Annotated in this window: 43 protein-coding genes, 2 pseudogenes and 1 riboswitch (1 of these 46 cut by a window edge); of the genes and pseudogenes, 44 read left to right on the plus strand and 1 reads right to left on the minus strand. The window is 39.7% G+C overall.

Annotated features, from left to right (window positions below):
- The 18 genes from BUC45_RS11965 to BUC45_RS02475 form a co-directional block, all read left to right on the plus strand.
- Positions 1-1,286, plus strand: the 3' portion of a protein-coding gene (locus tag BUC45_RS11965; RefSeq protein WP_366749564.1) for a molybdopterin cofactor-binding domain-containing protein. It extends 541 nt beyond the left edge of the window; only the last 1,286 of its 1,827 coding nucleotides appear in the window; its start codon lies beyond the left edge, outside the window; its stop codon occupies positions 1,284-1,286.
- On the plus strand, positions 1,283-2,269 hold the full coding sequence (locus BUC45_RS11970; protein ID WP_013777537.1) for a molybdopterin cofactor-binding domain-containing protein: 987 nt from the start codon (positions 1,283-1,285) through the stop codon (positions 2,267-2,269). The genes BUC45_RS11965 and BUC45_RS11970 overlap by 4 nt, the downstream gene beginning before the upstream one ends.
- Positions 2,270-2,346: 77 nt before the next feature.
- Positions 2,347-3,507 (plus strand): amidohydrolase family protein, encoded by a 1,161-nt coding sequence (locus tag BUC45_RS02400; RefSeq protein WP_013777538.1) that lies wholly within the window; start codon positions 2,347-2,349, stop codon positions 3,505-3,507.
- A 24-nt stretch (positions 3,508-3,531) separates the two neighbouring features.
- Positions 3,532-5,046, plus strand: a complete 1,515-nt coding sequence (locus BUC45_RS02405; protein ID WP_296970044.1) for a 4Fe-4S binding protein — start codon at positions 3,532-3,534, stop codon at positions 5,044-5,046.
- Positions 5,047-5,049: 3 nt separating this feature from the next.
- Positions 5,050-5,880 (plus strand): UPF0280 family protein, encoded by an 831-nt coding sequence (locus BUC45_RS02410; protein ID WP_296970046.1) that lies wholly within the window; start codon positions 5,050-5,052, stop codon positions 5,878-5,880.
- 221 nt (positions 5,881-6,101) lie between these two features.
- Entirely contained in the window at positions 6,102-6,869 is a 768-nt protein-coding gene (yqeC, locus tag BUC45_RS02415) for a selenium cofactor biosynthesis protein YqeC (protein WP_015294905.1), read from the plus strand.
- Positions 6,869-7,447, plus strand: a complete 579-nt coding sequence (locus BUC45_RS02420) for a nucleotidyltransferase family protein (protein WP_296970047.1) — start codon at positions 6,869-6,871, stop codon at positions 7,445-7,447. The genes yqeC and BUC45_RS02420 overlap by 1 nt, the downstream gene beginning before the upstream one ends.
- Before the next feature lie 14 nt (positions 7,448-7,461).
- On the plus strand, positions 7,462-8,298 hold the full coding sequence (locus BUC45_RS02425; RefSeq protein WP_296970087.1) for an XdhC/CoxI family protein: 837 nt from the start codon (positions 7,462-7,464) through the stop codon (positions 8,296-8,298).
- A 2-nt stretch (positions 8,299-8,300) separates the two neighbouring features.
- Positions 8,301-9,104, plus strand: coding sequence for a selenium-dependent molybdenum cofactor biosynthesis protein YqeB (gene yqeB / locus BUC45_RS02430; RefSeq protein ID WP_296970049.1), 804 nt, complete (start codon positions 8,301-8,303; stop codon positions 9,102-9,104).
- Between the two features lie 15 nt (positions 9,105-9,119).
- Complete coding sequence (locus BUC45_RS02435) at positions 9,120-9,455, plus strand: LysR family transcriptional regulator (protein WP_296970051.1); 336 nt, start codon at positions 9,120-9,122, stop codon at positions 9,453-9,455.
- Positions 9,456-9,512: 57 nt separating this feature from the next.
- The gene (locus BUC45_RS02440; protein WP_013777546.1) at positions 9,513-10,139 is read left to right on the plus strand and encodes a nucleoside-triphosphatase; all 627 of its coding nucleotides are present in this window, start codon (positions 9,513-9,515) and stop codon (positions 10,137-10,139) included.
- 22 nt (positions 10,140-10,161) lie between these two features.
- Positions 10,162-11,214, plus strand: coding sequence for an iron ABC transporter permease (locus BUC45_RS02445; RefSeq protein ID WP_013777547.1), 1,053 nt, complete (start codon positions 10,162-10,164; stop codon positions 11,212-11,214).
- Between the two features lie 2 nt (positions 11,215-11,216).
- Positions 11,217-11,999, plus strand: coding sequence for an ABC transporter ATP-binding protein (locus tag BUC45_RS02450; protein WP_013777548.1), 783 nt, complete (start codon positions 11,217-11,219; stop codon positions 11,997-11,999).
- Between the two features lie 50 nt (positions 12,000-12,049).
- Positions 12,050-13,171, plus strand: coding sequence for an ABC transporter substrate-binding protein (locus tag BUC45_RS02455; RefSeq protein WP_013777549.1), 1,122 nt, complete (start codon positions 12,050-12,052; stop codon positions 13,169-13,171).
- 188 nt (positions 13,172-13,359) lie between these two features.
- Entirely contained in the window at positions 13,360-14,385 is a 1,026-nt protein-coding gene (gene selD / locus BUC45_RS02460) for a selenide, water dikinase SelD (RefSeq protein WP_013777550.1), read from the plus strand.
- Between the two features lie 108 nt (positions 14,386-14,493).
- Entirely contained in the window at positions 14,494-15,114 is a 621-nt protein-coding gene (yedF, locus tag BUC45_RS02465; protein ID WP_013777551.1) for a sulfurtransferase-like selenium metabolism protein YedF, read from the plus strand.
- The gene (locus BUC45_RS02470; RefSeq protein WP_013777552.1) at positions 15,111-16,253 is read left to right on the plus strand and encodes an aminotransferase class V-fold PLP-dependent enzyme; all 1,143 of its coding nucleotides are present in this window, start codon (positions 15,111-15,113) and stop codon (positions 16,251-16,253) included. The genes yedF and BUC45_RS02470 overlap by 4 nt, the downstream gene beginning before the upstream one ends.
- Complete coding sequence (locus BUC45_RS02475; RefSeq protein WP_013777553.1) at positions 16,250-16,486, plus strand: DUF3343 domain-containing protein; 237 nt, start codon at positions 16,250-16,252, stop codon at positions 16,484-16,486. The genes BUC45_RS02470 and BUC45_RS02475 overlap by 4 nt, the downstream gene beginning before the upstream one ends.
- A gap of 415 nt (positions 16,487-16,901) precedes the next feature.
- Here the strand turns inward: BUC45_RS02475 and BUC45_RS02480 are convergent.
- Positions 16,902-17,073 (minus strand): annotated as a pseudogene (locus BUC45_RS02480) (carboxymuconolactone decarboxylase family protein); the annotation flags it as partial.
- Positions 17,074-17,415: 342 nt separating this feature from the next.
- On the opposite strand from BUC45_RS02480, the gene BUC45_RS02485 reads away from it, so the two are divergent.
- From BUC45_RS02485 to BUC45_RS02610, 26 genes and pseudogenes are all read left to right on the plus strand, one after another.
- On the plus strand, positions 17,416-17,928 hold the full coding sequence (locus BUC45_RS02485; protein WP_013777554.1) for an L-2-amino-thiazoline-4-carboxylic acid hydrolase: 513 nt from the start codon (positions 17,416-17,418) through the stop codon (positions 17,926-17,928).
- A 291-nt stretch (positions 17,929-18,219) separates the two neighbouring features.
- Positions 18,220-19,182 carry a sugar-binding transcriptional regulator gene (locus BUC45_RS02490; protein ID WP_013777555.1) on the plus strand — a complete coding sequence of 321 codons (963 nt, stop codon included), beginning with the start codon at positions 18,220-18,222 and terminating at the stop codon, positions 19,180-19,182.
- A 26-nt stretch (positions 19,183-19,208) separates the two neighbouring features.
- Positions 19,209-19,874, plus strand: a complete 666-nt coding sequence (locus tag BUC45_RS02495) for an L-fuculose-phosphate aldolase (RefSeq protein ID WP_296970055.1) — start codon at positions 19,209-19,211, stop codon at positions 19,872-19,874.
- A 46-nt stretch (positions 19,875-19,920) separates the two neighbouring features.
- Positions 19,921-20,952, plus strand: coding sequence for a 2-hydroxyacid dehydrogenase (locus BUC45_RS02500; protein WP_013777557.1), 1,032 nt, complete (start codon positions 19,921-19,923; stop codon positions 20,950-20,952).
- 32 nt (positions 20,953-20,984) lie between these two features.
- Positions 20,985-21,968, plus strand: coding sequence for a sugar phosphate isomerase/epimerase family protein (locus BUC45_RS02505; protein ID WP_296970057.1), 984 nt, complete (start codon positions 20,985-20,987; stop codon positions 21,966-21,968).
- A 3-nt stretch (positions 21,969-21,971) separates the two neighbouring features.
- On the plus strand, positions 21,972-23,030 hold the full coding sequence (locus BUC45_RS02510; protein WP_013777559.1) for an alcohol dehydrogenase catalytic domain-containing protein: 1,059 nt from the start codon (positions 21,972-21,974) through the stop codon (positions 23,028-23,030).
- A gap of 24 nt (positions 23,031-23,054) precedes the next feature.
- Entirely contained in the window at positions 23,055-24,245 is a 1,191-nt protein-coding gene (locus BUC45_RS02515; RefSeq protein ID WP_013777560.1) for a PLP-dependent aspartate aminotransferase family protein, read from the plus strand.
- 4 nt (positions 24,246-24,249) lie between these two features.
- On the plus strand, positions 24,250-25,725 hold the full coding sequence (locus BUC45_RS02520) for an FGGY-family carbohydrate kinase (protein ID WP_013777561.1): 1,476 nt from the start codon (positions 24,250-24,252) through the stop codon (positions 25,723-25,725).
- A 52-nt stretch (positions 25,726-25,777) separates the two neighbouring features.
- Positions 25,778-26,731, plus strand: a complete 954-nt coding sequence (locus BUC45_RS02525) for an ABC transporter permease (RefSeq protein WP_013777562.1) — start codon at positions 25,778-25,780, stop codon at positions 26,729-26,731.
- A 15-nt stretch (positions 26,732-26,746) separates the two neighbouring features.
- Positions 26,747-27,613 carry an oligopeptide ABC transporter permease gene (gene opp4C / locus BUC45_RS02530; RefSeq protein ID WP_013777563.1) on the plus strand — a complete coding sequence of 289 codons (867 nt, stop codon included), beginning with the start codon at positions 26,747-26,749 and terminating at the stop codon, positions 27,611-27,613.
- A gap of 172 nt (positions 27,614-27,785) precedes the next feature.
- Positions 27,786-29,420, plus strand: coding sequence for a peptide ABC transporter substrate-binding protein (locus tag BUC45_RS02535; protein WP_013777564.1), 1,635 nt, complete (start codon positions 27,786-27,788; stop codon positions 29,418-29,420).
- A 277-nt stretch (positions 29,421-29,697) separates the two neighbouring features.
- The gene (locus tag BUC45_RS02540) at positions 29,698-30,663 is read left to right on the plus strand and encodes an ABC transporter ATP-binding protein (protein WP_013777565.1); all 966 of its coding nucleotides are present in this window, start codon (positions 29,698-29,700) and stop codon (positions 30,661-30,663) included.
- Positions 30,635-31,645, plus strand: coding sequence for a dipeptide ABC transporter ATP-binding protein (locus BUC45_RS02545; RefSeq protein WP_366749566.1), 1,011 nt, complete (start codon positions 30,635-30,637; stop codon positions 31,643-31,645). The genes BUC45_RS02540 and BUC45_RS02545 overlap by 29 nt, the downstream gene beginning before the upstream one ends.
- Before the next feature lie 18 nt (positions 31,646-31,663).
- Positions 31,664-33,070, plus strand: coding sequence for a Sapep family Mn(2+)-dependent dipeptidase (locus BUC45_RS02550; protein ID WP_296970061.1), 1,407 nt, complete (start codon positions 31,664-31,666; stop codon positions 33,068-33,070).
- A gap of 78 nt (positions 33,071-33,148) precedes the next feature.
- Positions 33,149-34,429 (plus strand): L-serine ammonia-lyase, iron-sulfur-dependent, subunit alpha, encoded by a 1,281-nt coding sequence (locus BUC45_RS02555; protein ID WP_296970063.1) that lies wholly within the window; start codon positions 33,149-33,151, stop codon positions 34,427-34,429.
- A 353-nt stretch (positions 34,430-34,782) separates the two neighbouring features.
- Positions 34,783-34,962, plus strand: a riboswitch (cobalamin riboswitch).
- Positions 34,963-35,170: 208 nt separating this feature from the next.
- A pseudogene (locus BUC45_RS02560) lies at positions 35,171-35,617 on the plus strand (energy-coupling factor ABC transporter permease); the annotation flags it as partial.
- 20 nt (positions 35,618-35,637) lie between these two features.
- Positions 35,638-36,147 carry a hypothetical protein gene (locus BUC45_RS02565; protein WP_296970066.1) on the plus strand — a complete coding sequence of 170 codons (510 nt, stop codon included), beginning with the start codon at positions 35,638-35,640 and terminating at the stop codon, positions 36,145-36,147.
- Positions 36,148-36,167: 20 nt separating this feature from the next.
- Positions 36,168-37,541, plus strand: coding sequence for a cobyrinate a,c-diamide synthase (locus tag BUC45_RS02570; RefSeq protein ID WP_296970068.1), 1,374 nt, complete (start codon positions 36,168-36,170; stop codon positions 37,539-37,541).
- 4 nt (positions 37,542-37,545) lie between these two features.
- Positions 37,546-37,920 carry a CbiX/SirB N-terminal domain-containing protein gene (locus BUC45_RS02575; protein ID WP_296970070.1) on the plus strand — a complete coding sequence of 125 codons (375 nt, stop codon included), beginning with the start codon at positions 37,546-37,548 and terminating at the stop codon, positions 37,918-37,920.
- On the plus strand, positions 37,908-38,561 hold the full coding sequence (locus BUC45_RS02580) for a precorrin-8X methylmutase (protein ID WP_366749555.1): 654 nt from the start codon (positions 37,908-37,910) through the stop codon (positions 38,559-38,561). The genes BUC45_RS02575 and BUC45_RS02580 overlap by 13 nt, the downstream gene beginning before the upstream one ends.
- Positions 38,554-39,657, plus strand: coding sequence for a cobalt-precorrin-5B (C(1))-methyltransferase CbiD (cbiD, locus tag BUC45_RS02585; protein WP_296970074.1), 1,104 nt, complete (start codon positions 38,554-38,556; stop codon positions 39,655-39,657). The genes BUC45_RS02580 and cbiD overlap by 8 nt, the downstream gene beginning before the upstream one ends.
- Positions 39,658-39,662: 5 nt before the next feature.
- Entirely contained in the window at positions 39,663-40,295 is a 633-nt protein-coding gene (gene cbiE, locus BUC45_RS02590) for a precorrin-6y C5,15-methyltransferase (decarboxylating) subunit CbiE (RefSeq protein WP_296970089.1), read from the plus strand.
- On the plus strand, positions 40,253-40,867 hold the full coding sequence (cbiT, locus tag BUC45_RS02595) for a precorrin-6Y C5,15-methyltransferase (decarboxylating) subunit CbiT (protein WP_296970076.1): 615 nt from the start codon (positions 40,253-40,255) through the stop codon (positions 40,865-40,867). The genes cbiE and cbiT overlap by 43 nt, the downstream gene beginning before the upstream one ends.
- Positions 40,860-41,543 carry a precorrin-2 C(20)-methyltransferase gene (cobI, locus tag BUC45_RS02600; protein ID WP_296970078.1) on the plus strand — a complete coding sequence of 228 codons (684 nt, stop codon included), beginning with the start codon at positions 40,860-40,862 and terminating at the stop codon, positions 41,541-41,543. The genes cbiT and cobI overlap by 8 nt, the downstream gene beginning before the upstream one ends.
- Entirely contained in the window at positions 41,540-42,280 is a 741-nt protein-coding gene (gene cobM, locus BUC45_RS02605) for a precorrin-4 C(11)-methyltransferase (protein WP_296970080.1), read from the plus strand. Before cobI ends, cobM begins: the two co-directional genes overlap by 4 nt.
- The coding region (locus tag BUC45_RS02610) for a cobalt-precorrin 5A hydrolase (protein WP_296970082.1) at positions 42,249-43,145 on the plus strand (897 nt) is incomplete at its 3' end. The genes cobM and BUC45_RS02610, both read left to right, overlap by 32 nt.

Here is a 43,145-nt window from a genome sequence, read left to right on the forward strand (position 1 = left end):
AAGAAGCTATTTCTGATGATATAAGAGTGATAGGGAAAAGTATTATTCGAAAAGACGCCTTAAAAAAGACAACCGGAGAAGCTCTTTTTGCTGGCGATATGCGCTTTGAAAATATGCTTTACGGAAAAGTCCTTAGAAGTCAGGTTCCTCATGCAATTCTGAAGAATATAGATACAACAGATGCTAAAAGTTTGCCCGGTGTAAAAGCGGTTCTGACTTACAAAGATATTCCCGGAGCTAATCGTGTAGGAATCATACTAAAAGATGAGCCTGTTTTAGTGGATCATAAAATTGCCCGTATCGGAGATCCCATAGCTTTAGTAGCGGCAGAAACTCAAGAGATAGCCGAGGAGGCTCTAGAACGGATTAAAGTTGAGTTGGAAGAATTACCGCCCGTAGTCGATGTTAAAGAAGCTATAAAAGAAGATTCTGTAAAAGTTCACGGAGATACAAACATAATAGCAATAAAAAACCTTATTAAGGGCGATGTTGAAGAAGGGTTTAGAAAAAGTGACATCATTGTAGAAAACCATTATAAAACTAATTTTGTTTCACATATGTTTATTGAACCAGAGTGTGGTATAGGTAGTTATGAAAATGGAGTTATAACTGTGTGGTGCTCTTCACAAAATGTTCACTTTGATCGAGCTGAAGTAGCTCGTGTTCTAAATATGCCAAGAAGCAAGGTTCGAGTAATCCAGGCAGAAACCGGAGGGGGATTTGGTGGAAAACTAGACATATCCACTCAGTGTTATGCGGCTTTATTAGCTTATTATACAAAGAGACCAGTAAAAATCATTTACTCTCGAGTAGAGTCTACTATGGCTTCATCTAAACGACACCCAGCTATAATCAGATGCAAAACAGGTGCTACCAAGGAAGGAAAGCTGATGGCCTTGGATGCTGATATGATTCTGGATACAGGAGCTTATGCATCTTATGGGCCTGGAGTAATCACTAGGACTGTGGTTCATATTACAGGCCCTTATGATATTCCAAATGTAAAAGTTAAAGGTCATTTAGTTTATACAAATAATCCTATGGCTGGCGCTATGAGAGGTTTCGGTGTCCCTCAAGCAGCGATAGTTCACGAAAGTCAAATGGATATACTGGCAAAAGAGCTAGGGATAAGTCCCTATGAAATAAGAAAAAGAAATGTTCTAAAACCTGGATCTTACACTGCTACAAACCAACTGCTTACCTCAAGTGTTGGAATAGAAAAGACCTTAGATGCAGCAGTCGAAAAGGCAAAAGAAATGTTAAAAGGATGGGAGGGGATTCTGTGATAAAAACTGGAATAGGTATCGGATGTATGTGGTACGGTATAGGGAACACCGGCCTACCCAATCCTGCTGCAGCTTTTGTCGAGGTGCATAGTGACTGTTCAGCGACTTTACTCACCGGATGCGCAGATATTGGTCAGGGTTCCAATACTGTTCTTGCCCAGATCGTAGCTGAGACTTTAGGTATAGATTTTGAAGATGTATTCGTAACTTCTGCTGATACTGGGGTAACACCCGAAGCCGGTGCTACATCGGCCAGTCGACAAACCTACATTTCCGGCAATGCGTGCAAGCGGGCTGCAGAAATGGCTCGGCAAACCCTTGTAGATCTAGCTGCAGATCTGCTACAGGATGATAAAGATAAAATCCTTTTAAAAGATAAAATGGCTTTTGTAAAAGATACAGATAAATCCATCAGCATGGCAAAACTCTTAGAGGAATGCGACCGGCGTGGGATACTAGTAATAGGCAGCGGTTCCTTTAACCCGGATACAACTTATTTGGATGCTCAAACAATGGCTGGCATACCATATGCTACATATGCATTTGCTACTCACATAGCGGAAGTGGAAGTTAATACAGAGACTGGAGAAATTAAAGTTAAAAAAATTATAGCTGCTCATGACGTAGGAAAAGCTGTAAACCCGTCGCTGATTGAAGGACAAATTGAAGGGGGGTGTTTAATGGGTGCAGGTTATGCCCTTTTAGAGGAGGTTTTGTTGTCGAATGGTCGAATAACCAACCCGAATTTATCTAATTATCTATTATTCACAGCAAAGGATGTACCTGAAGTATACCCAATCATTGTGGAAGAGAAAGAAGAAACGGGTCCTTATGGAGCAAAGGGTGTCGGTGAACCGTCACTAATTCCTACAGCCCCTGCTATACTAAATGCCATTTATAATGCTACAGGTGAACGGTTTACGGATATTCCGGTGACACAGGAAAGATTTATCGAACAGACCTATTATAAATTTGACAAATAAATTGATTGAAGACAATTTTACTTTATATAAATCACCTAATTACTTATCAAAAATATAAATAAAAAGGAGTCTTAAATATGACTATTATAGCTATTAAAAACATAGGAACTTTGGTAAGTGGTGATATTAAAAAACCAATTTCTTCGTCTAACACAATTATCATTGAAGACGGGAAAATTGCAAAGCTAGGGAATGAGGAATTATTAAAGCAATACCAATGTGACAAGGTAATTGATGCAAAAGGCATAACCGTTACTCCAGGCCTTATAGACTCACATGTGCATCCGGTTATAGGAGATTTTACACCACGCCAAAACACATTAGGGTTTATTGATAGTTCCCTTCATGGAGGAGTAACCACAATGATATCCGCAGGGGAATGTCATACTCCTGGCAGACCGAAAGATGTAGCAGGAACTAAGGCATTAGCTATATTGGCACACAAAAGTTTCCAAAATATGAGACCTGGCGGTGTCAAACTTCACGGTGGTGCCCTCATATTGGAAAAAGGCCTTACAGAAAAGGATTTTGAGGAACTAGCCCGGGAGGGAGTATGGTTAGTAGGGGAGATAGGCCTAGGTAGTATTAACAAACCTGAAGACGCAGCCCCTATGGTAGAGTGGGCGAAAAAACATGGATTTAAGACAATGATGCATACCGGAGGTACATCGATTCCCGGTAGCACTACCGTTACAGCTGCTGATGTAATGCAAGTCAATCCTCATGTGGTATCTCATCTGAATGGAGGTCCTACTGCTATACCGATAGAAGAAGTAAAAAAGTTGATCGATGAAACATCAATAACCCTGGAAATGGTTCAATGCGGTAATTTCAAAGTATTTAAACAAGCTATTGAATGGTTGAAAGAGAAAAATCAATTAGACCGGGTCATCCTTGGTAATGATTCGCCGTCAGGAACTGGGATTATACCCTTGGGAATCTTAAGATCCGTATGTTTTATAGCTTCTATGACAGGTGTATCAGCTGAAGAAGCCCTATGTATGGCTACTGGCAATACTGCTCGTGTTTATGGCCTTAATGTAGGGATAATAGAAGAAGGTCGGGAAGCAGATCTTGTATTGATGGATGCTCCTATGGGTTCTGTAGGCAAAAATTGCATTCAAGCACTGGAAGCCGGAGATCTCCCCGGGATTTCCATGGTAATAATTGATGGAAAGCTAGTGGCAACAAAGAGTAGAAATACTCCTCCTCCCGCAATAAAAGCGGTTGTTTGCTAAAATATATACGGAGGTAAAGTGATTATGATTGTGATTGATTTGGAAAAATGCAGGGGCTGTAGTTTATGCGTTAAAAATTGCCCCCTTGAAGCAATCAAAGTTATTAACAAAAAGGCAAAAATAAATGATAATTGCGTTAATTGCGGAATTTGTTTCAGAGTCTGCACATTTGAAGCTATTAAAAGGACTGAAGAAAGGGCACCGGAGAATATTACATGTACCCACTGCCCTGTAAACTGTTCAATTCCACCGGAAAAAACCGGTGCGTGCAAGCGATATACTCATGTAAACGGAGAACTAATGAGAAATAGAAAGCTGGTAGTGGAAGCCATAACAGCCGAAACGGAGACAGCCAAGCTGCCTTATAAGCCGCTCATTACTGCTGTAGGCAGTGGTACCAACTACCCTTGTTCCTATCCCGCACCATATATTGTCAGTGAGTCTATTGATGGAGTTGATGTGATTACCGTAGTCACTGAAGCACCTCTTAGTTACAGTGGTGTCAAGGTTAAAATCGATACAAATCTTCACATTGGGGAAGAGGGGGCAAAAGTTCGACGGGATGGGAAGATTGTAGGAATGGTTACAACGGAGGAATATGGTTCTAAGATGCTGACTATTGGTGGTGCAAATCTCTTAAGCGGTAGCAATGATGGCTTTATAGTAGCCAGGACCATAGTAGACTTAGTTAATGGCCGCAGGGTTACATTAAAAGTGGATAAGGGAAGTACTATGGAAATTCAACATGGTTTTCCTCCAGTAATTGACGGTCAGGAAGAAAAACTGATGCGGGTAGGTTGTGGCAGTGCTACTGTAGGTATGTTTGCCAGGCAATTATCTAAGGTAGTAGACGAGGCGATAATTCTTGACTATCACATAATAGGGCTTTTATCGGAGCATATGGCTGGTAAGGCGGTAGGCATGGCTTATAGCGGTGTGGTTCCATACGGCCGCAAGAGTACCAACGGTAGATATTTTGGAAAACCGGGACACGGCTGGGGAGGAACGGAAATTACCGATCCAAGGGATGCCATAAAGTCCATAGATATGGGTATCGCCCGTTCTGGTATGAAAATATTGGTGACCGAAACTACAGGTCAGCAAGCTGCCCTTTTTGAGATACAAGAGGATGGTACTGTAAAATCTATAGAAATGCTCCCATCGGTGAGGGATGCAGTAAAGATCATTGCAGATACATGTGAGCGGTCAATGGTTTCGGTTATATATACCGGTGGTACTGGAGGAAGTGCCAGAGCCGGGGTGACTAATTTGCCCAAAGCACTTACCGATGCTATACATAGGGAAGAAATAAAATTAACTATCGCAGGAGCTCCAACTTTTGTGCTTCCCGGTGGTGGCATAAACTTTATGGTGGATGTTTCAAAAATGGTTCCCGAACCGTTAACTTGGGTGCCGACGCCAGCTACCGTTGCACCGGTGGAATACACTATGACTCGTGAAAAATACGAAGAAATCGGTGGCCATGTAAACCATGTTATGTCAAAACAAGAACTTCTCAAGAAACTGAAAGAGTCATAAAAAATGATGAACCAATTGGAGGACGGTCGAGTATTTCTTGAATATGGACCCATACGCATGTTAATGGATGTTTCAATTAAAGTACAAAGACAACCAGAACTGGCGTTTATGGTAGGCTTAGATGTTATTGAAGAGTTCAAAAGAGCTTGTGAATACATGTCTCTTATTAAAGGTCAAGATCGTGTAAGGGAGTCTGTACAAAACTATCCCATATCAGTACAAAAGATGCTAGCTGCAGTCAAGAGAGTAGGGGATGAAACCCTTACTCCTCTGGCGGCAGTAGCAGGTGCTTTTTCCGATATTGCCCTTGAAAAGGCACTTGCACTTGGAGCCGAAAGAGTCATTATAAACAACGGCGGAGATATTGCATTTAAAGATATAAGGGGAAATCCTATAAAGATAGGTATTCCTGTGTCAAAAAATTCTCCTACCCCCTTTTTAACCCTGATGATTTCCGATAAGAATGTGACTGGAATTTGTACCAGTGGGATAGGAGGTAGGAGTTTTACTAAAGGCATAGCTACTGCAGCGGTAGCCATAGCTGAAAATGCTGCCTTGGCAGATGCTTGCGCTACATATCTTGGTAATGAGACTAATGTGGAAGACCCTGAAATAATTCGATGTTATGCAGAGGAGATAGATTCAGAGACTGACATACCCGGCCATCAAATCACACTGAAAGTAGGATGCCTAAGCAAGAAAAAGATATATAGTGCTTTGTTAAATGGTATGAAGGCTGCGGAGGATATATATGAACGACACATAATATGGGGTTCTATATTATGCATAGATAAAGAGATAGTAACTGTGCCATCGGAAATTAATATCTCTTGAAATACTGCATACTATTCATAATATAATGATTATTTACCGTATAACCTATTTTTATAATTGTACGGTCAACATCTAGTGCGTTTGATTATAATTAGAATAATGTAGAAATAATTGACTTTTGATAGTAGAATAAACAATAAGCGTAGAGTATGCTTTCTAATGATATAATTTACAAACGTGTCTTGTTCTTTTTATATAATCAAAAAATGTGGGGTAGCAATATGCTGCTTAATGCTTTAAACATAATTGAGAATAATGAAGTAATATCTCTAGTGGGGGCAGGAGGTAAAACCTCTTTCATGTATGCCTTAGCCCGTGAACTATCCTCATTGCAGAGGAGAGTCCTTATAACAACTACAACTCATCTCAAAAAACCTACGGGAAAAGCTTATGAACTAATGATTCTAGAAAATTGCCCCAAAAGAGCCGCCAATAAAATAAACCAAATATTTGATGCATCGAACGTGGCTTTTTGGGCAGATAACGAAGTGTCTGATGGAAAAATACGTGGGTTATCCATGGAAAGTATTGATATTATCGCCGATATGGGCATTGCCGATAATATACTAATAGAAGCTGACGGATCCAAAGGCTTGCCTATAAAAGCGCCTGCATATAATGAACCTGTTATCCCAAAGAAAACAACCATATTGATAGGTGTAATTGGGATTGATGCTCTAGGTCGCACTATAGATGACAAGACTGTACACCGGCCTGAATTTTTAAGCATGATATCAGGGAAACCTTTAGGTGGGATTATCGATGAGGCGGTGATACAAAACCTAATATTTTCTCCATATGGTCTGTTTAAAGGTGCTACAGAGCAAATGAAGAAAGTTGTTGTGATAAATAAAGTTGATAATAATCAAATATTAGACCTTGCAATAAAGTTGGCGGAATCCATAAAAAACGTAAGCAATATAGAGATTTTTCGCATTTTACTCACATCTTTTAATTGTGAAACTTCTAGAATCAAGGTGATTTTATAATGGGAGAATCATCAAAAGATAGTATAAAAATATGCGGTATTATTTTAGCGGCAGGGGAAGGGAAAAGGGCCGGTGGAGGCAAGTTGAGTAGGGATATTCAGGGAAAGCCCATGCTACAGTGCGTTGTTGAGATGGCAGTACAATCTAGTCTAGATGATGTCCTATTGGTCACTGGATATGAAAGAAATTTAGGTGAAAAAATAGCAAAGCGTGCTGGTATTAGATCCTACTATAATGCCGACTATCCATTGGGTATGAGCACATCGCTCAAGCTGGGGATATCTAAGGTGCCCCAAGGGATTTCTGCTGTTGTAATAATATTAGGAGATATGCCGTATATTCAAAGGGAAACCTTAGATTCTATTATTGATTTACATAAAACAACTAGGAGTAAGATAATCATCCCTGTCTACAATGGAAAGAAAGGCCATCCGGTTTTAATGGCTTGCACTTACAATGATGAAATATACAATATCTCAGGTGATAGGGGAGCACGGGAAATTATAAAAAAGCATGTTGATGAAGTTGTATACTTAGAGACTGGCGATCCGGGTATATTGCAGGACATCGATTATTAATTTATTATGAGGTGATGGTATTGGAAGGTTCTAAAGTAATAGAGAAGCTTGCTTGCATGATAGCTCAAAATGAACCTGCGGCACTAGTAACGGTAGTGGAATCTTCTGGTTCTACTCCCCGAGGGCCAGGAAGTATGATGTTAGTTGATAAAAAGGGTGTGCTTTTGGAAGGGACTATTGGCGGAGGAATTCTCGAAGAAAGGGCTAAAAGCGATGCGGCCGAATGTCTCAGGGTAAAGGAATCGAAACTTTTTTTCTATGAACTGGGTGCGGAAAATGAAAAATCATTGCCTATGATTTGTGGTGGAAATATTAGGTATTTTGTTAAAGTATTTCCCAAAAAAAAACGGCTTATAATTATAGGAGCCGGACATGTAGGGGAAAAACTATGTAAAATGGCTAATATTTTAGGATATACGATTATCGTTGTTGATGATCGGGAAAACCGTGCTACGAAGGAGAACTTTCCGGAAGCAAGTCAGCTTCTTGTGGGTGATATTCTGGAGAACTTGAGGAAAGTTTCTATCGATGAGAATACCTGCATAGTAATAGTAACACATGCTCATAAATATGATCAAGCTGTCCTGGAGGCTGTAATTGATTCAAATGCATTATATATAGGTATGATAGGGAGTGTTTCTAAAGTTAGGACATGTTTTGAGAATTTACGGGAAAAGGGTATATCCAATGAACTCATTGGTAAAGTTTACTCTCCTATAGGTTTAGATATAGGAGGTGAATCCCCTGAAGAAATAGCCCTTTCCATTATGACTCAAATTCAGGCTATTACTTATAACAAGAGCGTGCCGCACATGAAGTATATTATGAAACAAAAAAATCAGGAGGGCTGAGCTTGCAAGATTTGGTGGTTTTAATAAAGGGTGCCGGCGAAATGGCGTCTGCTGTAGCGCACAGACTATACCGATCGGGATTTCAAATTATTATGACCGAAGTGGAAAAACCCTTGATGGTACGAAGGCATGTATCTTTCGGGAATTGTGTATATGAAGGAAGTTGGCAGGTAGAAGGGGTTAAGTCAAAATTGGTGAACGATTTAAGAGAAATCCGGAGTACTTTAACCGAGGGCAAAATACCCGTGTTAATTGATGATAAGTGTCAACTTTGCCAAGCTTTAAGTCCTAAAGTGATAGTTGACGGGATTTTGGCTAAACGAAACACCGGAACAACCATAAACGATGCACAGGTAGTCATTGGCTTAGGGCCGGGCTTCGAGGCAGGTAAAGATGTTCATGTAGTGATTGAGACAATGAGGGGACACGATCTGGGACGAGTGATTCTAAAGGGAGCCGCACAGAAAAATACAGGTACTCCGGGCCCAATTCAGGGTATTACAGATGATCGAGTATTGCGGGCACCTAGAGCGGGAGTGGTTAAAAATATTCTAGATATAGGGAGCCTTGTAAAAAAAGGTGACATTATAGGTAACGTAGGTGACCAACCGTTTACTGCAAAAATTGATGGGATTTTGCGGGGATTAATTCATGATGGTTTAACCGTTAAAGCAGGGCAAAAGATCGGGGATATAGATCCTCGGGGCCAGGTAGATTACTGTAATACCATAAGTGATAAAGGTAGGACTATTTCGGGAGGAGTATTGGAAACCATATTGTTGCTTTTAAAGGATGTAAATCTGTAAAAGGTGGAGAAGAAAGTGAAGTTGGTTTATAAAATATGGGTTGAGGGCAAGACTAAAGCTTTTGGTGAAGGTCCCTATGAACTCTTGAGGAAAGTTGAACAACTGGGATCTTTGAATAAAGCGGCTCAAGATATGAATATGTCTTACAGTAAAGCTTGGTCGATTATCAAAAGAGCCGAGAAGGAGCTAGGCTTTAAACTGGTAGAAAGCAACACCGGGGGTGCTGGTGGTGGCGGTTCATGCCTTACATCTCAAGCCAAGACCCTGTTAAACAAATATGACGAATTTTGCAGTGAAGCTGGGGAAATACTTACAAAACTATATAATAAATATTTTAGTGAGTTGCTTTAGAGCATTTTTTAATGAAAGCGTTATTCGAACATAAATACAACGCTAAGGAGACTTGCTATGGGATACAAGAATTTGCTACTGCAAGGCGATATCGGCATAGGTAAATCTATAATTATAATGGATTCAATAATACCTTATATCGACTTTGTCGGAGGTTATTATACTCAAAGGATATTGAAAAATAAACAAAAGGTAGGTTTCTTGATAAATCCCATAGAGAGTGTAAAAACCTATGGTTTGAATCGGGATATCAAAGACATAAAGCCGGAAGGAAGACAGCGGCTATTTATATATAAAAACCCCAATGGGACTTGGTCTTTTGATAACGAAGTCTTTACATACTTTAGCATAAAATATTTATCAAAGGGTCTGCAGCAGCGTAAAAAACTGCTTATAGCTGATGAACTTGGAGGTATGGAGTTTCAAAGGGATGATTTCCTTCAGGAGGTAGTAAAAATTTTCCTAAGCGATGTGCCTGTTTTAGGTGTATTAAAATCCCATAGCAATTTTCAAAAACTAAAAAAGACCACTCTTTTAAAAACAACCTATAAAAACGTGGAGCAATTCAAAAGCTTGGTAAGCCAAAAGACTCAAATAATTCTGTTAACTCCAGGGGCGAATAACAATGAAGTTGTGTCACAGGTGCAGGCATTTGTGAAAAAATCTATCACAGCAGTAAATTAATTAAACGGAAGGAAAGACATCTATGGATATAAAAATCAATGAAGTCAATAATAAAAACCTCATCTCAATAAGGCATACACATATCAAAAATAAATTTACATTTCTCACCATAATATTTGCTGTAGTCTTTATAATATCTTTTACAGTAGGTCGGTATCCTTTGACAATAAAACAGCTTTTGGATTTTCTTATACTTAGATTTTTCCATGTTTCCAAAGAAGTACCTGATGTAGTCGAGACCGTTATAATGAATCTGAGGCTTCCTCGAATTTTAGCAGCAGTTTTGGTAGGGTCATCTCTGGCAGCTTCAGGCGCAGCTTATCAAGGTATTTTTAAAAATCCTCTGGCTTCGCCGGATGTTTTAGGGGCTTCAGCCGGTTCGGCCTTTGGGGCAAGTCTTGCCATTTATTTTTCATTTAGCCATTACGGAATACAGCTTTCAGCTTTTATCTTTGGAATAATTTCGGTGTTGTTGGCCTTTATCATAAGCCAAAGGATTCGCACCGATTCGGCGGTGGCATTGGTTCTAACCGGCATGCTTGTAAGCACACTCTTTTCATCGGCAATATCCCTTATAAAATATGTGGCTGATCCTTTTGATAAGCTTCCCACCATAACCTTTTGGCTAATGGGAAGCCTATCAGGTATGAGCATGCGTAGTGTAAAATTTGCGTGTATTCCCATATTCATAAGTTTAACGGTGCTTTGCCTATTGCGTTGGCAAATAAGTGTGCTGTCACTGGGAGATGAAGAGGCTAAAGCCCTTGGAGTCAATACACAACGTCTGCGGCTGATTGTTATCATTTGCTCCACTGTTCTTACGGCAACATCCGTATGTATAAGCGGTGTTATCGGTTGGATAGGGCTGGTGATACCAAATTTAGCGCGATTACTTGTTGGCTCTAATTATATGCATCTTCTTCCTGCAACCATAGTCATGGGCGGTACTTTTTTGCTGGGAGTGGATTGTGTTTCTCGGGGCCTTTTTCCTGTGGAAGTGCCATTGGGAATACTTACGGCCTTTATAGGTGCTCCCTTCTTTTTAATACTATTATACAAGGGTTGGAGGGAATAAAAGTGAAGTTGGACCTAAACGAAGTTGCAGTTGGGTATAAGGGTATAGCGGTTTTAAAGGATGTATCCTTTACCTTAAACACCGGAGAAGTTTTATGTATATTGGGTCCTAACGGCTCGGGCAAGACCACGCTTTTTAAGACAATCATGAAACTTAAACCGCCTTTGTCCGGTGTTATTTCCATTGACGGCTGTGATATCTCAAAATGGCCTTATGACAAAATCGCCACTTATATCGGATATATTCCTCAAAACTATAGTACAGTTTTTCCATATACAGCCTTAGAAATGGTACTTATGGGAAGAACTCCCGGACTTAGCATATGGTCAGTACCTAAAGCGGAGGATATACAAATTGCATTGGACTCTATGAAAGCATTAAGCATACTTCATTTAAAGGATAAAATCTTTACAAAAATAAGCGGTGGAGAAAGACAACTGGTTTTAATAGCGCGGGCAATAGCTCAACAGACAAAACTTCTGATTATGGATGAGCCAACTAATAACTTAGACTTTGGAAATCAAGTTTTAATACTAAACCAAATAAAAAAGCTTTCCCAAAAAGGCATAGCGGTCATTATGGCTACTCATGTTCCGGAACACGCCTTTTTGTATGCTGATAAAGTACTTATGGTCAAAGACGGGTATGTTTTAGCATATGGCAAAAGCAAAGAAATCCTATCCGAAGAGAATCTCAAAAAACTATATGGTGTAAATTTAAAACTAATGCCGGTTGCAAGTGAATGTTATCCTAGTTTTAAAGTGTGTATTCCAGGAGTTGTTTAGGTTAGTGGTAAGCAAATTGAGATTATAATAAAAAAAGGAGAGATGAATAAATGATTTTAAGAAAAAGAACAACTGTTAAAATACTCAGTATTACTTTATTAGCGGTGATTTTATTATCATTAGCTACAGGGTGTACCAATAATCCTCAAGGGACAGCCGAGATACCTCAACAACCAGAGCCAGAAGTAAATGAAAATGTGATTACAGATATGGCCGGCAGAGAAGTAATCCTACCCGAGAAAACAGAAAAGATATTTTCCTTAAGCCCCGTAGGGACCATCATGCTATACACCTTGTGTCCGGAAAAACTTTTGGGTTGGAACTACGAATTAAGCGAAATGGAGAAATATTATATACTTCCACAGTATAAAGATTTGCCAAATCTGGGCGGAGCCGGTAAAAACCCCCCAAATGCTGAAGAAATATTAAAGCTAAAACCTGACATAATTGTTTATGTTACCGATATAAATGAAACAAACATATCTACGGCGGAGCAGTTTCAAAATGAGCTGAATATTCCTGTGGTAGTCCTTGATGGAGATATAGAAAAAACTGCAGATACATATGCCTTGTTGGGGAAAATTATCGGAGATGAAGCCACAGCGGAAAATTTATGTGCTTATATAAAAGAAACGATACAAGAGATTCAGGACAAAGCAAAATCAATATCTGAAGATAAAAAGGTAAGGGTTTATTATGCTGAAGGGAATGATGGCCTGGAGACTGATCCCAGGGGTTCGGGGCATGTGCAAGTCTTAGATATGGTAGGTGGGATAAATGTTGCGGAGGTTTCAAAAATAGAAGGCTCCGGCCGACTTAAGGTCTCTTTGGAACAGCTTTTGAACTGGAATCCGGATTTGATAATTGCATGGGCTGATGATCGAGGAGGGTATTACTCAAACATTTTTAAAGATGAAAATTGGAGCGGACTTAATGCGGTGAAAAATGGTGAAGTTTATGAAATACCCAATTTTCCTTTTAGCTGGTTTGACCGCCCGCCATCTGTAAATCGAATTTTAGGTCTAAAATGGCTAGGCAATCTTTTGTATCCTGAGGTATTTGATTATGATATAAAGAAAGAAGTGAAGTATTTTTACGAACAATTTTACCATTATCAACTGACGGAGGAAGAGCTGGCAAAACTGGTTGATACTTCTACAAGAAGGCAATAAATCAAAAAATACCAAATTTATCGTTTTATTTATGACAGATGAATAATTTAAACTTATAAGATAGAGAGAAACATAAAGGGATAGTAGTGGATTATAGAAAGTTTCAAGAATATATGTGAAATAGATCTTATTGAGTGTTGACGTTCCATATATAAATAAGTCTAAGCTGGGAAAAGGTGGTGTGCAGTGTGCATGATGAAATTGTGTTTTGCAAAGGTGGAGGTTGCACAGCTAAACTGGGGCCGGGAATTTTAGCTTCAGTGCTTGAGAAGTTGCCTAAGGCTACTACAGATTCTAATTTGCTGGTGGGTTTTGACAGCTCTGACGATGCAGCAGTATACCAATTGACACCTGATTTAGCAGTTGTTCAGACTCTGGATTTTTTTCCACCAATGGTAGATGACCCTTATACTTTTGGACAAATTGCAGCAACTAATGCACTTTCTGATATCTATGCAATGGGCGGAGAAGTTAAGACGGCTCTAAATATTGTCTGTTTCCCTGAAAATATGGATCTGAATGTTTTAGGGGAAATTATGCTTGGGGGCAATGAAAAAGTTCAAGAGGCTGGAGGAGTCTTGGTGGGGGGACATTCCATTGCAGACATTGACGTGAAATATGGCCTTTCTGTAATGGGTATTATTCACCCAGATAAGATTTATAGGAACAATTCTTGTCAAGAGGGTGATCAGCTACTCTTGACAAAGCCTCTGGGTGTAGGCATTGTATGTACTGCCCAACGAGTAGGTAAAAGTTCTAATGAAGCTATGGATATTGCAATTCGCTCCATGATAACACTTAATAAATATGCAGCAGAAATAATCAAAAGGTATCAAGTACATGCGTGTACAGATGTGACAGGTTTTGGCTTTTTAGGTCATCTTCAGGAGATGTTAGGATATGATTTTGGAGCAGAGATTGATAGTTTACAAGTACCACATATTCCGGAATCATTACACTATGCAAATGAGTTTTTCCTCACAGCAGCAGCTCAGAGGAATCGCAATCACGTAGGAAATAGGGTAGATTTTAGGCATATTCCGTTTGCAATGGAAGAGGTACTTTTTGATCCACAGACATCTGGTGGACTACTAGTAAGTCTGCCGCCTGAAGATGCAAAACTTGCTTTAAAAGAGATTCAATCGTTGGGATTGCCTTGTGGATTGGTCGGAGAAGTTACACGAAAAGATGATAAGCGAATCATTGTAAGATAAGCAATATGGAAGTGTAATGGGTTTGCCGGGCATGCCTAGCATAGGAAATAAAACCATTTTTACATTACTGTTTGTGCTGCTAGTAGTTGCGGCGGAATGGAGGTTAATATGAAACAAATTATTGATGCTAGAGGGAAAGCTTGTCCAATACCTGTTGTAGAGACAAAGAAAGTATTGGAAACACTTCATGAGGGTGATACCATGGAGGTGATTGTAGATAATTTTATTGCTGTACAGAATCTAAGCAAGATGGCTGAGCAAAAGAAGTTACCTATTGCTTCAAAAAAAATCAATGAAAATAACTACCTTGTGACGATAACAGTGATTGGCGCTTCAAAAAATGAAACGGTAGAAACTGCAGAAAAAACTGTTTGTTTACTAGATAATAGATTAGCTGAGACAGTTATAGTAATTTCGTCAGATAAAATGGGAGAAGGAGATGAAAAATTAGGCCATATACTCATGAAAGGGTTTATCTACGCATTGACCGAACAGGATAAGCTGCCTGAGACAATTCTATTATATAATCGTGGAGCATACTTGTCTGTAGAGGGATCAGATTCTCTGGCAGACTTGAAACTTTTAGAATCCCAAGGCGTAGAGATCTTAACTTGCGGAACATGTCTAAATCATTATAGTTTGACTGAAAAATTAGGAGTAGGTTCTGCCACAAATATGTATGCTATAGTGGAAAAACAGTTGCAGGCAAGGAAGGTTGTGAAAGTATGATTTACTTAGATCATGCAGCAACTTCTTTTCACAAGCCGCCAGAGGTTGCAGAAGCAGTTTATCGTGCTCTGCAAGGAACCGGTAACAGCGGACGCGGTGCACATGGCGCTTCATTGGATGCAAGCCGAGTGATTTATCGCGCCAGAGAGGCTATATCTGGTATGTTTAATTTAGGGGATCCTTCTCGGGTGGTGTTTACTAGTAATGCTACCGAGAGTCTAAATATTGCTATTCAAGGTCTTCTCAGACCGGGAGACCACTGCATAACCACGGCTATTGAGCATAACAGCGTGTTAAGGCCACTTTATCTGATGGAGGAGCGTGGCGTTAAACTGACAATTATTCCTGCAGATAAAAAGGGGAATATTGATGTATCTCAGATAGAATCAGCAGTTCAGGCAGAAACGAAAGCAGTAGTTTTAACTCACGCTTCAAATGTAACAGGGAATGTCCTGGACATTGAAGCGATAGGTAAGATATGTAGCAAGCATGGTATTTTATTTATATTAGATGCTTCTCAAAGTGCAGGCTTAATTCCTATAGATATGCAAAACATTAACATATCAGCACTTTGTTGTTCAGGACATAAAAACCTTCTTGGACCTCAAGGCACTGGAGTGCTGTGCCTTGCCAAGGAAGTTTTTCCTACACCTCTTAAACTTGGCGGAACAGGGATTGACAGTTTTTCACATACAATGCCAAAATTCCTGCCAGAAACCCTTGAAGCAGGTACATTAAACATTCATGGATTAGCGGGACTTTTAGCGGCCTGTGATTACTTGAACAAATATGGGCAGTTAAGGATTTTTAAAGAATCCATTGGATATGCAAAGCTGTTTATAGAGGGTGTCAAAGATATACCCGGAGTCACCTTGTATGGTGATTTTGAGTCTGAGTTAAGGACTCCGGTTGTTGCACTTAATATAAGAGACATTGATTCAAAAGAAATAGCAGATGAACTTTTCCAGCGTTTTAGAATTGCAACCAGGGCAGGTGTACATTGTGCCCCGGGCGTCCACAGAACCTTTGGAACTGAAGACCAAGGCATGGTGCGTTTTAGTTTTTCACATTTCAACACCAGAAATGAGGTAAATGAAGCAATAGATGCCTTGAAGATTCTGGAGGAGGAAAGCCGATGAGACCAAAGAAATTGCAATGTGTTGTGACATTTCAAACAACCACGGAAGCCATGACATTTGAGAAAGTTGCCAAAGCGGCAGGTCTTAGCGGTCGTATTATTCCATTACCAAGAGCTATTGCAGCTGGATGTGGTCTGGCGTGGAAAGAAGATCCAAAATACAGAGTCTTACTTGAAAGGCTTATTAATGAACATAATCTTGTATATAATAAAATCTATGAGCTAGTGATTTAAGTTAAAGTGTGTTAGGGTCAAATTTTGACTTTTGAACCAAAAATCAGATAAAAATGGCCTGAACCCCAACAAATTGGACATACCTTATAAACCAATTCGTACTCTTCGTGAATACACTCGTTATCATTCAAAACTTGTTTCTTGTAAAAGTAGTGGAAAAAATAGATTCCAAATATATCCGTGGCATAGGTTAAGCTTAAATAAAGTAAAATTTTTTGAGACCTATGTAGGCCTTTAGTAAGTGTACCCTTTTTTACTATATTCCAGATTGTTTTTTACGCTAATATCCTCTGTCAATATGAAAAATCGGATTGGCATTAGGTGCTACAGATGAGCAATACCGAGAGTAAGAAAAGACACTGATTGTTTGTTCAGTGTCTTTTCTTACATTAAAAACCATTATCAAAATTTACAATTACTTTTTAAAATCCGGTTCAAATTCATCAATTGAAACCTTGAGCAATGATACGCTATAGGCCATTGAAGGGCCGCCGCCAAAAGCCACGGCTACCATTGCAGTTTCCGCGAGTAGCACTTGCTTCAAGTGCTTTATAAACATGGCAAGTGATGCAATATTTACAGCGGTTTTATTAGTAATAAAGGCTACACATTCATCTAAGTCAAACAATCTATTATCAGCCCATTCTGGTTTAAGAACCTTCAAAGCACAATCATATTATTGTTTTAAGTGGAAAGAAATGCTCCCATATAAGCCTTAGATATGATTATCTATTTTTATGTAAGATTATGATAATGGGAGGAAACCTTAACTTTAGAGTATATATTTAATCGGGATAGGCTTAGAGCTCTATATAAATCTTATATATTAAAATTGACAGTAGTTATTTTGAATGATATTATTAAAATAAGTTTTACAAATGTAATGCTACGTTACATTTGTAAAATTAACCAATTGAAGGAGGTTCTTCATGTCTAAGATAAATAACATAGCAAAGAATGTAAACGATGACAAAATACAAGCTTTACGCGATGCTTTCGGTCATCGTGCAATGTGGTTGTATTACCTTTTGGACGAAGTAAAAAAAACCGGGTGTGAAAACTGGAAAGATATTGGGTATAAGGCAACATTTCGCTGTGGATGCTTTCATGGTGAACATTTTAAGACATTAATCAATGGAACCACTCTGAAAGATTTTGAAACTGAGTTTGCAGAGCCAAACGGAAACGGAAGAAAAATCTTCGAAATGGAAGAGATTCTCAAAACAGATAACGAGTATTATTTGGATTTTCACTACTGTCCGCTTGTTGAAGCATGGCAGAAATTGGGTTGTACTGACGAAGAAATTGAAGTGTTATGCGATATAGCCATGAATGGTGATCGCGGGATTGCAAGCGTTTTCAACGATTTCGAATTTACCTTGGGGAAAACCATTGCACAGGGGCATAATTGTTGTGAAATAAGGTTTAACAAGAAAAAATAGTTCTTATTAAACCTGTCAATAAACGGTTAGGGCATCAGACTGTTGCAAGTTTATATCCTAATGACTGAGGAAGGCTTGGCCGATAATTGTCGGTACAAACTTGACGAAGTACTAACATCCTTAATTCATCCTGACGCCTGTTTATATCTTTAATTTGTATAGCTTTAACCGATATGCTCAATACAGAATTTTTCTTCTTGTCGGCATTTTGCTAGGATTTATGTGAGTTTTTCTAACAAAATCAAAATATTGTTAATCTTGATTTAAGGGGGTATGAATGGGGTGGATGAAATGGAGGATATCAATAAAAGGAATTTAATAAAGATTGCACACTGGTATTATAACGAAGGAATGACACAGGAAGAAATTGCAATCAAATTGAATTGTACACGTCAAAAGATTAATAAGATCATTAATTCACTGGTAGATATGGGTGTAGTAACAATTAGCATCAACGGCATGGACGATGATAAATATGTGAGATTGGAAAACGCATTGGAAAAGGAGTTTTCAGTCAGCCAGATTGTAATTGCAGATATCGACCATTGTCCAAATCAAATGCTTAGACAGCTCGGGAAAAAGGCTGCTTATTGGTTAGATGAGTTCATAAAGAATAAACAGGTTGTTGGTATTTCGTGGGGTGAAGCCTTAAGTGCAACAGTTTCCAATATGCGTGTGCAAAACAAAAGTTCTTGCAATGTAGTGCAGTTGGTTGGCGGAATGGATATTGACCATAATCTTCGAATGATTAAACCGGATGAGCTTACCCGCCTACTTGCGCATAAACTGTCATGCAACCATACGCTGCTTTATGCACCGGCCGTAATGGAAAGTAATACGGCTAGAGAGGTTATTATAAATGATATTACTGTTCGTAAAGTGTTTGAAATGATATCCAAATGTGATGTGGCCATTGTAGGTATAGGCCAACTCAGTGCTGAATCCACTGCTGCTAAATTGGGATATCTGTCTGAAGATGACCTTAAAACATATGAGGATGAAGGATATGTAGGGGAAATCGCATTTAATCCTTTTAAACAGGATGGACAGTGGCAAAAATCTGCTCATCATAGTAAGGTGATAGGCATAGATGCAGTTATGCTGGAAAAAATTCCATATGTTGTTGCAGTAGCCGGTGGAATAGATAAAATCAATGCAGTTCTGGGAGCACTTAAAACAGGTTGTATCGATGTGCTGATAACTGACAGTATTTTAGCTAAGGGGCTTGCAGATCGAATTGGACTATCTTATTAAGTGTATTTTGCGAGAGGGGCAATGACATGATTTTACAGAAAAAAAGAGAAGAATTAATTGAATACGGAATAAAGATGCTTGATAACAATCTTACCGTAGGTACAGGTGGAAACTTAAGTATCTGTGATAGAGCATCAGGAATGATGGCAATTACTCCAAGCGGTATTGAATATCATGAAATTAAGCCGGAAAACATTGCCATAATTGAAATTGAAACTGGGAAAATAGTTGATGGTGACAAGGTCCCATCAAGCGAGCGTGATATGCACCGAATTTTTTATAAGTATAGAACGGACTTGGATGCCATTATCCATACACATACAACGTTTGCGGCTACGATATCCTGCTTGAATCAGCCACTACCAGCAGTTCATTATCTGGTTGCATTTGCCGGTGAAGATGTTCGCTGTGCCGAATATGCTACCTACGGAACAGTTCAACTTGCAAAAAATGCTTTTGAGGCAATGAAAGGCCGTAAAGCAGTATTGCTAGCTAATCACGGTTTGTTAGCTGGAGGTGCAAGTTTGGCAGAAGCCTATGCAGTAACAGAACAAATAGAATTCTGCTGTGAGCTGTATTATCGTGCAAAATCAATTGGTGAGCCGGTTATTCTTCCATCGGAAGAAATGGTTAGGATGATTGAGCGATTTAAAGGCTATGGGAAAACAATAGAGGATCACCAGGAAATATAGATAATAAAAATAAACAGAGTCGAATTCAACTTAGGAGAGGTAATGTATGAAGGCTTTAGTTACAGCAGAGGTTAATTCTGACATCATAAAAGAGCTGGAAAATTTAATTGATATTACTTATGAGGGTTGGGAAAAGGAATACCGAGTTTTAACCGAAGAAGAAATGATTTCTTATTCAAGGGATAAAGATATTATTATTACTAGCTATGATCCAATTACAAAAGAAGTCATAGGTCAGTGCCCCAATCTAAAACTGATTGTGTGCACCCGTTCAAATCCGGTGAACATAGATATTAAATATGCCAGAGAAAAAAATATTAAGATCAGCTACGCACCTGGACGAAACTCCGATTGCACAGCGGAATTTACCGTAGCATTAATGTTAGCTGTAACTCGCAAGATTCCTATGGCCTATAAAGCACTGAAAGACGGTAAGCATGTCGGGTTAAAGGAAAAACAGCAGACAATTAAAGCGGGATTAAGAAGAGATGTGACATGGGATTTAAATGATAAATCTCCCTATGTTATGTTTAAAGGTACGCAATTGAAGGGAAAAACAGTAGGAATTATAGGTTATGGAAGTATTGGAAGAAGGGTGGCAAATATTTGCAGAGCATTTGGGATGAATGTTCTGATAAATGATCCGTTTTTCAAAAATACCGATGAAATCACTGGTGTCACATTTGTATCTTTCGATGAGTTGTTAAAACAAGCAGATATAGTTTCAGTCCACTGTAAGGATTGTGAGGAAACGCAAAATCTGATCAATGCTCGGGCGTTTGAATTAATGAAAAAAACAGCATTTTTAATTAACACTTCAAGAGGGGCATTGGTAGATGAGCAGGCTCTGATTGACGCGCTGGCCAGTAAAAGAATAGCCGGAGCAGCATTAGATGTATTTAGTAGTGAACCAATTGCAGCAGATCATCCTTTCATCACGGAACTTGATAATGTGGTAATTACGCCTCATCTGGCGGGTGCTACATATGATGCAATAGATAACCATACACATCAATTGGTGGAAGATGTGAAACTGTTTTTAGAAGGAAAGCCTTTAAAGTATGAATATAAATCGTAATAAAGTAAACATAGTTTAAAAGGAGAAATTAAATGTTTGCAAATATTAGTGCAGGCGCATGGGTCTATGGAACATGCAGTGACCGATATGTAAGTGATGGATATAAAGATAAGATGGACTTTGTTTCCCGAGTTGAACGTTTGTCAAATATTGAGGAAGTTAAAGGTATTGAGATTACCTATCCATTTGACATAAACGAAGAAAACTATGATCATTATAAAACCTTGTTGGAAGAGAAAAGCTTAACTATTTCCTGTATTGGTGTTGAGCTTGTATGTGATAGAAAGTGGAAGACCGGTTCCTTCTGTTCTCCACATAAGGAAGTTCGTGAGGAGACTATCAAGCTTGTAAAAAAAGCCATGGATTTCGCCAATCAAATTGGCGTAGAAATTGTGAATTTATGGCTTGGGCAAGACGGGTTTGATTATTTAATGCAGACAAATTACGTGGATGCGTGGAAATTCCTGATAGAAGGCCTGAGGGAATGTGCCAATTATAATACAAAGGTTAAACTGGGTTTAGAGTATAAAGCCAGTGAACCCCGTCTTAACTGCTTTTTAAATTCCGGCGGTAAAGCTTTAGCTGTTGCCCAGGCAACAGGCTGCAGCAATGTAGGTGTAACTTTGGATATTGGGCATGCTCTAAATGCCAAAGAAAACCCGGCGGAAATTGCAAGCATTTTAATGGCCGAAAACAAGCTGTTTCATCTGCACTTTAATGATAACTACTTTATAGCTGATGATGATATGCCTGTAGGCAGTGTGCACTTCTTACATTTTGTGGAATTAATCTATTGGCTGAAAAAACTAGGATATTCAGGTTGGTATTCTCTTGACCTTTATCCATATAGGGATGATCCTGACGAAGCCTGTAAAACATCCATTCATTTTATTAGAATGATCGAAAAGATGGTGGAAAAGAAACTAAAGGATTTAGATTTTCATGAAATGGCAGAAACTGCAGCAAGCAAAAATATGTGTAATTTATTTACTAAAATGTTTGATATGGGGGAGTAACGGATGAAAGCTGCTGTTTGGCATGGCTACAAAGATGTAAGAATAGAAGACGTTCCTGAACCGAAACTGAGCCCAGATTGCGTGAAAATTAAGGTTTACTGGGCAGGCATATGCGGTACAGATCGCCATGAGTATGTAGGCCCAAATTTTATTCCTACAGAAAAGCCCCATCGATTAACTCAGCGAACAGCTCCATTAATAATTGGGCATGAGTTTACAGGAATCATCGTAGAGGTAGGGGGAAATGTTACTGGGTGGAAAGTGGGAGACCGGGTTACTGCAAATGGAAGTTTAACCTGTAAAAGCTGTGAAATGTGCAAAACAGGACGGTACAACATTTGCTCAAAACTGGGATTTCTAGGTGTAGGCGATGATGGAGCATTTGCCGAATATGTCACTGTAGAGGCTGATAGGCTGTTCCGTATTCCGGATAATGTTACACTTAGACAAGGCCTACTGGCTGAGCCCATCGCTTGTGGCATACATTCTACAAATCTTATAAATGACGTTCAAGGTAAGGATGTCGTTGTCATTGGTCCCGGTATTATTGGATTAGGATGCTTTTTCGCGGCAACTCTCAAGGGCGCATCAAAAGTTTTGGTTGCGGGAATAGGTGATAATCGGGAGGCGTTAATTCGCCGTTATAATGGCGATTATGTTGATACCCAAAAGACAGATTTGGCTGAGTATGTTAAAAACTGGTCTAATGGTAAAATGGCAGATATTGTTTACGAGTGTGTTGGAGTTCAACAAACATTAAACAATGCAATAAGCATCTCAAAACCTGGAGCAAAAATAATGGTAATGGGTGTTTTTGGCCAGAAACCGCTGATTTCCATGAATGATTTACAGGAGGGCGAGCGGGTGCTGATGACATCACAAGCCCATTTAAATGAGATAGAAACTGCATTGGAGTACTTTTCTAAAGGAAAAATTGATGCAGATGAACTAATTACAAGAGAAGTAACACTTGATACTCTTGTAGAGGACGGGTTTGAAGAGCTTTTGAAAAACGCTTCTAAACATATTAAGGTCGCTATTAAGATTGTAGATACAAAATAAAATTTATAATGGAGGCTAATCATAATGAGTTCAAATGAGCATAAATTTGCTACAAAAGCCGTTCATGCAGGTCAACATGGAGATCCTGTAACAGGCGCAGTAGTTTCACCCATGTTTATGACAAGCACATATGAGTATACACCTGAGAAAATGGCACGCTATCTGGCGGGCGATAAAAAGGGCATCTTCACATATGGGCGTTCAAGGAACCCGACCCAAAATGAACTGCAGAATAAGATCTGTGCACTATCAGGTGGAGAGGCAGCGCTGGTTACTGCCTCTGGAATGTCGGCAATTTCACTGGCACTGCTTAGCTGTGTTCACTCCGGTGATCATGTAATCAGCTGCAGTACGGTTTATAGTGGCACTTACAACTTGTTCACCAAAATATTTGAAGAGCTAAATATTGAGGTAACATTCCTTGAGGAAATGACAGAGGAAGCATTAGAGAAAGCTCTAAAGCCAAATACAAAAGTACTGTATGCAGAAAGTGTATATAACCCAACCCTAGTTGTATCTGATTTGAAGTTTATTGCAGAATGGGCAAAATCCAAAGGCGTTATTTCAATGATCGATAACACCTTTATGTCACCATATTTACTTAGACCGCTGGAGTATGGAATTGATGTTGTGGTACACAGTACAACTAAATACTTGAACGGACATGGAGATTTAATCGGTGGTGTCATTATCAGTAACAAGGATTTTATTGAGAACATTAGAAGCTCTATCTATCAGGAGTTGGGGCCCACTCCCAGTCCATTTAGCTGTTGGCTGATGCTCAGAGGCATGAAAACCCTTCATATTAGGATGAGAGAGCATTGTAGTAATGCCATGACGATTGCCAAGTGGCTTGAGAAACAGGATAAGATTGAGAAAGTCATATATCCCGGGCTGGAGAGCCACCCACAGCACGAACTGGCAAAAAAGCAGTTCGGAGCTAAAGGATACGGTGGGATGGTATCTTTTGTGGTCAAAGGCGGAATGGAAGGAGCTACACGTTTCATCAGTAATATTAAACTTGCAAAGTATTGTGTGAGCTTAGGAGATTTGGATACCATGATTCAACAGCCTGCCACCATGACCCATGGAAAGATATCGCCGACAGAAAGAGAACGCATGGGAATTCCCGATGGAATGATAAGACTTTCGGTGGGAATTGAAGATTCCGAAGATATCATTCATGATTTAGAACAAGCCCTGGAGAGTGTATAATCTCATGAAAAAAGTGTTTTTGGTGATAGATTCCGGCACTACGAAGATTAAAGCTGCTTTAATTGCATCTAACGGTATGCAGGTCGATATGGTCAGTGAGTATATCACCACACACTCCCCGTTAACAGGTGCCAGCGAAATGGATATGAATGAGGTGTGGCAAACAGTTTGTAAAGCTGTTGGCCGTTTGCATCAAAACAATCAATCTGTCTGGAACAACATAGTTGGAGTTGGGGTAACCGCTCAGGGCGATGGTGCATGGTTGGTTGATAAAGATGGAAATCCGGTTTGTAATGCCATTTTGTGGAATGATACCAGAGCGAAAGCCATGGTGGATTTGGACTATGATGCCATTAATAAAATGTGTTCCGGATACTGCACCACTCCACTTTTTGCTGGCGCGGCCCCGATAATTCTTAAATGGATGAAAGCAAATCATCCTGATAAATATAAAAAAATACACATGGTGCTGCACTGTAAGGACTGGATTAATTTTAAGATGACCGGACAGTTGTCAACTGATTGGACTGATGCATCTACATCGCTGACTGATATCTTTACTAATAAATATGTATACGAAATACTTGATGCACTGGATATAGCAGAAACCAAAGGTAAGTTTCCGCCGATATTATCTCCTGCTGATGTTGTTGGCCGGATTACTCCTCAAGCGATGAAACAGCTTTATGTGAAAGCCGGTACGCCGGTAATAGCCGGTGTCTTGGACGTAATTGCTGTTGCAGTAGGCTGTAATGTAACGGAATCCGGTGAAAAAGGAAGCATATTAGGCACAACTTTATGCAACTATGTTGCTCTTGACCGGCAGGATGTCAAAAATGATTATTCTGTTGGGAGTATTCTCTGTCATATAAAAAAAGGGAAATATATTCGATTAATGGCTGCATTGAGTGGGGCATCAACGTTGGATTGGGTGCGAAAAGAGATATTAAATAAGGAAAACTATGCGGATATTGAACTGAAGGTTGGCAAAATCCCCATAGGAAGCCAAGGCGTTTTTTATCATCCTTATATTTTTGGAGAGAGAGCTCCATTTCGCAATGATTTTGCCTGCGGCGGGTTTTATGGAATAACCGCATCACATACAAAATATCATTTGGCACGAGCAGCTTATGAAGGGCTTGCCCTCTCTATGTACGATTGCTACAATCATTTACCTCAGGGCAAGAATGGTATCAATGTGGCGGGAGGTGCTTCTCAAAGCGATATGCTTTGCCAAATTATAAGTGACTGCTTAGGGCAACCTGTCATTCGAAAAAACAGTAAGGAACTAGGTATTACAGGTATAGGGGAAATGATGAGAACAGCATGGGGATTTAGCGAAATCACAAATATAAGTGACGAGGATAATATTTGCTTCAAGCCCAACTATGCAAATCACAAAAAATACAAGCAGTTATACAGAACATTCACCAATCTCCAGCAATATATTGCTCCATTTTGGGAAGAGAGAATGATATGAAGTTCTATCGGAGTAGGAAATTCTGTACAGGAATAGGAGGAAAAATGGGAAGATGGGAAAATACGTCATAAAAAGATTGCTGATTGCAATCCCGACTTTCTTTGGAATAACAGTTTTGGTGTATATTGTTTCATCTCTTGCACCTGGCAGCCCTTTGGATCTATTACTGCAGGATCCATTCATAACAGCAGCGGAAATTGAAAGAAAAAGAATCGAGTATGGTCTTGATCAGCATGTAATTATCCAATATATCAGATGGCTCGGGGAACTGCTCCAGGGAAATTTGGGATTCTCATATAGAACACATTTACCTGTATGGGGGATGATTGTAGAGCGCTTAGGACCAACACTGGTTCTCACGTTTTCTGCCACCATTTTTTCCGTGCTGGTTGCGGTGCCTCTTGGTATTATGGCCGCATATAAGCCCTATTCGCTTTGGGATTATGCTTCATCAGGCCTATCTTTTATAGGTTCTGCTACACCTAACTTTTTTGCCGGTTTAATTTTGATTTACTTTTTTGCAGTTCGGTTAAACATACTGCCTATCGGCGGTATGTATGATACATCCGGTATACGAACTTTGCCAATGCTTGTAAAGCATCTTATTCTTCCTGCGGCAGTGTTGTCCATTCAGCAGGTGGGCAGACTGATACGTCAAACCCGGGGCAGTATGCTGGAGGTTTTATCAGAGGATTATATAAGAACAGCGCGAGCAACAGGTCTGAGAGAAAATTTAGTTTTGGTTAGGCATGCACTGAGAAATGCTCTGATTCCAATTGTAACCGAGCTAGGTTTGATGATCCCCTTTTTAATCGGAGGAGCAGTTGTTACTGAACAAATCTTTGGATGGCCGGGTTTAGGAAGTTTGATGGTGCTGTCCATAACACAGCGTGATTATCCTGTTATTATGGGAATAACCGTCTTTGTTGCAGTGGCTGTATTAATAGGAAACATTGTAACAGATTTGATATACAGTGCAATCGATCCAAGAATACGAAACAGATAATACTGAGGTGAAAAAGTGAAAAAGCAGGGAAAATCCAGTTCATATTTAGGAGATGTATTCAGACGATTTAAGGCACATAAACTGGCAATGGTTGGTCTGTGTGTGATTATATTAGAAGTTTTATTAGTTTTTTTGCTACCTATGATTTTTGACATTGACCCATATACTTCAGATATAAATGCATTCGGTGCCGCTCCAAGTGCTGAACACATTTTGGGAACTGATGATATTGGAAGAGATATCTTTGCAAGGCTGATATATGGTGGACAGGTTTCGCTGTTTGTAGGTCTTGTATCCACTCTCATCAGTGTAGCAATTGGTGTACCCCTTGGTGTTATTGCTGGATATTATGGAGGTACTTTCGAAACAATTGTTATGAGATCTGCTGATGTATTTATGTCTTTTCCATCAATTATTCTAATATTGGTATTGGTTTCAGTGGTGGGACCGTCTATTTTTACGGTGACACTTGTCATAGGAATAATGGGATGGACACAATTTGCACGGTTGATTTACGGAAATGTATTATCAGTTAGAGAAAAGGATTATGTTGAATCAGCAAGAGCAATTGGTGAAAAAAACTTTCGTATCATTACAAAATATATATTACCTAACACTTTTGCTCCAGTACTAATAGCACTTACATTTTCCACTGCAAATGCTATTATCATGGAATCCTCTTTAAGCTTTTTGGGCATGGGTGTTCAACCTCCTCAAGCATCCTGGGGAAATATTTTGTATGATGCACAATCCATTACAGTTCTTTCACAAAAGCCGTGGTTGTGGGTACCTCCTGGAATTGCATTGGTACTTACTGTTCTTAGCATAAACTTTTTTGGAGACGGTGTAAGGGATGCTCTTGATACAAAAATGAAAATTTAACAGCATATTTGACTTATTATTAAACCTTCTCAAACTTGTTAGATTTAATGTATATATAAATGAGTTTGGCTAGTGCAATGAATTATTTGTTATGGAGGTGACCAGCAAAAAACACATAATCTATATCATAAAAATCAAACCAAGAAAAGCACAAAAAGAGGAGGCAAATCAAATGTTTAAATCCACAAGAAAAACAGCAACCATGCTCGTGTCATTACTATTGGTGCTACTTATTGCACTCACGGGTTGTGGAGGATCAGGTGCAAATCCGGATTCTGAGGTAACATCGCAAAATGCTGACAAACAGGGCCCTAAAGTAGTAACCATGGCAATTGTTTCAAATTGGGATTCTCTTATTCCTCATGATACCACCAGCAGCTACAGTGATGTTATAATAAACCAGATCTTTGATAAGCTGGCTATTATCAGAAGTGATGGCACTTTTGCACCAAGGCTGGCAGATAGCTGGGAGATGAACGAGGATAGCACAGTATTTACATTTAAGCTGAATGAAAACGCTAAGTGGCACGATGGCAAACCGGTTACAGCAAATGATGTGGTATTTACTGCACAGGTGATGTCCAATGCCGACGTACCTGCAGCACGCAGAAGTACAAGATACTTTACAGGTACAGATGACAGTGGTATAGAGACTTCCGCCGGTTCAATAGGAGTGGAAGCTGTAGATGAGAAAACAGTTGCCTTTCATTTGAAATCACCTATGGACCCATCTTACTTCCTCGCAATTTTTAATAGAGACTTTTATATAATTCCGGAACATGTTTTTGAAGGTGTTGAAATGGCAGACATCAACAAAAATGAGTTTTGGCAGAAACCAATAGTTGGTTCCGGACCATGTAAATTCGATAATGTTATAACAGGTGAAAGAGTTGAATTAACTGCTAATGAAAACTATTATCTAGGGAAACCGGATTTTGACAGGTTGGTAATTAAAGTGGTTGGGGCACAAAACCTTCTATCAGGTTTGATAAGCGGAGACATTGACATTATCGCAGAGGGTTCAATCTCACTGCAGGACTGGGATATGGCACAAGCACAGGAAAATCTTGTTACAGTATCAATACCTTCATTGGGCTATCAGTACATGACATGCAACACCTCTAAGCCATACATGACACAAAAGATTAGACAGGCTATTGATTTGGCTATTAACAGAGATGTCATTATCAACCAACTTCTTAAAGGTGAGGGAGTTCCTGCTACAGGTCCCCTACCCGAAACCCATCTTTATTTCAATAAAGAATTGCTTCCTATCGAATATGATGTGGAAAAAGCAAAGCAAATGGTTGAAGAAGAAGGTTGGGACGAGTCTAGAGAACTACTGCTGATAGTTCCTCAGGGTAATCAGGTTAGAGAGAAATCTGCTCCCTTGATTCAACAGGATCTTCAGAAGATCGGTATAAAAACAAGAATTCAAATAACAGATTTCCCAACATTGTTAACCATGCTTCGTGACGGCGATTACGATCTAGGTCTAATCGGTTCAGCCGGTTCATTAGACCCCGGTGAAAGTGTATTTAATGTAACAGTTGGACATATGAATAATTTCGCACATCTGACAGATCCTACCCTTGGAAACTTAGGGCAAAAAGGCTCGAGGGGAACATCATTTGAAGAACGCAAGCCGATTTATGATGAATACCAGATGGTCCTAAATGAGCAGATGCCATTTGTATGGCTGTATTTTCCCAATAAGCTTCAAGCATACAATAAGAGATTAAGCAACGTGCCTGTTGAAGATTTTGCTTTTATGAACTGGTGCGTATGGGAATGGAAAGTTGACTAATTGCTCCGATAAAAAAGAATAATAATAATATAATTTAATGGTAGTATAAAGGGGCTGTGAAAATAAGTATATACAATCTTCCAGCCCTTTTATCTAAACTATGGAGCAGTTTAAACTTGACCAAAAAAACAGATGTTCTTTTATTCGCGTCCAAATTGAATCCCTATTTTTGTTAGCAAGTGTATAAATCCTGATGCTACATTGAATCAAGATTAAAAAAGTTTTTAACCATTACTTGATATACACAGACAATGTGCATCTGACTGGGGGTCGAAAGATGGCAAATACATTACTGGAAGTTAATAACTTACAAGTACAATTTAGTACAATAGACAGCACAGTGACTGCAGTTGACGGAGTAAGTTTTTCTGTCAATAAAGGTGAGACACTTGGAGTTGTTGGAGAATCGGGATGTGGGAAAAGTGTTACATCTATGGCAATCCTTCGACTTTTAGGTAAGACCGGGAAAATCACACAAGGTGAAATCCTCTTTGAAGGTCAGGATATTCTTAAAAAATCTGAATCTGATATGTGCCAAATTCGCGGGAAAGAAATTGCAATGATTTTCCAGGACTCAATGACAGGGTTAAACCCTGTAATGACAATTGGGAAACAGTTAATAGGAACCATCACTGTGCATGAAAAGATGAATAAAAAGACGGCGGAGAAAAAAGCAATTGACATGCTTAAAAAGGTGGGGATTCCTTCTCCAGAACAGAGAATGAATGAATACCCCCATCAATTGAGCGGAGGGATGAGGCAGAGAGTGATGATAGCCATGGCATTGTCATGCAACCCATCTTTGTTAATTGCAGATGAACCGACTACTGCTTTAGACGTGACAATACAAGCACAAATTATAGAATTAATGAAAGATCTTAAAAAAACATCAGAAGCTGCTATTATAATTATTACACATGATTTGGGTGTCGTAGCCGAGATGGCAGATCGTATCATGGTTATGTATTCTGGTCAGGTGGTAGAATACGCTGATGCCAGAAGTATCTTTATAAACCCGCTCCATCCTTATACAAGAGGGCTATTGTCATCAATTCCCCGTTTGGATAAAGATGTAGACGTTTTATATGCGATTAAGGGTTCTGTGCCTAGTCTTCAAAACGTGCCAAAAGGATGCCGTTTCTGTGAAAGATGTCAAGATGCAATGGAAATATGCAAGAATAAACCACCTGTTCTATGTACCGTCGGAGATTGCAGTGTCAGGTGTTGGAAATATACTAAATGAACAGGAGAAGACGGGAATGAAAGGTATCTTAGAGGTAAAAAATTTAAAAAAACATTTCGTAACTCCAAAAAGTTTTTTCAATAAAGAGGAAAAAAGAGTCAGGGCTGTAGATGACATCAGTTTGTTCATTAGCAAGGGTGAGACACTGGGGTTGGTTGGAGAAAGCGGATGCGGAAAGTCCACTTTTGGCCGTGCTGTACTGAGGCTGACGGAACCTACATCCGGTTCGGTTCACTATAATGGTGTTGATATTTTAAAATTGAACAAAAATGATATGCGAAATATGCGTCAAAAGATGCAGATAATCTTTCAAGATCCATATGCATCCCTCAATCCAAGAATGACAGTGTTAGAATTAATCAGAGCACCACTTGACGCTTTTAATATTGGAACGGAAAAAGAAAGAGAAGAAAAAGTTATTGATATACTGGAGCTTGTGGGATTGGACAAACAAAATCTACGCAAGTATCCACATGAATTTTCAGGTGGTCAGAGACAGCGTATTGTAATAGCGAGGGCATTGATTTTAAATCCTGAGTTTATTGTATGTGATGAACCTGTTTCTGCCTTAGATGTATCCATTCAATCACAGGTACTGAACCTGATGCAACAGCTGAAGCAGGAGTTGAACTTGACCTTTTTATTTATCTCACATAATCTCAGTGTGGTAAAACACATAAGTGACCGAGTGGCAGTTATGTATTTAGGTAAAATCGTGGAAATTGCAGAGAAAAAAAGTCTGTATATTGATCCTCTGCACCCGTATACCAAAGCACTCATGTCCTCTATTCCTATACCTGATATCGATGCACCTGAGAGAAAAATTATTTTGACAGGTGAAGTGCCAAGTCCCTTGAATCCGCCAACAGGATGCAGATTTCATACTAGGTGTTCTCATTGTATAGAAAAGTGCAAAGTACAAGAACCGGCCCTTGTTAACGTTTCAGACAAAACAATGGTTGCCTGTCATTTGTATGAATAGCCTTTGGAGGAATGGAAAATGTTAAAAAATCAAATTGATATATGGATTGAAAACAACAAATCTCATTTGATAGAAGATATAATTTCACTTATTAACATTAAAAGTGTTAAAGAACCTTACTACGGGAAATATCCCTTTGGAACAGGTTGCGGGAAGGTCTTGGATAAAGCACTTGCCATGAGTGAGAAATATGGATTTTCAACAAAAAATCATCAGTATTATTGCGGTACAGCGGTGCTTGAAGGAAAAACAGATAAAGAAATCGGTATTTTTACTCACTTAGATGTTGTTCCGGAGGGTAATGGTTGGGAATATAGTCCCTATGATGCAGTTGTAGAAAAAGGGTATATTATCGGACGGGGTTCGGGGGACAACAAAGGGCCTGCTATGGCTGCGCTCTATGCCGTCCGATGCTTACATGAATTGGGTATTGAGCTGAATCACTCCATCAGAATATTTTACGGATGTGACGAAGAGACCGGTATGAGTGATGTGAAATATTATTTAGACCACCACCAGGCACCAAGTTTTTCTATTGTACCTGATTGTGCCTTTTCAGTTTGCAATGGGGAAAAAGGTATTCTTCAAATGGAACTAGCAGGCAAAATATCTGATTCTAATTTGAAAAATTTCTATGGTGGAACCGTATCAAACATGGTTCCTGATACCGCCTGTGCTGTTTTGAGTTGTGATGACAAAGAACAAATTATAAATATGATAGCAGAGCAAAAAACTGAAGGTATTTTCGCTTCCTGTGAGGGCGAATGTCTAAAGATTACCGCAAAAGGAGTTTCAGGTCATGCGGCTTTCCCGGAAGGAACGATTAATGCCATTCAAAAACTTGCTGCATTTCTCAATAAATACTCACTGGTGGAAGAAAATGACAGTAAGGTTCTTTATTTCATTGAGGATGCTTTTCACGATGCTTATGGCGGCGGGTTAGAAATTGCCTACAGTGATGATATATCAGGTAAGTTGACACATGTCGGTTCTGTTGCCGAGATGGAAAATGGAGAACTGACTATTAAAATAAATATTAGATATCCGATTACAACTGATCAAGAAAATATGATTCGTAAAATACATGAAGTTGGTAATCGTTATGGTGTATATGTAAAAAGCTCAGATAACAATCCACCATCATATGTATCAGCAGATAGTGAAGCAATTCAAGCAATGAATGACATATGCAATGACGTTCTAAATACCGACTATGAACCTTATGTAATGGGCGGAGGAACCTATGCACGAAAATTGCCTAGGGCAGTTGGATACGGCCCCGGAATTTTAAATGACCCAAGTCCTTTTGGGACTAAGCGAGGCAACGGTCATCAGCCGGATGAATGTGTTAAGATTAGAGATTTGACAAATGCGATTAAGATTTATGTACTGGCTCTGATACAATTAGATGAAATTTTACCATGATATATAAACAACTCTTTATTTTGATGTAATAAAATTTAAAGAGGCTGCTTAACCTGTTAAAAAACGGAGGGGTTAGAGTTGGCTTTAGACAAAGAAAAATATCAAGCTTATATTTCTATTCTTAAAGAAGAACTGGTGCCGGCACTGGGATGCACTGAACCGATTGCAATTGCTTATGCTGCGGCTAGAGCCCGTGAGGTGCTTGGAAGCTTTCCAGACAAGGTGATTGTAAGATGTAGCGGGAATATTATAAAAAATGCCAAGTCAGTAATTGTGCCCAACACCGGGAATTTAAAGGGCATTATAGCTAGTGCTTTGGCAGGTATTCTTGTAGGAGATAGCACAAAAGAAATGAGTCTGTTGGAGGAGCTCACAGAGTCAGATATTGCAAAGATAAAAGAATTAATGCAGACAGACATCTGCCGGGTTGAAATGCTCAAGTCCGATGCTAACCTGCATATTGTTATACAGGTTATGTATGCAGATAATGAAGCTTCAGTTGAAATCAAACATACCCATACCAACATCACTAGAATAGAGAAAGACGGAAAGCTAATTTTTCAAAAGAAATGCAAAGGGGAAAACCTTAATGGGTTTTCTACAGATAGAAGCACACTCAATGTAAGGGACATATTTGATTTTGCAAACACAGTGAAACTGGAAGATATAGTTGATCTTTTAAAGGGGCAGATTGAGTATAATCTGTCGATAGCACGGGAGGGGATTAACGGTAATTATGGATGCGGTGTAGGTAAAATGCTTATAGAATGTTACGGAGATAACACATTTACCAAAATCCGCGCTTATGCTGCAGCCGGCTCAGATGCAAGGATGAATGGGTGTAATTTACCTGTTGTTACCAATTCCGGCAGTGGAAATCAGGGGATGACCACGTCACTACCGGTAATTATCTATGCACAAGAAAAAAAGATTGATCAGGAAAAGATGTACCGTGGATTAGTGTTATCAAATCTTATTACTATCCACCTGAGAAGTGCGATGGGCAGGTTATCAGCCTATTGTGGAGCTGTCTGTGCAGCCTGTGGAAGTGGAGCCGGTATAACATATCTTGCCGGTGGTACCCTGAAACAGATTGAAAGAACTATAACGAACACTCTTGGCAATGTTTCGGGGATCGTTTGCGACGGAGCAAAAAGTTCCTGCGCAGCTAAGATTGCATCAGGACTTGACGCAGCAATTATGGCACATTTTCTGGCAATGAGGGGCACGGCCTTTGAAACCAATTCCGGTATCATAAAAGAAACTGTGGAAGATACCATAGCTGCTGTTGGAAGATTAGGGCACGATGGAATGAAAGCAACTGATGTTGAAGTATTGAAAATTATGCTAGGCCAATAGCAATATTATAAAATTATTAAAAGGACGACAATGGGTCATGAAAGATTTTAGCATACCTAAAAAAACCCTGTAGACACGATTTGATAATCGATTCTAAAGCCAAATACTTCACCGCTAATCATCAGTTAAATCATCACGATATAAGTTGGAATATAATCTTCCCACTTAACTTGAAAAAACTCCATTTCTCTAAGCTTTGATAAAATTTGATATAAAAAACCCATTGGCTGCAAGGCTTTGAGTAGTGTTTAAAAAGTTGTAACTGTCAAAGACCCGTATTTATTGTATATTAAGAAAAAATCGTCTTGTATTAAACGATGTTTATTGTTATAATGAAATTACTTTAGAAAAACAAATATTTCAAAGGTGTAGGCGTCAACTTAAGATTGACTAAAAGGGAAGTCGGGTGAAAACCCCGCGCGGTCCCGCCACTGTAAAGGTGAGCTGCCTTATACTGAGCCACTGGGAAACTGGGAAGGCATAAGGAGCGATGAACCTGAGCCAGGAGACCTGCCTATGCTGATTTCACTATCCTACGAGCGATAGGGAGGTGTAATCTTTGAACTGCTTAGGCGATAAAGCCCCTTGATGTTGGTAGTCGAGGGGCTTTTAAAATGGTAAAAGATAGGATATTTAATTTATGAGATATTTTATTAGAGCAAGGTTGGCAATCTGCTTATTTTAAATAGTAATGTTAAAAAAGAAGGCACGAAAATAAAAGTTAAATTTGGAGGTATTTAAATGACTAAAAAGATATGCGTAATTGCCGTTTTATTATGTATAATGCCTAGCACAGCTTTTGCCATGCACATAATGGAAGGATTTTTACCGCCTGTGTGGGCTGCCGTATGGTATTTAGCTACAATTCCCTTTGTAGTTGTCGGTCTTTCATCAATAAAGAAGTTAATCCGTGAAGATCCCAGCAATAAAATGCTACTGGGATTTGTTGGAGCATTTGCCTTTGTGCTGTCGGCCTTGAAACTGCCTTCAGTGACAGGAAGTTGTTCTAACCCTACAGGTGTTGGGCTAGGAGCTATCTTGTTTGGGCCTTGGGTTATGAGCGTGATAGCATATAAACTTGCAAAAAAGATGGGAGCATCAAGAAGCGTAGCTGTATTTTTGGCAGCAGCTTTAGGAGATCTTATGACATATGTTGTTACATCTTTTCAACTGGCAGCGGCCTTTCCAGAGGTCTGATTATTTTGCTTATGGCATGCATTATAACCATCAAAGGTAAAATATCGCCAAAAACGTATTTGAACTTAATCTTCCTTCCCCTTGCTTTCCTTGGGATGAGCATTTTACCTATAGTGATAAATTTTGGGGCAAGCGCCGAGCAAAGTCTCATATATTTCCAGGTTTTTCAAACAACCATGTGTGTTATAATATTCAACGAACCTACAGCCTATCTAGATCCCAAGCACTGCCGTATTCTCCTTGAAACCCTTGATGTGCTGCATCAAAGCGGAAAACAGATAATCCTTTCAACACATGATGTTAATTTGGCCTACGGCTGGGCGGACAATATATTAATCATCAAGGATGGCAAACTTCTGAAGTCGGGAACTCCGGAAGAAATTTTTGCAAATGATGAAGTTCTAAAGCAGGCCGACCTTCAAAAGCCCATGCTTTTAGAAGTATATGAATTACTTTTTGAAAAAGGACTCATTAGCAAAAGACAGCCAAAATCAATAGAGGATTTAAGGTGCATACTTTAAAATAAGAGGACTGGTTATTTATGAACAGAGGCATAATGATAGCCGGGACCAACAGCGGTTCCGGCAAGACCACCATAAGTCTTGGAATAATGGGCGCTCTTTCTAAAAGGCTCAAAGTGGTGCCGTTTAAAGTAGGACCGGACTATATTGACCCTGCTTATCATAAACTCGTAAGCGGGAGTCCATCCTATAATTTAGACCTTCATATGCTGGGCGAAGAAAGGCTTGTAAAATTATTTTATGAAAAAACCGCGCGGGGAGATATCTCTATAGTAGAAGGTGTGATGGGGCTTTTTGACGGCAAAGATTCTTCGGGATTTGCCAGTAGCGCTCATGTGGCTAAAATTTTAGGCATACCGGTGATATTGGTTGCGGATGCCGGCGGCATGTCTAGGAGCGCCTCGGCCATGGTTAAAGGCTATAAAGATTTTGATCCTGAATTAAACTTAGCCGGAGTTATATTTAATCGTGTGGGGGGAGATAGTCATTTTGAACTTTTGAAGGAATGCGTAGAAAAAGATACGGGGCTTTGTGTCCTGGGCTATCTTCCAAAGGATGAAAAACTTGTAATTCCAGAGCGGCCCATGGGTCTTATGCCCCCGGAAGAGATGAAAAACCTTGAAGCAGGTCTTGAAAGATTAAATTATTTAGTGGAAAAACATATAGATTTAGCCAGGATTTTTACAATTGCAGAGAGCGCACACATACCCGTCTCCTCTAATGAATATCGCAAATCCGCAGATACCGGCGACAAAAAGCCCAAAATCGCAGTTGCCATGGATGATGCCTTTTGTTTTTACTATAACGCTTCCTTGGAGCTTTTCGAAGAAAAAGGTGCCAAGCTTGTACCGTTTAGTCCTTTAAAAGATACGCAGCTTCCGGAAGGGATATCCGGCTTGTACATAGGAGGAGGTTTTCCCGAAAACTTCGGCTGGCAGCTTAGCCAAAACAATTCTATGAAGGATTCCATATTTTGTACCATCAATGCAGGCCTTCCCACATATGCAGAAGGCGGCGGTCTGATGTATCTTGCAAAGACTGTTTATGACAGATGCAGCAAGGCTTATCCGATGGTCGGTATATTTGATTGTGAAACAGTAATGACAGACAGGCTCCAGAATTTTGGATATGTGACGGCAGAAGTGGTAAAGGACAATGTTATTGCACCTTCTGGTACTATAATAACAGGCCAGGAGTTTCACTATTCTAAGATAAATGGTAATTTGAACAATGCAAGCTATATTATAAGAAAGCCGGAACAAAACCGTAAGTGGCAATGCGGCTACACTTATAAAAATTGCCTCGCCTCTTATATGCATATAGATTTTTATGCATATCCTAAGCTTTTGGATAATTTTCTAAGTAAATGCAGGCAAATGGATGATAAGGAGTAAAATTATGGATAAAACTTTACTTATTCTAGCTCACGGCAGTAAAGCCCAATCTACTACTGAAGTAATCTATCAAGTTCGTGAAGAAATTGCAAAAAGGAATTTATATAAGGATGTAAAAGTGGCCTTTATGGAATTTAACCACCCGAATATTTGCGAAGCTTTTGATGAAATTTATAAAGAAGGCTCTAGACAGGTGGTAGCAGTACCCATGTTTTTATTTGAAGGAAACCACATACGGTATGATATTCCAGAGGAACTTATGAAGGTGAAAAATGCTTATCCAGATTTGGGAATTTCACTTGCAAAGCCAATAGGCTTTGACAAGCGCATTGCAGATATTTTAATCGAAAGGGCTGCAGAAAAACTATGGGAAATTTAAGCTATGTGAAAACACCTGAAGGCATAGAGAAAAAGAGCTTTGAGATAATAGAGGAAAATGTTGACAAATCAAATTTTGATTCTAAGGACTGGAATATTGTTCGAAGAGTTATCCACACTACGGCAGATTTTGAATTTGCCAATTTGCTAAAATTGTCACCCGGTGCAATCGAAGCAGGGATTTTGGCAATACAAAAAGGATGCCGTATCTATACAGATACCAGGATGGCCGAAGCAGGAATTAATAAAAAAGCGCTTAAACAGCTGGGATGTGAGGTTCTATGCATGGTAGACGACGTGCAGGTGCTAGAGATGGCAAATCGCGAGGGCATAACCCGTTCCATGGCCTCCATAATAATGGCCTCCAAATTTCCAGATATAAAGATTTATGTTTTAGGGAATGCCCCTACGGCATTGTTTAAGCTGATTGAACTTATAAGGGAAGGGAAAGCCAATCCTGATTTAATAATCGGCGTTCCGGTAGGATTTGTGGGAGCGGCGGAATCAAAAGAGGAACTTTCTAAGCTTTCGGTTCCACATATAATTACAAAAGGACAAAAGGGAGGCAGCACCATAGCTGCCGCAATAGTTAATGCACTAATGTATATGAGTCTTGAGGAGAAAACTCTTAAAGATGGATAAATATATTGTAAAGAACGGGAAAAAACTTCGATACGGCTATACTACCGGCAGCTGCGCAGCCGCTGCCGCAAAAGCTGCAACTTTTGCGCTTTTTCACGACAACATCCCCAGGGAGATTGAAATTGACACCCCAAAAGGCTGGCCGCTTAAACTTCCGATAGCCTATTTTGAAAAAGGGGAAGATTGGTCAAGCTGCGGCATTAAAAAAGATGGCGGCGACGATCCTGATGTGACGGACGGCCTTATTGTCTACTGCAAGGCAGAGCGCGCCGCAGAAGGGGTAATAATTGCCGCCGGCGCCGGAATAGGCATTGTCACAAAACCCGGCCTTCAAGTAAAGCCGGGGGAACCTGCCATAAATCCGGTGCCGCGGGCTATGATAAAAAACGAAGTTTGCAAAGTACTTCCCGAGGGCTGTGGTGTAAGGCTTACCATAAGCATTCCCGGCGGTGAAGAAGTTGCCGAAAGGACTTTTAATCCGATGCTGGGAATTAAGGGAGGGCTTTCGATTATCGGCACTACAGGAATAGTTGAACCTATGTCCACCGAGGCCCTAAAGGATACACTGGCAGTTCAATTGTCAATACTTGCAGCCCAAGGACATAAAAAAGTAATCTTGGTGCCGGGCAATTACGGCAAAAATTATGCACTAAAATCCGGTGAAAATCCGGAGCTTATCGTATCCTATGGCAACTACCTGGGGTTTGCCCTGGAAAAAGTAGTGGAATATGGTTTCAAAGATGTTTTGTTAATCGGAGATATCGGCAAACTCATTAAAGTAGCCGCAGGCATATTTGATACAACGGGGAAAGTTGCCGATGCCCGCAGTGAGATAATGACAGCATATGCAGCATGTTTTGGAGTCACAAAGGATGTGGCGATAAATTTGCTAAATTCTGTTACAACTCAGGAAGCTCTAAATATTATCGAAAAAGCTGGCATAGATATGGAGAGTTTTAGTAAATTTATTGCCGAAAGAATTGTCGCACGCTGCATGTGGTATACAGGGAAAAGCTTGAATATAGAGGTAAAAATTTTTTCATTAAATCGAGGCTTTCTGGCAAAAGCCCATGGGAAAGGGGAAAATTCCAATTGATAACTGTGGTAGGCATCGGTCCGGGACATCCTGACTATATAACTCCAATTGCTCTAAAAAAGATACAATCCGCCGATGTTATCATAGGCGGCCGGCGGCAGCTTAAAATGTGTGAAGGGGTTTCGTGCACGAAAATATTGTTCGATGGCAAATTGGATTTAGAAAAAGCCTTGGTCAATCCCGGCAATGTAGTAGTCTTAGCTTCCGGCGATCCGACAATATATGGCATCCTCGATAAAATACTCAGCTTGCGAAAGAAAGAGGAGATTGAAGTGATTCCCGGCATAAGTTGTATTCAATACATGCTGGGAAAACTTAAGATGCCAATGAAAGATGTTTGCGTGATAAGCCTTCACGGCAGAGAACAGGAGCTTATAAAAAAAGTCGAGGAATATAAATCAGTAGCAGTGCTTACCGACAAAATACATAGCCCTTGCTACATCGCTCAAAGTTTAAGACAGGCAGGTATTGTTGATGTAAATATATATGTGGGAGAAAATCTATCTTATGAAAATGAAAAGATAAGGGAATTTTCGGTTGAAGAACTTGCCGAAAGCACTCAAAATTTTGACTTAAATGTGGTGGTGATAACTAGGTGTGGCAGTATGGATTCGGCATCCCTGACGAGCTTTTTATAAGAGGCAATGTGCCCATGACAAAGCAAGAGATAAGGGTTTTAACGCTTTCAAAAATGCGGCTCAAAAACGACAGCATAGTTTGGGATATAGGCGCAGGCACAGGCTCGGTTTCAGTGGAAGCAGCAGTGCATTGCAAGCAGGGAAGGGTCTTTGCAATTGAGAAAAATCCGGAGGCGGTAGAGCTGCTCAAAGAGAATCGAAATACCTTTAGACTTAAAAATATGGAAATAGTTTGCGGACGAGCGCCTGATGCCCTTTTAAATCTTCCTTGCCCTGATCGCATATTCATAGGCGGAACCGGGGATTTTACCGAGGAAATTTTAAAAACAGCCGCCGAAAGACTTGCGCCCTGCGGCATTATAGTGGCAAATGCCATAGCCATAGATACCGTATGCAGCTTGCAGGGGTTTTTTAAGGTAAGATGCTGGGATGAGGATATTACCCTGGCAAATATTTCTACTTCAAAGCAAGTAAAGGGAAAAACAATGATGCTTGCCCACAATCCCATTTATATATTTGCAGCAAGAAAACCCGAAGATAGCAAGAAAGCAGAGGAGCCTTTATATGAATAAATTAGGTAAGTTTTATGGAATCGGAGTGGGGCCGGGAGATCCGGCGCTCATTACTATGAAAGCCGCACAGATTTTATCTAAAGTGGATATGGTCATAGCTCCTGCGGCAGACAAAGAAAGCTTGGCTTTAAAGATAGCCCAGCCCTACATCAATTGTAAAGTTATAGAAATGAATTTTCCCATGATAAGCAATAAAAATAAACTAAATGATATTTGGGACAAAAACGTTAAGACCATTCAAGAAATTCTCCAAGAAGGCAACGACACTGCGTTTATAACGTTGGGAGATCCCATGATATACAGCACTTATACATATATATTATCCCGACTTTGCGGGTGTGAAGTCGAAACAATTCCGGGGATAACATCTTTTTGCGCCGCCGCATCTAAAGTCAATATCCCCATCGCAGAAGGAGATGCTCCCTTTGCCGTAATACCTGTTAAAGATAAAAAATTACTTGAAAAAACTCTAAAGGATTTTGACAATGTTATTTTGATGAAAATATCAAGAAATTACGATGAAGTAGTAAGAGCTCTAAAGGAAAACGGCTTTTGCGCAGTGCTCATAACCCACTGCGGTCAGGAAGATGAAAGGATAGAATTTGATTTAGATAAATATTTGGGCAGGGGCGTAAGCTACCTTTCCCTGATTATTGCCTGGAGGTATAGAAAGTGATTTATTTTATCGGCGCCGGTCCCGGCGATGTGGAGCTTATTACGGTAAAGGGTAAAAAGCTTTTGGAAAGTTGCGATGTAGTCATATATGCAGGTTCTCTTGTAAACCCTGAGCTGCTAAAGTATGCGAAAGGCGAAGCAAAGATTTATAACAGCGCTACGATGAATCTTGAGGAAATTATCGATATCATGAAAGATGCTTTTGAAAGAGGAATGGATGTGGCAAGACTTCATACTGGGGACCCTTCTATTTATGGGGCAATAAGGGAGCAGATGGAAGCTCTTGATAAACTTGCTATACCATATGAAGTAATTCCGGGTGTCAGCTCATTTAGCGCTGCCAGTGCAGTATTAAAGCGGGAACTTACCGTGCCCGGACAAAGCCAAACCATCATACTGACCAGAGTAGAAGGCAGAACGCCGGTTCCCGAAGAGGAAAGCTTAGATGCTTTGGCAAAACATAAAGCAACTATGGCTATTTTCCTCAGTATAAATCAGATTGAAAAAATTGCAGGAGACTTGGCAAAGGTTTATGGTCCAGATGCCCCTGCCGCTGTTGTATATAAAGCCACATGGGAAGACCAAAAGATTGTAGAGGGTACTCTTTTGGATATTGCAGAAAAGGTAAAAGAAGCTGGAATTTGCAAGACAGCACTGATATTGGTGGGAAATTTCTTAGGTGATGAGTATGACTTTTCATGCCTCTATGATAAAACATTTAGCCACGAATATAGATAAGAAGATGAGAGTAGCCATTATTGCCATAACAAAAAACGGAATAAATATTGCCGAAAAAATCAGAGCAGGTATCGGCGGCGATGTTTATGTAAATAGTCGGTTTTTAAATGAGGCTGATTTTAAAAACTATTTTCCGATAAAAACCTCATTTAAGGATTTTGTCCGCCAAATGTTTTCAAGCTATGACGGCCTGATTTTTATAACAGCTGCCGGTATCGCAGTTCGGGCGATTGCACCGGTAATTTGCGACAAAAGAACGGATCCGGCGGTTGTAGTGGTGGACGAACAGGGGAGATTTTCTATAAGCTTGCTTTCCGGGCATCTTGGCGGGGCCAATGAACTTGCATCAAAAGTGGCTCGGGTTCTAAAATGTATGCCGGTAATTACTACCGCCAGCGACATTCAGGGTTTTGAGAGCATAGATGTTTTAGCCAAAAAACTCGGCCTTTATATTGACAATTTCTCGGATTTGCCGAAGGTGAGCGCCTGTCTTGTAAACGGTGAGAAGCTGGCATTATCGGTGGAAAAAGGCTTTCCATATGAAAAGCTGGCACATCTTGCAGAGCACTCAGAAGTATTTTCACATGATTTGCCTAAAGATGCCAAAGCTGCTGTATTTATAACGGATGAAGAAATATTGCCTCCTCCCATACCTTACGTAATCTTACGGCCTCAAAATACAGTGCTCGGTATAGGCACAAGAAAGGGCGCGCCTTATGAGGCACTGCTGGCGCAAGTCAAAATGGCTTTAAAGGATTTTAACTTGAGCGAAAAAAGCGTGGGCTGTATTGCGTCAGTGGATATAAAAAGAGAAGAAAAATGTATACTGCAATTGTCTGAGTGCTTAAATGCGCCGCTTAAACTA

The sequence above is a fragment of the Tepidanaerobacter sp. EBM-38 genome (assembly GCA_001896545.1).
Taxonomy (GTDB): Bacteria; Bacillota; Thermosediminibacteria; order Thermosediminibacterales; family Tepidanaerobacteraceae; genus Tepidanaerobacter.

Bases quoted from the DNA above. Each gene is read 5' to 3' on its own strand.
- BUC45_RS02400 (WP_013777538.1), top strand. From the start codon at position 2,347: ATGACTATTATAGCTATTAAAAACATAGGAACTTTGGTAAGTGGTGAT.
- BUC45_RS02405 (WP_296970044.1), top strand. From the start codon at position 3,532: ATGATTGTGATTGATTTGGAAAAATGCAGGGGCTGTAGTTTATGCGTT.
- BUC45_RS02410 (WP_296970046.1), top strand. From the start codon at position 5,050: ATGATGAACCAATTGGAGGACGGTCGAGTATTTCTTGAATATGGACCC.
- yqeC (WP_015294905.1), top strand. From the start codon at position 6,102: ATGCTGCTTAATGCTTTAAACATAATTGAGAATAATGAAGTAATATCT.
- BUC45_RS02420 (WP_296970047.1), top strand. From the start codon at position 6,869: ATGGGAGAATCATCAAAAGATAGTATAAAAATATGCGGTATTATTTTA.
- BUC45_RS02425 (WP_296970087.1), top strand. From the start codon at position 7,462: ATGGTATTGGAAGGTTCTAAAGTAATAGAGAAGCTTGCTTGCATGATA.
- BUC45_RS02440 (WP_013777546.1), top strand. From the start codon at position 9,513: ATGGGATACAAGAATTTGCTACTGCAAGGCGATATCGGCATAGGTAAA.
- BUC45_RS02445 (WP_013777547.1), top strand. From the start codon at position 10,162: ATGGATATAAAAATCAATGAAGTCAATAATAAAAACCTCATCTCAATA.
- BUC45_RS02455 (WP_013777549.1), top strand. From the start codon at position 12,050: ATGATTTTAAGAAAAAGAACAACTGTTAAAATACTCAGTATTACTTTA.
- yedF (WP_013777551.1), top strand. From the start codon at position 14,494: ATGAAACAAATTATTGATGCTAGAGGGAAAGCTTGTCCAATACCTGTT.
- BUC45_RS02470 (WP_013777552.1), top strand. From the start codon at position 15,111: ATGATTTACTTAGATCATGCAGCAACTTCTTTTCACAAGCCGCCAGAG.
- BUC45_RS02475 (WP_013777553.1), top strand. From the start codon at position 16,250: ATGAGACCAAAGAAATTGCAATGTGTTGTGACATTTCAAACAACCACG.
- BUC45_RS02485 (WP_013777554.1), top strand. From the start codon at position 17,416: ATGTCTAAGATAAATAACATAGCAAAGAATGTAAACGATGACAAAATA.
- BUC45_RS02490 (WP_013777555.1), top strand. From the start codon at position 18,220: ATGGAGGATATCAATAAAAGGAATTTAATAAAGATTGCACACTGGTAT.
- BUC45_RS02495 (WP_296970055.1), top strand. From the start codon at position 19,209: ATGATTTTACAGAAAAAAAGAGAAGAATTAATTGAATACGGAATAAAG.
- BUC45_RS02500 (WP_013777557.1), top strand. From the start codon at position 19,921: ATGAAGGCTTTAGTTACAGCAGAGGTTAATTCTGACATCATAAAAGAG.
- BUC45_RS02505 (WP_296970057.1), top strand. From the start codon at position 20,985: ATGTTTGCAAATATTAGTGCAGGCGCATGGGTCTATGGAACATGCAGT.
- BUC45_RS02510 (WP_013777559.1), top strand. From the start codon at position 21,972: ATGAAAGCTGCTGTTTGGCATGGCTACAAAGATGTAAGAATAGAAGAC.
- BUC45_RS02515 (WP_013777560.1), top strand. From the start codon at position 23,055: ATGAGTTCAAATGAGCATAAATTTGCTACAAAAGCCGTTCATGCAGGT.
- BUC45_RS02520 (WP_013777561.1), top strand. From the start codon at position 24,250: ATGAAAAAAGTGTTTTTGGTGATAGATTCCGGCACTACGAAGATTAAA.
- BUC45_RS02525 (WP_013777562.1), top strand. From the start codon at position 25,778: ATGGGAAAATACGTCATAAAAAGATTGCTGATTGCAATCCCGACTTTC.
- BUC45_RS02535 (WP_013777564.1), top strand. From the start codon at position 27,786: ATGTTTAAATCCACAAGAAAAACAGCAACCATGCTCGTGTCATTACTA.
- BUC45_RS02540 (WP_013777565.1), top strand. From the start codon at position 29,698: ATGGCAAATACATTACTGGAAGTTAATAACTTACAAGTACAATTTAGT.
- BUC45_RS02550 (WP_296970061.1), top strand. From the start codon at position 31,664: ATGTTAAAAAATCAAATTGATATATGGATTGAAAACAACAAATCTCAT.
- BUC45_RS02565 (WP_296970066.1), top strand. From the start codon at position 35,638: ATGGCATGCATTATAACCATCAAAGGTAAAATATCGCCAAAAACGTAT.
- BUC45_RS02570 (WP_296970068.1), top strand. From the start codon at position 36,168: ATGAACAGAGGCATAATGATAGCCGGGACCAACAGCGGTTCCGGCAAG.
- BUC45_RS02575 (WP_296970070.1), top strand. From the start codon at position 37,546: ATGGATAAAACTTTACTTATTCTAGCTCACGGCAGTAAAGCCCAATCT.
- BUC45_RS02580 (WP_366749555.1), top strand. From the start codon at position 37,908: ATGGGAAATTTAAGCTATGTGAAAACACCTGAAGGCATAGAGAAAAAG.
- cbiD (WP_296970074.1), top strand. From the start codon at position 38,554: ATGGATAAATATATTGTAAAGAACGGGAAAAAACTTCGATACGGCTAT.
- cobI (WP_296970078.1), top strand. From the start codon at position 40,860: ATGAATAAATTAGGTAAGTTTTATGGAATCGGAGTGGGGCCGGGAGAT.